Genomic DNA, 55,909 nt, shown 5'->3' with positions numbered 1-55,909 from the left:
ATCCTCGGCAGCCGCTCCTCCGGGGCCCCCGGACCATCCGGGTGCGCCGCCGCCCGGGGCCGGACGAGTTCGCGGGTCGCGGCCAGGCCGTCCAGGACGGGCATCCGGACGTCCATCAGCACGACGTCCGGGCGCAGCGCGCGGGCGAGTGCCACTGCCTCGGCGCCGTCGGCCGCCTCGCCGACCACCCGCAGGTCGCCCTGTGCTTCCAGGACGGCCCGCAGGCCGGCCCGGACGAGCTCCTCGTCGTCGGCGAGCACGATGTCGACGGTCCCGGCGGCGCGCCCGTTGTTGATCATCACGATCCCAAGCGTAGGGGCAGCCGGACGGCGAGCACCCATTCACCAGGACCGTCGCCGCCCCCGCCCTGCCCCGCTGTCGCCGCAGTCCCCGCCGTGGCCTCGCCCCCGAGCAGGACGGCCCGTTCGCGGATCCCGCGCAGCCCCTTCCCGCCGCGGCCGCCCGGCGCGGCACCCCGAGCCGATGAACCGCCGCGCGCGCGTGAGTCGTTGCGCAACAGGTTGGCGCAGCGCAGCTCCAACCGCCCGTCCCGGACGGCGATCCGGACGCTGACCGGCTCGCCCGGCGCGTACTTGAGGGCGTTGGTCAGCCCTTCCTGGACAATCCGGTAGGACTCGCGGGACAGCACCCCGGGCAGGACGCCGGCGGGCACGTCGATCGACACGTCGACCGGGTTCCCCGCCGCCCGCGCGGTGTCGAAGAGGGAAGAAAGGTGCTCAACGCCCGGATTCTCGGCGGCCGTTCCGTCCGGAGCCTCGCGCAGCAAGACGAGCGTCCGTTCGAGGTCGTCCATGGCCCTGCGGCCGGTCTCCTCGATGACTACGAGCGCCTTGGCGGCGAACGCCGGATCTCCGAGCTCGCGCGCGGCACCGGCCTGAAGCACCGTCACCGTCAGGGCGTGGCCGATGGAGTCGTGCAGATCGCGGGCCAACCGGTTGCGTTCCAACAGGCGTTCGGCCCGTAGTTCGGCCTCCGCAAGGCGCTCCGCCGGTGATGGGCTCAGCAGCCCTATGGCCATCGCCAGTTGAAGCCGCCCGGCCCAGACAACCAGCCAGCCGTAGCCGAAGAGCAGCACCGGTGCCGCCAGCGGTCGCCAGAACCACCCCAGTGCGTCGGGAAGTCGGAGCCCGGCGAAGGCCGTGTCGGATCCGGTCAGTAGCGCATAGACGGCGGTGAGCACGGCCACCGACGCGAACCCCGTCACCGTTCCGAGCGCGACGCGCCCGATCAGCCAGGCGGCCGTGCGCCGCCGGTCGGCCCAGGTGCGGGACGGTTCGGCGGCGATGTCCTCCTCGCGGTCCGGCACCAGCAGCAGCCGCGCCTGGACGCCCTCCGCACGGCGCATCGCGGGCACCAGCGCGACGAGCGCCAGCAGGACGGCGTCCACTGCGACACTCTGCGCCAGGATCTCGGCGAGGCCCTTCCGGTACGTCCCGGGATAGATCATCAGGACGACGCCCGCGAAGACCCACCCGATCAGCAGATGCAGCCAGCGCGCGTACGTGGCGCCCGCGAGCAGCGGCGCTATGAACCTCGGCATTGCGTCATCCTGCCAGGTCAGCACCACCCTTGGCGTCCCTCGCCGGTGCACGACCGGCTCCCTCCCGAGAGGGAGGCGCATCCCCTCCGCGGCGGGATCCGCCGGACCGGCCCGCCCCGGTCCAATGGAGCCACCCGCCGGAGGACCGGCACGGGCGCCCGGCCGGAACGCCTTCGGGCCCGGCGAGAGGAACAAAGAGGTACGGCAGGAAGGAGCGCGCGGCCGTGATCGAGATCCAGGGCCTCACGAAGGAGTACGAGGGCAGGCGGGTCGTCGACGACCTGTCCTTCATTGTCCGGCCCGGCGTCGTCACCGGCTTCCTCGGCCCGAACGGCGCCGGGAAGAGCACGACGATGCGCCTGGTCCTTGGCCTGGAGCGCCCGACCGCCGGCCGCGCGCTGATCGGCGGCGGCGGCCCGGCCGGAGGCCGCCCGTACGCCGAACTGGCTTACCCCCTGCGGCGGGTGGGAGCCCTGCTCGACGCCCACGCACTGCACGGTGGACGGACCGCACGCGGCCACCTGCGCTGGCTCGCCGCGAGCAACGGCCTTCCGGAGCAGAGGGTGGACGAGGTGCTCGCGCAGTCCGGACTGGCCGACGCCGCCACCCGCCGGATCCGCGGCTTCTCACTCGGCATGCGCCAGCGCCTCGGGGTGGCCGCGGCCCTGCTCGGCGACCCGCCCGTCCTGATGCTGGACGAGCCGGTGAACGGCCTCGACCCCGAGGGCATCCGCTGGATCCGCACTCTGCTGCGCGAGCTCGCCGCCGAGGGGCGGGCGGTGCTGGTGTCCTCCCACCTGATGTCCGAAATGGCGCTCACCGCCGACCACTTGGTGGTGATCGGCCGCGGTCGCCTGCTCGGGGACGCCCCGACGGCCGAGTTCATCGAGCGCCACGGCCGCCCCCGGGTGCGCGTCCGCGCCGTCGATGCGACGAAGCTCGCCGCACTGTTCGGCGACGACGACGCGCACCGACTGACCGCGGACCGGCTGGCCGCGGACGGCATCGCGGCGACCCAAGTGGACGACGGAGCCTGGGAGGTGAGCGGGGCGGAACCGGAACGGATCGCCGCACTCGCCGCCGAGCACGGTGTGGTCCTGTACGAGATCGCCCTCCAACAGGACTCCCTGGAAGAGGCGTTCATGCGGATGACGACAGAGAGCGTCGAGTACCGCGCCAGCTCGGCGGCCGCAACATGAGCTCAACCACCAACGCTGGAAGCGTGTTTCGACACGCCCTTCGCGCCGAACGCATCAAGTTCACCACCCTGCCATCGCTCTGGATCCCGCCCCTGCTCGCGCTCCTCCTGACCCCCGGCATCACCACTGCGGTCGGCGCCGCGCTCGGCGGCACGGAGCCCCACCTCACCGACGACCCCGGCTCCGGCGTCTACTACGGCCTCAACTTCGGCCAGTTACCGGTGGCTTGCTTCGGCATCCTGCTGATCGGTCTGGAGTTCAATACCCGCATGATCGGCACCTCCCTGACCGCCATCCCGTCACGCGGACACCTGTACGGCGCGAAGCTCACCCTCGCAACCGCGGCCGCCCTCGTCGTCGGCATGGTCGGGACGGCGGGCGCGTTCGCCGGGTACGCCGCCACCGTCCCCGGCGAGTGGACCGGGCCGGCTCTGGTGCGCAGCGCCACCGCCGGTGTGCTCTACCCCGCACTCCTGACGGTGTTCTGCCTCGGAGTGACGTCCCTGCTCGGCAACCTCACCGCCGCCATGGGCCTGCTGGCCCCGACCGTCTTCCTGCTCTCGCCGCTCCTCGGCGGCATCCCGGGAGCAGACCGGGTGGTGCAGTTCCTGCCCGACCGCGCCGGCCAGTACGCGCTGCACTACACCGCCGACCCGCAGGTCGCCTACGGACACTGGACGGGCCTGCTGATCGCGGCACTCTGGGCGGGCGCCGCCGCGTACGCGGGCCTGCACGCCCTGCGACGCCGCGCCGCCTGACCACGGGCCACCGCCCATGGACCACAGAGCGCCGACCACGAGCGCGCCAACTGCTCTGGAAACCAAGGACCGTCATGACCGCCACGCACCACGCACTGCGAGCCGAACGGATCAAGTTCACCACGCTGCCGTCCCAATGGGCGGCGCCGCTGGTCACCCTGGCGCTGACCGTCGGCATCACCGCCGCCGTCGGCGCCGCGTCCGGGCGGGACCCTGCACCACCCGGCAAGGACCCGGCCGCGACGATCCACTACGGGCTGCTGTTCGGCCACGTGGGCGTGGCCTGCCTCGGCGTCCTGTTGATCGGCCAGGAGTTCAACACCCGCATGATCGGCACCTCCCTGACCGCCATCCCGTCACGCGGACGCCTGTACGGCGCGAAGCTCGCCGTGGGCGCCTGGCTCGGCCTGTTGCTCGGACTGGCCTCCACCGCAGGCTCGTTCGCCGCGACCGCCGCGACCACCGGCCTCGACCTCTCCACCCCGGGCCTCGCCCGCAGCTTCCTGGCCGGCGTGGCCTACCACCCGCTGCTGGTCACCCTCTGCCTCGGACTGACGGCGATGCTCGGAAACCTCAGCGCCGCCCTCGGCCTGATCCCGCCGATGGTCTTCCTCGGCACGACGTGGCTGGCGGCCATCCCCGGCGTACGTGAGGCCGGCCAGTTCCTCCCCGACCGCGCGGGCCTGTACGCGATGCGCACCCGGACCGAGCCGGGCATCCACTACGGCCACTGGACGGGCCTGCTGATCATGACCGCGTGGACGGCCGCCGCGGCCTACGGCGGACTGCGGGCGATGCGGCGGTACGAGGCGTCGGGCCACTAGCAACTTTCGGGTTGCACGTCGGCGGATCGACGTGCAACGCTGGACTTGCACACAACGGCACCGGATGGGGGAGATCCACGGCATGGTCAGCGACAGCACGGTCACCGACGGCACGGCCGCCGACAGCATCGAACGCGAGATCGTCATCGCGGCACCCCGCGAGCGGGTCTGGCAGATCCTCACCCGGGCCGAGTTCCTGGGCCGCTGGTTCGGCAGCGGCGCCCCGGCCGAGATCGACCTGCGGCCGGGCGGGCGCATGGTCTTCGACCACGGGGTGCACGGCACGCTGCCCGCCTGGATCGAACAGGTGGAGCGGCCCGCGGTGTTCTCCTACCGCTGGTCGCAGGGCGCGGCCGGGGAGGAGCCCGCCGCCGACAACTCCACGCTGGTCCGGTTCACCCTCACAACCGTTCCCGGCGGCACCCGACTGCGGATGGTCGAGAGCGGCTTCGCCACCCTCGCCCTGCCCGCCGAAGCCATCCTGGCCCGTCACGAGCAGAACAGCGCCGGATGGGATCGGAAGCTTCCCGAACTCGTCCTCCATGTCGCGAAGTTGCCCGCGTGACACCGGAGCACGGAAGCGATCCGGTCGCGGCGGTACTGGCCGCGCTCGCCGAGCCGACCAGGCGGCACGTCCTCGACGCCCTGGCCGCCCGGGGCGCGGCGACCGCCACCGAGCTCGCCAACGGACTCCCCGTCACCCGGCAGGCGATCGTCAAGCACCTCGCCGTCCTCGACCAGGCGGGCCTCGTAGCCGCCCATCGCGCCGGACGCGAAGTCCGCTACCGGCCGGCCCCCGACACCCTCACGGCCACCGCCCGCTGGATGGCCGACCTGGCCGACGCCTGGGACCGGCGCCTCCTGGCCATCAAGCACCTCGCGGAGGGCGCGACGGCGGCGGAGGGGGCGAGGGCGGCGGAGTGACCGCCGTCGGGTGACGACAAACAGCGAACAGATAACAGATTTCAGATTTTGAAATCTGTAATCTGTTCGCTGTTACCTGTTCGCCGTCGCCCGACCACCGTTCGCCGCTCGGGCGAGGCGGCCAGACACAGCCGTGGGCGGTCGAAGTACGCGTCAGCCGCCCCGAAGGCCGACCGCCAGGGTCAGTTCAAGGACCCGGTCGGGCGAGGCGAGATCCGGAAACAGCTCCCGCAGCTGCGACATCCGGTACCGGACCGTCTGAGGATGGACGAACAACGCCGCCGCCACCTCGTCCCGCCTGCCCTGGTGCAGCAGCCACGCCCGCAACGTCTCCTCCAGCCGCCGCGCGGTCGCGACAGGCAGGGTCCGCAACGGCGCGAGGGCTCGGGTACGCAGGTCTGCGAACGCGTCCGCGTCGGCGCTCAGCACCAGCTCGGGCAGGTGGTCCTCGGTGTCGCGAATCTCAGAGGAGAGGGAGCGCGCACGGACGGCTCGCGCGTACGAGGCGGACGCACGAATCCATGGCCGTGCCGGGCCGACCACGGCGGTGCGGTCGGTCAGCTGCCGCAGGAGGTGCGGCCGGTCGGCATCGGGGACGAGCAGCACACCGGTGGCGTCCGGCAGATCGTCGAGGACGAGGGTGCTCGGGTCGAGCACGCGGTAGGCGGGCCGGGCCTGGGCGGCGGGCAGCAGGACCGCGGTCAGCGTAACCGGGGGCTGCCACCCGGCCCGTTGAACGGAGGCCAGCAGCACGTCCGGACTCGCGCCGGCGAGGAGGTCGCGGGCCAGGTGTTCCAGGTGGCGCTCCTGGGCCCTGCCCCGGGCGGCCAGTTCGTCGGCATGGCCCGCGGCGCTCGCGGCGGAGAGCTCGTCGATGTAGGCGAAGGTCAGCTCGGCGAACTTGGCGACCTCGGCGGCGGGCAGACCCGCGGGCACGGCACCCGCTGCCAGGCATCGCCAGGCCACACGGGCGCCGACGCGGTAGGCGCTGAGCAGGGCGTCCATCGAACGGCCGTCCCGCACCTCGCCGCGGCCCAGCTCGTAGGCCGCGTCACCGGCGTCGCCGCCCGTGGCGTTCCCGCTCGCGAGGTCCAGGTAGTGCCCCAGGGCGGTGCGGACGGCTCGGCGGATGGTGCCGCCCATGCGGCCCGAAAGCGCGTTGGCGTAGGGAGGGACCTCGTCGATGATCGCCTCGACGACCTCGTCGGCGGTGGCCGTCAGCGCGGCCCGAAGCGCGGTGACCGTCGTCTCGTCCAGGACCAGCTCGCCGGCCCTCCGGATTGCTTGGCTCATGTTCTTGTTCCCTGCGAACAACTCAGCCGATCGGATTTACGTCCTACGGTCAGGACTTTACGCCCCGAGGCGCAGCAAGCTGGAGTCATGACGAGTGCAGCGCTCCGCAGCAGGGCGTGGAAACTGCTGGAGATGGTCACGACGCCGCTGCTGCCGTCGGACTACCTCGACCTGGTCAGCCCGCTGCGTGCGGGCGCCGACCTGCGTGGGCGCATCGAGGCCGTGCACCCCGAGACGAGTGACGCCGCGACCGTCGTGATCAGGCCGGGACGGGGCTGGCGCGGCCACACGGCCGGTCAGTACGTACGGATCGGGGTCGACGTCGACGGGAGGCGCCTGTGGCGTTCCTACTCCATCACCTCACCGACGGACCGCCGGGACGGCCGCATCACGATCACCGTGAAGGCGATCCCGGACGGCAAGGTCAGCAACCACCTCGTCCGCAGGGCGACACCGGGCACGCTGGTCCAGCTCGACCAGCCGACCGGTGACTTCGTGCTGCCGCGCGCCAAGCCCGCCAAGGTGCTCTACCTGACGGCCGGCAGCGGCATCACGCCCGTGATGGGCATGCTGCGCGACATCGAGTTCGACGACGTCGTCATGGTCCACTGCGCGCCCCGGCCGCAAGACGTGATCTTCCGCGACGAACTGCACGGCCTGGTCGCGGACAAGAAGCTGCGCCTCACCGAGGTGCACACCTCCACGGGCGGCAGGCTCGACGTCGCCCGCCTCGGCGAACTCGTGCCCGACTGGGCCGAGCGCGAGACCTGGGCCTGCGGGCCCGCGGGCCTGCTCAACGCCGCAGAGGGGCACTGGACCGAACACGGCGTCCGAGAGCGCCTGCACACCGAACGGTTCCGCCCCCGCATCGTCGCCAGCGACGACGGCGAGGGCGGCGGCGAGGTCACGTTCAGCACCACCGGCAAGACCGTCGACGCGGACGGCGCCACGCCGTTGCTGGACATCGGCGAGGAAGCCGGCGTGCTCATGCCCTCCGGGTGCCGCATGGGCATCTGCTTCGGCTGCGTCACGCCGCTCAAGGCGGGCGCCGTCCGCGACCTGCGCACCGGCGAGATCACCGAGGCCGAGCCGGGCGTCCTCATCCAGACCTGCGTGTCCGCCGCGGCGGGCCCCTGCGACATCGAACGGTAGAGGCACCTTGACCGCAATCGACCCCACCGCCCACCTGACCGCGGAGCAGATCGAGGAGCTCGGCCGCGAGCTGGACGCGATCCGCGACGCGGTGATCGCCGACCGCGGCGAGAAGGACGCCGCCTACATCCGCAAGGTCATCTCGGCGCAGCGCAAGCTCGAGCTGGCCAGCAGGGGCGTGCTGCTGTTCTCGATCTTCCCGCCCGCGTGGCTGCTCGGCACCGCCGGCCTGTCCGTGGCGAAGATCATGGACAACATGGAGATCGGCCACAACGTCCTGCACGGCCAGTGGGACTGGATGCGGGACCCGAAGATCCACTCCACCACCTGGGAGTGGGACCACGTCTCGCCGGCCGAGCAGTGGAAGCACTCGCACAACGAGCTGCACCACACGTACACCAACGTGATCGGCAAGGACAACGACCTCGGATACGGCATCATGCGCGTCGACGAGGACCAGAAGTGGCACCCGCTCCACCTCGGCCAGCCGCTGTGGAACTTCGTCAACGCCTGCTTCTTCGAGTACGGCATCGCGGCATACGACCTCGAACTCGGCAAGAACCTGCACAAGCGCCGCCGCGGGAACCCGGAGTTCCGCGCGCGGGCGAAGGCTGTGGGCCGCAAGATCCGCAAGCAGGTGCTCAAGGACTACGTGATCCACCCGCTGCTGTCGGGCCCGTCGTTCCTCACCACGCTCGCCGCCACGTTCACCGCGAACCTGGTCCGCAACATCTGGACCCACTCGGTGATCATGTGCGGGCACTTCCCCGAGGGCGTACAGGTCTTCGAGCGCCAGTCGGTCAAGGGCGAAACGCGCGGCCAGTGGTACCTGCGCCAGATGATGGGCTCGGCGAACATCAGCGGCAGCAGGGCCATGCACTTCATGACGGGCAACCTGTCCCACCAGATCGAGCATCACCTGTTCCCGGACCTGCCGAGCAACCGGTACGCCGAAGTCGCGGTGAAGGTGCGCGCGCTGTTCGAGAAGTACGAGCTGGAGTACGTCACCGGGCCGCTGCCCAAGCAGGTGTTCTCCGCGTGGCGCAAGGTCTTCCGGCTCTCGCTGCCGAACAGGAAGCCCAAGGCCGAGACACCGGCCCGCGAGAAGGAGCTCATCGCGGCCTGACGCCCGGTACTGGTCCTCCCGGTGACGACATCCGCGCGGGAGCCCTCGCCACGCTCGACGGCCCGCGGACCACGGCGGCCGGGACGGCAGCCCGACACGGCGTCGACCCGGCCCGGCCAGGCAGGACCGAGGAGGCCGGGCGCCGGCTCCGCTCCGGGGCACCGTCGACGCGCCGACGGCATCCGGTTCTCGGGCTCAGCGCAGCGCCGGGTGCTCCGCGATCACCGTGCAGCTGCCGGGGGCGATCTCGGTGAAGCCCGCGTCGCGGACCACCGGGAGGCCGCTCGCCACCAGCTCCGCCCACGCTTCCGGCGTCGGCGTCCGCACGGCGAGCGCGAAATCGGACTCGGCCCATTCCTTGCGCTGCGCCTCGTCCAGCCGCCACCAGGCGAGCTGGGCCGCGTGCCCGGTCTGGGCCATCGTCTTGCCCGCGCTCATCTCCACGTCCGAGTTGAGCCACAGCACCGGCAGGCCCGCCTGGGGGGCACCGATCTCCTCGGTCTCCTCCAGGTCCGTCCCCGAGACCTGCAGCTTCGCGAGCTCCTTCGGCCACCCGTCCAGCGGGACCGGCGGGAACACCCGCACCTCCGCCTCCCGCCCCCGCACGGTGATCCCGGGCAGTTCGCCGGCCCGGCGCCACTCCCCGCCCCGGGCCCGCCGGACCACCTTGCGGATCCGCGCGTCCTCCCACGCGGCGACCCGCTCGGTCCACTCGCCGTCCGCCTCGGTGACCCGCGGGTCGGCGAGCAGCGTGAGCACGGCGCGGGCCGAGGTCTCCAGCGCGTCCGTCCGCCCGGGCGGCGTGGCCCGCTCCATCCGCACCACCAGCGGCAGCACGTACTGCGGCCGGCCGTCGCGGTCGTCCGAGGTGGGCACGGGAACGGGGGCATCGAACGGAGAAGTCACCCGTCCAGCATGCCAGCCCCCCGGGTCACCCGATCACGGCAGGTCCCGCCCGGCCCCTGCCCTCGGCCGCACCCTTCGGTCACACCCACCGGCCAGACCCCGCCAGCCACACCCCGCCGGCCAGACCCGCCGGCGGCTACCGCAGCCGCTGCCGCAGCTCGTCCACCGCCGCACGGATGCCCGCGCTGTAGGCGTCCTCCGGCAGGGCGTCCAGGCTGCGGACGGCACGCTCCAGTTGCTCGCGCGCGAGGTCGGCCTCGCCCAGCTTGAGGTGGTCGGAGGCCAGGTTGAGGTGCAGCGACGGGTAGAACGCCCGCACCTGGAGCGCGGACTCGTACGTCTGGGCCCGCTCGGCGGTCAGCGAGTCGGCGGCGGCCAGCGCCCGGCGGTCCCACTCCAGTTCGGCCCGCGGGTCGTCCTGGAGGTCCGCCAGGTAGTGGGCGAGCACGCAGCGGTGGAAGACGTCGCCGCGCTCGCCGAGCGCCTCCCACAGCGCCTCGAAGCTGGCCCGCGCCTCGGCCGTGCGGCCGCGCTGCGCCGCCTGCACGCCGTCCAGTCCGAGCGCGATCCGGGAGAGGAACTGGTCGTCCCCGGCCGCCGGGAGCCCGTCCGGGCCTGCGGGCACGTCGCGCATATCAGATACATCGGACATGTCCGCAGCCTAGCCGCCGCCCCCGGAACGCGCCGGACGGCGGGTCAGCGCCGGTAGCCGCGCTGGCCGTCCCGCTCCTCCGCGTCCTCGTAGGCCAGGAACCAGCCCTCCGGGTGCGTCGCCGCCAGCAGCAGCTCGGTGCGCTGCTCGGTGGCGAGCTCCGGGTCGCCGTCGTCCGGCCCGTAGACGCCGAACAGCTCGTCGTGGCAGCCGTCCCAGTCGTAGTCGTACAGGTCGGCGGGCAGGTCGCCCATCATGTCGGCCACCGACTCGGGCTGCGCGCCGAGCAGCGCGCGGGCGTCGAGGAGGGCCATCCGCAGCGCGATCTCCTCGGCCAGGCAGCGCGGCAGCGGCCACTCGCCGAGCGCGAGGTCGTCGGCCAGGTCGTCGAACGCCCGGGCCATCCCGCGGCGCCAGCCCCGGTGGAGGCGCCAGGTGCGCTGGGGCAGCCGGGCGAAGACCGTCCAGTCGGCGTCCTCGCCGTCGGCGACCGGGTCGTCCCCGTGCTCGTCGAGGTCGTCGTACGCGGCGTCGGCCAGCCCGAGCAGCTGGGCGTGCAGGAGGCACGCGGTGCGCGGGGTGAGCGTCCAGTCCCCGCCCGCGCCGCCGCCGTCCTCGTCGTCGCCCTCCAGCGGGAACAGCTCGGCGAAATCCGGCGCGAAGTCCTCGGTGACGCTGATCTCCAGCGTCCCGCCGATCGCCTCGACGCCCGGGATCGCGGCCACCAGCCGGTCCGGGTGCAGCAGCGCGCCGAGTGCCGCGTTGGCGTCCTCGGCCACCTCGCGCAGCAGGTCGCGGCGCTGGCCCGCCGGATCGATGCCGTCGAAGTCCAGTTCCTCCACGGCCGCGATCGCCGCGGCGCGCAGCGCCGGCCAGTTGGTGATCCGCAGGCCCAGCACCACCGTCGCCTCGATCTCCTGCGCACCGGAGTCCTCCGCCGCGCCCGGCCCCTGTGGATGATCGCTTCGCTCGCCCATGGGGCTACGGTACGGCTTTTCGGCCGCCCGATCACCGGTCTGAACCAGCTTCCGGACACCTTGTCCGCCACGCCCCGGCCACGCCTCTGTCACTCGGACGCGCGACGGCGGCAGGATGGGGCCCATGGCTGACATCAACGAGTACGGCGGCGGGCAGGGCCCGAACGCCGACGTCCTGGTCGTGACCACCAACGACATCCCCGGCTTCCGCGTCGACCACGTGATCGGCGAGGTGTTCGGGCTGACCGTGCGCAGCCGGCACATCGGCAGCCAGATCGGTGCCGGGCTGAAGTCGCTGATCGGCGGCGAGCTGAAGGGTCTGACGAAGACCCTGGTGGAGAGCCGCAACGAGGCGATGGAGCGGCTGGTCGAGCAGACCAAGGCGCGCGGGGGCAACGCGGTCCTGATGATGCGCTTCGACGTGACGGAGGCGGCGGACGTCGGCACCGAGGTCTGCGCGTACGGCACGGCGGCCGTCATCTCCCCGACGACCTGAGGCGGCCGGTCCGGCTGATCCGTGCCCCCGGGGGGCTCCTGGGGGCTCCGGGGCTCCCCGGAGCCGCCCGGGGCTGCCGGGCACTGCGGGGAACACCCGCCCCACCCCCCGATGTTTCATCGGCGTGACTGTTTACGGTGCAACCGACGACGCGGGGCAGCGGCGGGTGGACGTCCTGGTGGCGGGTGCCGGGCAGGCGGGCCTGTCCGCCGCCTACCACCTGCGCCGCCGCGGCTTCGCCCCCTACCGGGCGGACGCCGACGGCGGCTTCGTCGTGCTCGACGCGGGGAGCGGTCCGGGCGGCGCGTGGGCGCACCGCTCGCCCTCCCTGCGGATGGCCACCGTGCACGGTTTCCACGACCTGCCCGACGCCGAACTGCCCGCGCCCGACCCGGCCTCCGCCGCCCGCGAGGTCGTGCCGGGGTACTTCACGGCGTACGAGGCGCGGCACGCGCTCCCCGTCGTGCGCCCCGTGACCGTCCACGCGGTGCGCGCCGAGTCGGACCGGCCGGACTCGCGGCTGCTGGTCGAGACCGACCACGGCACCTGGTCCACCCGGGCATTGATCAACGCCACCGGCACCTGGACCCGCCCGTTCCTGCCGCACTACCCGGGCCACTTCGCCGGGCGGCAGCTGCACTACGTCGAGTACCGCGGGCCGGCGGAGTTCGCCGGGAAGCGCGTGCTGGTGGTGGGCGGCGGGGCGTCCGCGATCCAGGTGCTGTCGGAGGTCGCGGCGGTCGGCGAGACGGTGTGGGTCACGCGGACCCCGCCGGTCTTCCACGAGGGGCCGTTCACCCCCGAGTACGGGCGGGCAGTGGTCGCGAAGGTCGAGGAGCGGGTCCGCCTGGGACTGCCCGTGCGCAGCGTGGTGAGCGTGACCGGGCTCGGCCCGTCCGTCGCGTACCGGCGTGCCGAGGAGCTGGGCGCGCTGCACCGCCGGCCGATGTTCGACCGGCTCACCGAGCACGGAGTCGCCTGGGGGGACGAGGAGTCGGCGGTGGACGCGATCGTGTGGGCGACCGGCTTCCGCCCCGAGGTCGGGCACCTCGCCCCGCTCGGGCTGCGCTCCCCCGGCGGCGGCATCGCCCTCACCGGGACCCGGGCCACCGCGGATCCGCGCGTCCACCTCGTCGGCTACGGGCCGTCGGCGAGCACGGTCGGCGCCAACCGGGCCGGGCGCGCCGCCGTCAACGACCTGGTCCGCCTGCTCGGCGACCCGGCGGGGGATCTGGCGGGTGAGCCGGCGGGTGAGCCGACGAGGCGCCCCGACCCGGTCGGGGTCTGACGTGGTCGGGGTCCGACACGGTCCGGGCGCGGTCCGGGCGCGGTCCGGATCCAGCTGACGGCGGTCCGGCGGCAGGTCCCGGGTCAGCTCAGCGGTCGTAGTCGACCGTCACCCGGTCCGTCAGCGGGCGGGCCTGGCAGGTGAGGACGTAGCCCGCGGCCAGTTCCTTCTCCTCCAGCGCGAAGTTGCGGCGCATCTCCACCTCGCCGTCGGTGACGAGCGCGCGGCAGGTGCCGCAGACGCCGCCCTTGCAGGCGAACGGCAGGTCGGGGCGGGAGCGCTGGGCCCCGTCGAGGATCGAGCGGTCGCGCGGGAGGGAGAGCGTGCTGCCGCGCCCGTCGAGGACGACGGTGACCTCGCTGTGCACGCCGTCCGCCCCGGCGTCCGCCGCGTCGGGGTCGTCGGCCCGCTCCGTGACCGGCTCGTCCTCGGCGTGGAACAGCTCCTGGTGGACGCGCTCGCCCGGCACGCCCAGTTCGGCGAGCAGGTCCTTCGCCCCGGCGACCATGCCGAACGGGCCGCACAGCCACCAGTGCCCGACCCGCCCGACGTCCACGAGGGCGCCGAGCAGCGCGCGCACCCGCTCGGGGTCCAGACGGCCGCTGAGCAGTTCGGCGTCCCTGGTCTCCCGGGACAGCACGTGGACCAGCTGGAAGCGGCCGAGGTAGCGGTCCTTCAGGTCGGCCAGCTCGTCGGCGAACATGACGGTGTCGCTGCGCCGGTTGCCGTAGAGGAGGGTGACGGTGGAGGCGCGGTCGGCGGCCAGGACGGACGCGGCGATCGACAGCATCGGGGTGATGCCGGAGCCGGCCGCGAGCAGCACGTGGTCGGCGGGGACGCCGAGTTCGGGGCTGAACAGGCCGGTGGGCGTGAGCACCTCCAGCTCGTCGCCGACCCGGGCCTCGCGCACCAGCCGACGGGAGAACAGACCGCCCGGCACCTCGCGGACGGCGATCCGCAGCGGGCCGCCGGCGGGGGCGCAGATCGAGTACGAGCGGCGCTCGTCGCAGCCGTTCACCTCCTGGCGCAGCGTCAGCGTCTGCCCGGGCCGGAACGCGTACGCGGCGGCGAGCGCGTCCGGCACGGCGAAGGTCACCGCGACGGCGTCCTCACAGAGCCGTTCGATCCCGGAGATCCGCAGGTGGTGGAAGACGGGGCGGCGAGCGGCCGCGGGAGCCGCGACGCTGATCCCGGCGCTGGTCTCGGCGCTGGTCTCGGCACTGGTCTCCGTGCTGGTCTCGGCGCTGGTCTCCGTGCTGGCGGCGGGCATTCAGATCTCCTTGACGCGTTCGAACGGCTCGCGGCAGGCGCGGCAGCGCCAGAGGGCCTTGCAGGCGGTAGAACCGAACCGGGACAGCTCCTCCGTGTCGGCGCTCCCGCACTGCGGGCACGGCACTGGGGCGGCGGAGGCGGCCGTCCGGGTGGGGCCCAGGGTGAGCGCGACCGGCGCCGCACCAGCGGCCCCCGCGCCCGGGCGCGGCGGGGCGATGCCCGCCTCGGCGAGCTTGCGGCGGCCCTCGGCGGTGATCATGTCGGTGGACCACGGCGGGTCCAGCCGCAGCCGCACCCGGACGTCCCGGTAGCCGGCCGCGCGCAGGCGGCGGTCGACGTCGGCGGCCATCTCCGCGACGGCCGGGCAGCCCGAGTACGTCGGGGTCAGCCAGGCGGTCACCGCGCCCGTGGCGCCGTCCGCCTCGACGTCGGCCAGCACCCCCAGGTCGGCCAGGGTGAGCATGGGCAGCTCCGGGTCCGGGACGGCCGCGGCGATCGCGCGGGCCAGGTCCCGCACGGTGGGCTCCGCCGACACGCCCGCGCCCGTCACCACGTCGCCCCCGGGTGGGCGCGGGCCACCGCCTGCAGCTCCGCGAGCAGCGGTCCCAGTACCTCCGTGTGCACGCCGTCCCGGCCCGCGCGGCCCAGGACGGTGGCCAGCGGCAGCACGTCCGGCACCGTCAGCCCCGCCTCGGCGAGGACCGCGGCGAGCGAGCGCAGCACCGGTTCGCGCAGCACCGCCGGGTCGACGCCCACGCGCAGCTCCACCGGGTGCGCCGTGAACAGCTCCTCCAGCAGCGGCCACACCGCGTCCAGCCCGGCCTGCATGCGCGCCGACGAGTACGGCGTGCCGTCGCCGAGCCGCAGCGTCCAGGCGGTCGCGTACTCGCGGTGGTACGTCAGCTCCTTGACGCCGCGGGCGGCGACGGCCGCGAGCACCGGGTCCGGGTGGGCGCTCAGCGCCTCGTACAGCGCGCCGCGGGCGGTCGCGAACACGAGCAGGCGGGCGACCGAGTGCGCGAAGTCGCCGTTCGGCGTCTCGACGAGGCGGACGTTGCGGAACTCGTGCTCCTCGCGCCAGTACGCGAAGTCGTCCTCGGTGCGCCCGGTGCCGTCCGCCTGGCCGGCCCTGGTGAGCAGCAGGCGGGCCTGGCCGAGCAGGTCGAGGCCGAGGTTGGCGAGCGCGACCTCCTCCTCCAGCTCGGGCGCGCGGGTGCACCACTCGATCAGCCGCTGGGCGAGGATCAGGGCGTCGTCGCCGAGCATCAGGCAGTAGGCGGCGAGGTCGGCGCCGTCCACGCCCTCGGGCAAGGCGCTGTCCACGCCGAGCAGCGGGTCGGCGAAGCCCGTCCCGTACGCCCAGCGGCCCTCGCCCTCGGGGCCGGGGGCGGCCTCGGAGAGGCTGAGGTAGACGTGGTCGTCGTCCGGTGCGGCGGCGGTGCCGGCGGGTGCGGTGTGGTCGTGCACGGTGGTTCCCCCGTCAGATGTGCGGGACATCCTCGGGGATGTCGTAGAAGGTCGGGTGGCGGTAGATCTTGTCGCCGCTGGGCTCGAAGAACGGGTCCCGCTCGTCCGGGGTGGAGGCCGTGATCGCGTCCGAGCGGACCACCCACAGGCTCACGCCCTCGTTGCGGCGGGTGTAGAGGTCGCGGGCGGCGAGCAGGGCCATCCGGTCGTCGGAGGCGTGCAGCGAACCGACGTGGACGTGGTTCAGGCCGCGCCGGGGGCGCACGAACACCTCGTACAGCGGCCAGCCGGCCTTGGCGGCGCCGTCGACGTTGGACTCGGTCACTTTCCGTTCTCCTGTTCGGTGCTGCTGGGCTGCCCGCCGGCGCGGTGCTCGGCGGTCCCGTGCTCGGTGCCCCGGTGCTCGGTGCCCCGGTGCTCGGTGCCCCGGTGCTCGGCGCCCCGGTGCTCGGCGGCGCGCTTCTCCGCGTAGGCGACGGCCGCCTCGCGGACCCAGGCGCCGTCCTCGTGGGCGGCCCGGCGGCGCTCGACGCGCTGGGCGTTGCACGGGCCCTGGCCCTTGATGACGCGGGTCAGCTCGGCCCAGTCGGGCTCGCCGAAGTCCCAGCCGCCGCGCTCGTCGTTCCGGCGCAGCTCGGGGTCGGGGAGGGTCACGCCGAGGTGCTCGGCCTGCGGGACGGTCATGTCCACGAAGCGCTGGCGCAGCTCGTCGTTGGTGTGGCGCTTGATCCGCCACGCCATCGACCGGGCCGTGTTCGGGGAGTCGGCGTCCGAGGGGCCGAACATCATCAGCGACGGCCACCACCAGCGGTCGACTGCGTCCTGGACCATCCGGCGCTGGGCGTCGGTGCCGCGCATGAGGGTCATGAGCAGCTCGTAGCCCTGGCGCTGGTGGAAGGACTCCTCCTTGCAGACCCGGACCATCGCGCGGGCGTACGGGCCGTAGCTGCAGCGGCACAGCGGCACCTGGTTGCAGATCGCGGCGCCGTCGACCAGCCAGCCGATCACGCCGACGTCGGCGAAGGTGAGGGTCGGGTAGTTGAAGATCGAGGAGTACTTCTGGCGGCCGGAGATCAGCTTCTCGGTCAGCTCGGCGCGGTCGACGCCGAGCGTCTCGGCGGCGGCGTAGAGGTAGAGGCCGTGGCCGGCCTCGTCCTGGGCCTTCGCGAGGAGGATCGCCTTGCGGCGCAGCGACGGGGCGCGGGTGAGCCAGTTGCCCTCGGGCTGCATGCCGATGATCTCGGAGTGCGCGTGCTGGGCGATCTGGCGGATCAGGGTCGCCCGGTAGGCGTCGGGCATCCAGTCCCGGGGCTCGATCCGCTGTTCGGCGGCGATCACCGCCTCGAACCGCTCCTCCTGCGTCTGTGCGGGGACCGGCTCGGCCACCTCTGCTGTCACCACGGTCCCCTCTCACGTGCCTTCGCCGCGCATCAACCGACTGACCGTTCGGTCGGTACCATTCTGCGCGGCGAGGCAGGGCCCTGGCAAGGGATGAGGGTGGCGGGGATGGCGCGGGTGACGGGGGATGCGGGGACGCAGGGGCGTCAGGAGGTGCGGGGGTGCGGTGCGGGTGGACAGACAGATGACAGCGAACAGATTTCAAAATCTGTTCGCTGTCATCTGTTATCTGTTCGCTGTCATCTGTTCGTCGTCAGTCGTCAGCCGCCCGCCCGTCAGCCCTCCGCGCGGTCCCGCAGCCTCGGCAGCGGCACCGCGAGGAGCGCGGCGAGCAGGGCGATCCGGGGAGCGAGCTGATCGATCCGGATGTACTCGTGCCGGGCGTGCGCCCCGGCGCCGACCGCGCCGAAGCCGTCCAGCGTCGGCAGTCCTCGCGAGCCGGGCAGGTTGGTGTCCCCCGCGCCGCCCGCCGGACCGCCGTCGAGCTGCTGCCCCAGCACCGCCGCGAGCGAACGGACGTGCCTCAGCAGCGGATTGCCCGAGCGCTCCGGCCACGCCGGACGGCTCGACAGCACCTCGGTGCGCACCCGCGCCCCCGGCCGCAGGGCGGTCAGTCGGGCCAGGTTGTCGAGCGTCCGGCGCTGCGCCTCGGCGGTGGAGAACCGCAGGCCGAGCTCGGCCTCGGCCCGCCCCGCGACGACGTTCGCACGCGAACCGCCGCTGATCCGACCGGCGTTGAGCTCCGTTCCGGGCTGACCGGCCAGGCCGCGGACCACGACGAGCTGGTCGACGAGCTCGTCGACGGCCGACACCCCGTCGCGGGAATCGTTGCCCGCGTGGGCCTCCCGGCCGGTGACGGTGAGCCGCACCCGGCTGCTGCCGCGCCGGGCGGTCTTGAGCCGGCCGTCCGGATGCGGCGGTTCGAGGCCCAGGACGGCTGCGGCGCCCCGCAGTTGGCGCTCCACGAGGCGCCGCCCGTCCGGGCTGCCGATCTCTTCGTCGGACACCACGACCACCCGAACGCTGCGGTGCGGCCGCTGCCCGAGGTCGGCGAGGAGCGCGAACGCGCCTTCCAGGACGGCGAGGCCGCCCTTCATGTCGACGACGCCGGGACCGGTGAGCGTGCCGTCCTGTTCGGCGACGGGCCAGTCGGCGAGGGTGCCGACGGGCCAGACGGTGTCGTGGTGGCCGACGATGAGCAGGTGGGGCAGGGTCTCGTCCTGCCCCACCCACTCCAGGACGAGGTGGTCGCCGGCCGGACCGGGTTCGCGACGGGCGGTGGCTCCGGTGGCACGGAAGCCGGCGGCCAACTCCTCGGCGAGGGCGTCGAGTCGGGGAGCGTCACCACTCGGGGACTCGATCCGCGCCAGGTCGGCGCAGCGGCGCCGGACGCCGCCGGCGAGGGTCCGGGCGCGGGTGCTGAGGGCCTGCGGGAGCCCGGGGAGCGCGGCGGTGGAGGCGGGTTGGGCGACGGCGCCGGGCCGGGCCTCGACGACATGGGTGTCGGCAGCACGGGTCTCGGACCGGGCCGCAGCACGGGCCTCGGACCGGGTTTCGGACCGAGTCTCGCCCTCGGTGGCGCCAGGCACGGTCGCCCTCCCGGTGGCGGTCACAGTGGCGTTCACGGAGGAGGCGGCCTTGGGCACCGGCGCGGAGGCTGCGGTGGACGTCGTCCTGGGCGTGGACTTCGGCGCGGTCGTGGCGGGCGCAGTCGCGGCGGGTGCGGCCTCGGCGGGCGCAGTCGCGGCGGGCGCGGGTGCGGCGGGCGCGGGTGCGGCGGGTCCGGGTGCGGCCGGTGCAGTCGTGGCGGCCGCGGTCGCACGCGGCGACCCGACGATCTGGGGACTCAACGCTCGCCTCCTCGGCCGCCGCCGGTATTCAGCGGCCGCACCGGCCGGCCGGTCCATCCGGCGTGCCGGACCCGGGCGGGCCGGGCCGGGCGGCCGGAATGGTGGGCGGTCCGTCCGGACGGCCCGTCCGGCCCAACTGCGGTGGAACGGCTGGTCGGCGTGCTTGGCATTGCGTCCTCCTCGCTCGATCCGGTGGCTCCGGTTCACCCGGTGCCCCGTGGACGGCGGCTTCGTAGCGGTGGGCGCGGTGAGCGCACCGCAGGGAAGCCGAGATGTGAGCCTAGAAGAACCGTTCGGCTTCCTGCGAGGTGGCCCTGCTCCCAGCGTGCCGGGCCGGACCCAGCCTCGGGCACCCGTCGGGGAACGGCGGCGGACGCTCGGCGTGCGGGCCCGGTTCGGCGCGCGGACGCGGTCGCCGGATCGCGTCCACCTCCACCATGGACCCGCCGCCGCGCTTCGGCAGCGCAAACCGCCAAGGCGCCGCATTTCCACGCCGGATGGGTGACACGGGCTCAGCGCGCGGTACGAATCCGGGGCGCGACCAGGGGCATCGGGGTCACCCGCCGGGCCGGGAGCCGGAGGCGGTGCCGGGACGCGCCGGGCTCAGGCGCCGTCCGCCACCAGCCCTGCGTCGCGTGCGATCAGCGCGGCCTGGACGCGGTTGCCGACGCCGAGGGCGGTGAGGATCCGGCTGACGTGTGCCTTGACGGTGCTCTCCCGCATCCCGAGGACGCCCGCGACCTCGGCGTTGGAGAGTCCGTCGGCGAGTTCGCGCAGCACGTCGGTCTCACGCGGGGTGAGCCCGGCGACCCTGTTGCGGGCCGCGACGGACCGGGGCGCGCCCGTGCGGTGGTAGCGGTCGATGAGGCGGCGGGCGGCGGACGGGTGGAGCATGCCCTGTCCGCCGGCGACGACGTGCACGGCCCGCGCGATCTCGGCCGGCGGGGTGTCCTTGAGCAGGAAGCCGTCGGCACCCGCGGCGAGCGCCCGGTAGACGTATTCGTCCAGGTCGAAGGTGGTGAGCGCGATGACGCGCGGGGCCTCGGGCAGCTCGCGCAGGCGGCGGGTGGCGGCGATGCCGTCGAGGCGGGGCATCCGGATGTCCATCAGCGCGACGTCGATCCGTCGGGCGGCCGCCAGTTCGACGGCCTGGAGGCCGTCGGCGGCCTCGGCGACGACGACGAGCCCCGGGTCCTGGGCGAGCAGGTCGACGAGGCCGAGCCGGACCAGTGCGTCGTCGTCGACCACCATTGTGCGGATCATGGGACGTCCTCGGGCAGCGGGGGCGGAGTGGGGGTCAGGAGGATGGGCGGGCCGGGCACTATGTCCGGATCCGGTCTGTCTGTCGACGGCCTGGCCGAAACCGGCCCAGCGGAATCCGGCCCTTCCGCGTCCGACTCGGCCGAAACCCGACCGTCCGGATCCGGTCGGCCTGGCCGCCGCCGCGGACCGTCCGCTCCAGCCGACACCGCCCCATGCGCGGCAGGGACCTCCGGGAGCGCCTGCGACGGGCGCTCCGCTGCCGGGAGGCGTGCCGAGAGGCGGTAGCCGCCACTGCCGTCCGGCCCGGCGTCGAGGTGTCCGCCGAGCGCGGCGACACGTTCGGCGAGCCCCACCAGGCCGTAACCTCCGCCACTCGCACAGCCGTTGGGCGTCGCCGATCCTGGACCATTACGAACCTCGACGGTGGTGGCCGGGGCTCCGTAGCCGACCCGGACGGTGACGGGTGCGGCGTGCGCGTGCTTGCGGGCGTTCGTCAGCGCCTCCTGGACCAGCCGGTGCACGGCCAGGCGGTGGGTGGTCGGGACGGTGTCGGGATCGCCGACGAGGGCGAGTTCGACCTCCTGTCCGGCCTCCACGGCCTCGCCGACCAGCTCGGTGAGATCGCACAGGGGAGGCGCCGCCACCCGCGCGGACTCCTCCGCCCGTGACCCCGCTTCACCGTCCTGCGGCCTCGGTTCACCGTCCAGCGGCCTCGGTTCGCGCGACTGCTGCCTGGGCGGCGAGTCGGCGCGCAGCGCCCCGAGGACGTCGCGCAGGTCGTCGAGGGAGTGGGCCGCGGTGGTGCGCAGGAGTTCGAGCCGGTGGGTGAGCCGGTCGGGGTCTTCGGCGACGGTACCGGCCCTGGCCTGGTCGCGCAGGACTCCGGCGTGCAGCACGAGGAGGCTCAGGCGGTGGGCGAGGACGTCGTGCATCTCCCGTGCGATGCGGGCCCGTTCGGCGGATCGGGCCTGCTCGGCGCGCAACTCCCGTTCGCGGCTCAGTGTTTCGACCTGTTCGCGCAGGGTGCGGATCAGGACGCGGCGACCGTGCAGCCAGAGGCCGACGGACAGTGTCGCGGCCTGGAGCAGGAGTTGGGATCCGGTGGTGCCGGCCCAGCCGACCAGTGTGTCGGCCCGGGTGGCGTTGAGCACGGCGATGGCGGTGCCGCCGACGACGGCGGGACCTACGCGGCCGAGATAGGCGAGGTGGTAGACGCTGAACAATCCGGGCAGGGCGCGGTTGAGCAGACCGCCGGTGAGGACCGGCAGCACGGCGGAGGCCACCGGATACCGGCGGGCGAGGAGCAGGGAAAGCGAGGCGAGGGTGGCTGCGACGGCCTCCGGCACACGCAACGGATCGTCCGTGCGGGACCAGTGGACGAGCGCTTCCTCGACGGCGAGCGCGAGGACGGCGAGCAGGAGCAGCGTGTCGACCCATGGGCGGCGGCCGGGTCCGTACCAGCCGAGCGGGCCCGTGCGCATCGGCCCACCCCCGTCCTCTCCCGACGATCCCTCCATCCGTCCGGCTCGATGCTACGGGCGGCCGACGCGGCGCGGCCCCCTCCTTGCGGTCACCGGGACCCTCGACTTTCGTCAGGGGTCGGCGCGGTCCGTCGGCCGATTCCGGGGACTTCAGGCGCTCCTAGCGTCGACGGCATGACGAACGAATGGTCCGACTCATCATCTCCGCACGACAGCTCACCCCAATCGGCGACCCGCGACCATCTCCTGTTCTTCGCCGAGGCACTGCGCACCTTCCACGACACCGGTGCGCTGGCCCCGAGCAGCGCGGAGCTGGTGAACGCGCTGGTCATTCCGACGACCAGCCGTCCGAACCGGCCGATCTCGGTACTGGAGGTCGGCGCCGGAACGGGTGTGGCGACCCGGCGGCTGGTCCAAGTGCTGCGCCCCGGCGACCGGTTGCACGTCGTCGAGGCGAACCCGCGCTTCGCGGACCGGCTGCGCGAGGACCGGGTGCTGGCCGCGCGTCCGGCGGGGCTCGAACTGCGGCTCTCCGCTTGCCGGGTCGAGGAGCTGGACGATGCGGCGGGCCCGGCGGGCGGCCGCTACGACGCGATCGTGTCGGGGCTGCCGTTCACCAACTTCGAACCGGCGCAGGTCCGAAGGCTCCTGGACCTGTACGTGCGGCTGCTCGTCCCCGGCGGCGAGCTGACGTACTTCGGCTACCTGGGGACGACGGCCGCCCGGACCCTCACCTCCGGACCACGGCGCGGCGCCCGGCACCGGGCGGTGGTCCGCCTGCTGCGACGGTTCGAGGCGGCGTACGGACTGGGCGAGCGGACGGTGTGGCGCAACCTGCCCCCGGCACGGGCCTGCCTGCTGCGCGCCCCGGGCGGCCGGGCGGCCTGGGACGCGGCGCCGCGCACCGGACTCCGCCCCCTGGCCGGCGAGGACACGGCCACGGTATCCGGCGAACCGACGGGCGACGCGGCTCCGGCCGCTCGATGATGGACCGGGGCCACGCCCGGCCCCGCGATTCCGGCAGCGAGGAGCCCGCGATGACCCTGTCCGTACGTGATGCCGAGGAGCGGAATCGCTTCGAGGCCTGGGTGGACGACCGCATGGCGGGCTTCGCCGAGTACCTGCGCAGCGACAACCTGGTGGTGTACCCGCACACGGTGGTCGAACCGGACTTCGAGGGGCAGGGCGTCGGGGGCGCGCTGGCCCGCGCCGCGCTGGACGACGCCCGCGCCCGGAACCTGCCGGTGCTGGCGACCTGCCCGTTCATCAAGGCCTGGATGATCCGCCACCCCGAGTACACGGACCTCGCGTACGAGAACCGCAGCCGGGTGAGCGACTGATGGGCGGCGACGGCACCGCCGCGCGCGGCGCGAAAACGTACGAGGCCGCGGGGATCACGGTGACGTTCGACGCGGGGATCTGCCGGCACGCCGCCGAGTGCGTGCACGGGCTGCCGGCGGTGTTCGACACCGGTCGGCGGCCGTGGATCTCCCCGGACGCGGCGCCCGCCGCGGACGTCGCCGAGGTCGTGCGGCGCTGCCCGACCGGCGCGCTGCGCTACCGGCTCGCGGACGGCGAGGCGGAACCGCCGGACCGGCCGACGACGGTGACGCGGACCGCGGACGGGCGGTTGCTGCTGCGCGGCGAGCTGCGCGTGGCGGGCCCGGACGGCGAGGTGCGGGAGACGCCGAGGGCGATGCTGTGCGGGTGCGGACGCAGCGCCGAGCAGCCGTACCGCGACCGGAGCGGCGCGTGCGGGGGCGGGGCTGAGGGCACGGATGTCGGGGGCACGAATGGCGGGGGCGAGGCCACCGATGGCGGGGCTGCGAGTGGCGAGTAGACAGATGACAGATTTCAGATAACAGATGACAGCAAACAGATTTTGAAATCTGTTCGCTGTCGTGCCATAGTGGCACCCGGGTCACTTCGTCCATCGCCTCCCGGCGCCGTACCGACCCTTGGAGCCCTCATGTCTGCTTCCGACCGCACCCCGAAGCCCGCGCAGCGCGCCCTCGGCGCCGCCGGCCCGCTCACCTCCGCCCTCGGCCTCGGCTGCATGGGCATGTCCGACCTCTACGGCCCCGCCGACGAGTCCGAGAGCATCGCCACGATCCACGCCGCCCTCGACGCGGGGATCACGCTCCTCGACACCGGCGACTTCTACGGCATGGGTCACAACGAGTTGCTGATCCACGACGCCCTGCGCGGCCGCGACCGCTCGGACGTGCAGATCAGCGTCAAGTTCGGCGCCCAGCGCGACCCGTCCGGCCAGTGGGTCGGCTACGACACCAGTCCCGCCGCCACCAAGACGGCGCTCGCCTACACCCTGCGCCGCCTGCGCACCGACTACGTCGACGTCTACCGCCCGGCCCGCCTGGACCCGAACGTCCCGATCGAGGAGACGGTCGGCGCGATCGCGGACCTCGTCAAGGCCGGCTACGTGCGCCACATCGGCCTGTCGGAGGTCGGCGCCGACACCCTGCGCCGGGCCGCCGCCGTGCACCCGATCAGCGACCTGCAGATCGAGTACTCGCTGCTCTCCCGGTCCGCGGAGGCAGCCGTCCTCCCCACCGCCCGCGAGCTCGGCATCGGCGTCACCGCCTACGGCGTGCTCTCGCGCGGCCTGCTCAGCGGCCACTGGAACACCGAACGCCCGCTGGCGGGTACCGACTTCCGCGGCCACAGCCCGCGCTTCCAGGGCGACAACCTCACCCACAACCTCGCCCTCGTCGAGGCGCTGCGCGACGTGGCGACGGCGAAGGGCGCGAGCGTCGCGCAGGTCGCCATCGCCTGGGTCGCCTCGCGCGGGGAGGACGTCGTCCCGCTGGTGGGCGCCCGCCGCCGGGACCGCCTGGCGGAGGCGCTTGGCGCGCTCGACGTCGAGCTCACCGCCGCCGACCTCGCGGCCATCGAGGCGGTCGTCCCCGCCGGTTCGGCCGCGGGCGAGCGGTACGCCGCCGACCAGATGGCCCGCCTCGACAGCGAGCGCTGACCGGCCGGAGCACGTCCCGGCCGGCACACCGCACGCCAGACACCCCCGCCCGTACCGCCGCCGTCCGCCCCCACGGCGGGCGGCCCTCCTGTAAGGACGTACCTCCCGTGACGACGGACACCACCCTCACCGCCGAGCAGATCCTGACCGCTGCGGAGGACGTCCTGCGGCGGTTCGGCCCGGCCAAGGCCACCGTCGTGGACGTCGCCCGGATCCTCGGCGTCAGCCACAGCAGCGTCTACCGCCACTTCCCGAGCAAGGCCGCGCTGCGCGAGGCCGTCACCCAGCGCTGGCTCGACCAGGCGCACTTCGTGCTCGCGAACATCTCGATCGAGGGCGGCCCGGCCGAGGAGCGGCTGCACCGCTGGCTGGTGACGCTGTTCGCGGCCAAGCGGAAGAAGGCGCTCGACGACCCGCAGCTGTTCGCGACCTACATGGTGCTGGTCGAGGAGAACAGCGGCACGGTCGAGGCGCACATCGACACGATGGTCCGCCAGATCGCGCAGATCGTCCAGGACGGCATGGAGAAGAAGGACTTCAAGCTCGCCCACATCCTCACGACGGCGCGCGCCGTCTTCGAGGCCACGGCGCACTTCCACGACCCCGCGTACGCGGGCGAGTGGTCCGACTCGAAGGCGAACGAGCGCTTCGAGGCCCTCTGGACGCTCATCCTCAACGGCCTGCGCGCCAGGTGACGGCGCACGTCCGGGCCCGGGCGGGCCGGCGCCGGAGCGAAAACCGGTCGCCGGTCCGCCCGGTGTTCGTGCAGACTTCCGCGCACGGTTGATCTCACTCGGAGGATGACATGCGCGCGGGCACCACCGGTCCCGTTCTCGACAGCCTGCACGGACTCGCCCTCGGCGACGCCTTCGGCGACCGCTGGTTCTCGGTGCCGCTCGACGAGGCCCCGGACGCGCTCGCGGCGCGCCTCACCCGGCCCGCGCCGTGGCACTGGACGGACGACACCGCGATGGCACTCGTCCTCGTCCGCCACCTGGCGACCCACGGCGAGATCCAACAGGACTCGCTGGCCCGGGACTTCGCCGCGGAGTACGCCCGCGAGTACGGGCGCAAGTACGGCCCGTCGATGCACCGGGTGCTGCGCGCGATAGATCAGGGCGAGGACTGGCGGATCGTCACCGCCGCCCAGTTCGACGGGCAGGGTTCGCACGGGAACGGCACCGCCATGCGGGTCGCGCCGCTCGGCGCGTGGTTCGCGCACGACTTGGACGAGGTGGCCCGGCAGGCCGAACTCCAGGCGCTCACCACGCACTTCCACCCGGAGGCCGTCGCCGGCTCGGTCGCCGTCGCACTCGCCGCGGCGCTCGCTGTCCGCAGCCGGGGTCAGAACCCGCCCTCCCGCGCCGAGTTGCTGGCCGAGGTGGCCGGGCGGCTGCCGGACGGCGACGTGCGGTCCGGCCTGCGGATCGCCGCCCGACTGCCCGAGCACACCAGTGTCCGGCACGCCGCGAACGTGCTCGGCTCGGGCTTCCGGCTGTCCGCGCCGGACACCGTGCCGTTCGCGCTCTGGTCTGCCGCCGGGCACCTGGACTCGCTGCCCGACGCCATCTGGCACACCCTTGAAGGCTGGGGCGACAAGGACACCACCTGCGCCATCGCCGCCGGGGTGGTCGCCGCCCGGACCGGCCTCGCCGGCGTCCCCGCCGCCTGGCTGGCCGCCCGCGAGGACCTGCCGGACTGGGTCACCGAGCTGCCGGCGACCGTCTGACCGGCGGGGCGCCCGGCCGCCGTCCACCGGCCACCGTCCACCGGGCCTGGTCAGCGCCGGGAGTTGCCGAACAGCAGCCGGTAGATGATCAGCAGTACGAGCGCGCCGCCGATCGCCGACGCCCAGGTCGCCAGGTCGAAGAAGTGCGTCGCCACCGGCCGGTGCAGGAAGCGCGCGGAGATCCAGCCGCCGACGAAGGACCCGGCGATGCCGATCAGGGTCGTCACGATCAGGCCGCCCGGGTCCCTCCCCGGCAGCAGCAGCTTGGCGAGGCCTCCCGCGATCAGGCCCAGCACGATCCAGGCGACGATGCTCATGTGCCCTCCCGTTCTCCAGCGGACGGCCCCGTCCGACCGCTCTGCCGGTACGGACGCCCGAGGGCGGTCCGCCGGTTCCGGCACGCACTGGCGGACGGTCGCCGACCGGGCCCCGTACACGGGCGGCCGCAGGGTGGACGCACGGGCGTGGCACCCTCCCGGCACGGCGGCGGCGCCGGGATACTGCGGCCATGCGCATCCTGATCGCCACCGCCGGATCGCGGGGCGACGTCGCCCCCTTCACCGGGCTCGGCACCCGCCTGCGAGCGGCCGGGCACCAGGTCGCCGTCGCCACCCACACCACGTTCGCCGACCAGGTGCGCGCCGCCGGACTCGAATTCCGCCCGCTGCCCGTCGACCCGCGGGCCGCACTCGCCTCGGACGAAGGGCGGCGCCTGCTGAAAGCCGGTTCGGGACCGCTCGTGGTACTCCGACTTCTCCGCCTGGGCCGTCAGTTCATGCCGGCACTCGGGGACGGCATCGCCGACGCCACCGCACTCGGCACCGACCTCCTGCTCACCACCAGCACCACCAGCGCGCTCGGCCAGGCCGCCGCCGAGGCCGCCGGCATTCCCAGCATCGGGCTCTACCTCCAACCGATCGCTCCCACCCGGGAGTTCGCACCGGCCGTGACGGGAACCCGGTCGCTCGGCGGGCCCGGCAACCTGCTCGCCGGCCACGCCGTCCAGACCGCGACGGACCAGCTCTTCGCCCCCGCCGTCCGCGCGCTGCGCCGCCGCCTCGGCCTGCCGCGCCTCAGCATCGCCCGCGCGCGGCACAACCACGCGGCCCTGCACGGGTTTTCGCCCACTGTCATTCCTCGGCCGACCGACTGGCACCCGCGCTTGGACGTCGCCGGGTACTGGTGGCCGTGCCCGGACCGGCGATGGCAGCCGCCGGAGCGTCTGCTGGACTTCCTTGCGGCGGGCCCGCCTCCGGTGTTCGTCGGATTCGGCAGCCTGGTCGTCCCCGATCCGGAGCGGCTCACCGCCACCGTCCTCGCGGCGGTCCGTGCCGCCCGGGTGCGCGCCGTCCTGCAGTCGGGGTGGAGCGAGCTCACCGCGGCGGACACGGACGATGTGCTCACGATCGGCGACACCCCGCACGAGTGGCTGTTCCCGCGGGTGGCCGCGGTGATCCACCACGCGGGCGCCGGGACCACGGCCGCGGCCCTGCGCTGCGGCACACCGGCCATCCCGGTGCCGGCCCAGCTGGACGCACCGTTCTGGTCGGCGCGCCTGGCTCGGCTCGGGGTCTCCCCCGGCCCGGTCCCCCTCCGCGACCTCACCGCCGCCCGCCTCGCGACCGCCATCCGCCGGACCCTCGACGATCCCTGGTACCGCGACCGGGCCGCGGGGGTGGCCGCCACGCTCGCCGCCGAGGACGGCACGGCGAAGGTCCTCGCGGCGGTCGAGCGGGCTGCCGGCTGACGGGGAGCGGTGCGCGCGACCAGCGACGGACGACAAGCAACGGACGACAGGTGACAGGTGACAACAAACAGATGACAGATGACAGATAACAGAGTTTGAAATCTGTTATCTGTCATCTGTCAGTCGTCCGCCATCAGCCGCCCCCTCCCCCGCCACCCCAGCCCCGCGTACAGCACGAACGACGCCGCGAACCCGACCGCCCACCCGTAATCGGCGAGCGGCCTTAGCGCCGGCACCAGCCCGTCCGCCGGGAACGGCCCGCCGTGCGACCCGCCGACCGCCAGCACGCCGCCGACCACGAGCGCGGCCACGGCCCGCCAGTTCCACCCGCCCGCGTACCAGTACGCCCCGCCCGGCCGGTACAGCTCCGCGAGCCGGAGCCGGGTACGGCGCAGCACCCAGTAGTCGGCGATGAGCACCCCGGCGACCGTGCCGAGCAGGCCGCCGACCACTCCGAGCCAGGTGTAGATGTACACGTGCGGGTCGGAGATCAGCTTCCACGGGAAGATCGCGATCCCGACGACGCCCGTCACGAGCGCCCCGGTCCGGAAGCCGATGAACCTGGGCAGCAGGTTGGAGAGGTCGTAGGCGGGTGAGACAACGTTGGCGGCGATGTTCACCGACAGCGTCGCGACCAGGACGGTGAGCAGCGCGAAGAGGAGGCCGACCGGGCTCTCCATCTTCGCGGCGAGTTCGATCGGGTCCCACACCGGCTTGCCGTAGACGGCCTGCGAGCCCGAGGTGACGAGGACGGAGAGCAGCGCGAAGAGCGTCATCGTCGTGGGCAGGCCGAGGGCCTGGCCGCGGATCTGGGCGCGCTGGCTGCCGCCGAAGCGGGTGAAGTCGGGGATGTTGAGCGAGAGCGTCGACCAGAAGCCGATCATGCCCATCAGTGCCGGGAAGAAGACCTTCCAGAAGCCGCCGCCCCAGCCGAGTTGGGACGGCTGGTCGAGCAGTGGCCCGAGTCCGCCGGCCTTGAGGGCCATCCAGGCGAGGAGCGCGAGGGCGCCCACGATGACGAAGGGCGCGGCCCAGTTCTCGAAGCGCCGCAGCGTTTCCATGCCCCGGGCGATGATGGCCATCTCGATCAGCCAGAAGATCAGGAAGGAGAGCCACTGCGTCCACGGGTAGCCGCCGAACTCGCCCGCGGTGCGCCAGGATTCGCCGAGGAGTTTGCCCGCGAGCAGGAAGATGCCCTCGCCGCCGATCCAGGTCTGGATGCCGAACCAGGCGCACGCGACGGCGGCCCGGATGAGGGCGGGCAGGTTGGCGCCGCGCAGCCCGAAGGAGGCGCGGGCGAACACCGGGAACGGGATGCCGTACTTGGTGCCCGCGTGTCCTGTGAGCAGCATCGGCGCGAGCACGATGAGGTTGGCGAGGGCGATGGTGAGGACGGCCTGCTTCCAGTCCATGCCGAGTGCGACGAGGCCGGAGGCGAGCGTCCATGAGGGGATGTTGTGGGCCATGCCGACCCAGAGGGCGAGGAAGTTGTAGGTGGTCCAGGTCCGCCGCGCCACCGGGACGGGCCGCAGGTCGTCGTTGGTGAATCCGTTGGGCGGCAACTCCCCTCTGGACGGGTCGAGTTCGACCCGTCCGTCGGAGTGCTGCAGTTGTCCGCCGCCGGTGGTCGCGGTGTCGGCCATGGGTAACTCCCCTATCCGTTCCCGGGTGTGGTCCGTGCAGGGCGTGACCGCCTTTGCGCCACGGCGCGGTCGCGCGTCACAACTGCGGGATGACGTCCGTCCCGTAGGCGTCGATGGTGGCCTCGACGGCGTCGTGCATCGCGTAGACGGCGAACTGGTCGACGCCGAGCGAGCGGAGTTCCTCCAGCCGCGCGAGCTGCGCCGCGGGGGGCCCGATGAGGCAGAAACGGTCGACGATCCCGTCCGGGACGAAGGCGGTGTCGGGGTTCCCGGCGCGGCCGTGGTGGCTGTAGTCGTAGCCCTGGCGGTCCTTGATGTAGTCGGTGAGGGCGTCCGGGACGAAGTCGGAGTGCTCGCCGTAGTGGTTGACGAGGTCGGCGACGTGGTTGCCGACCATGCCGCCGAACCACCGGCACTGCTCACGGGCGTGGGCGAGTGCGGCGGGCGAGTCGTCGGCGGTGACGTAAGCGGGCGCGGCCACGCAGATGGTGACGCTGTCGGGGTCGCGGCCGGCCTCGACGGCGGCGGCCCGCACCGCCTTCACCATGTACTCGGTGAGGTAGGGGTCGGCCAACTGCAGGATGAATCCGTCCGCTTGGCGTCCGGTCAGCGCGAGCGCCTTCGGCCCGTACGCCCCCATCCAGATCGGCAGGGAGGCGCCGGGCCGCACCCACGGCAGGTGCATCTCGGTGCCGTCCACCTCGACGGTGCGTCCCTCGGCCAACTCCTTGATGGCGTGCATGGCGTGGGAGAGCCGGTCGAGGGTGGCGGGGCGGCGTCCGGCGACGCGCATGGCGGAGTCGCCGCGGCCGATGCCGCAGACGGTGCGGTTGCCGTACATGTCGTTGAGGGTCGCGAAGAGGGAGGCGGTGACCTCCCAGGTGCGGGTGGAGGGGTTGGTGACCATCGGGCCGACGGTGAGCCGTTCGGTCTCGGCGAGGATGCGACTGTAGATGACGAAGGGTTCCTGCCACAGGACGCAGGAGTCGAAGGTCCAGCCGTGGCTGAACCCGGCCCGTTCGGCGCGGATCATCCGGTCGACGAGCAGGCGGGCGGGCGGATCGGTCTGCAGGACGAGGCCGATGTCCATCGGTGGCTCCAGGAAGGGGACGGGGCCGCCGCCCGGGGCCGGAAGGAGCCCGGGCGGCGGACGGACCGGAGGAGGAGGGGAAGGGAAGGGCGGTGTCAGACCAGGTACTGGCAGGTGTCGCGGCGCAGGAAGGTGCCGTGTCCGGCGCGGCCGAGCCACCTGTCGCCGTCGAGGACGACGGTGCCGCGCGAGAGCACCGTCCGCGCCCGGCCGGTGAGTCGGCGTCCCTCGTAGGCGGAGTAGTCGACGTTCATGTGGTGGGTGGCGGCGGAGACGGTCTGCACCGCGGTGGGGTCGTAGACGACGATGTCGGCGTCGGCGCCGGGCGCGATGGTGCCCTTGCGCGGGTGCAGGCCGAACATGCGGGCCGGCGTGGTGCAGGCGATCTCGATCCAGCGGCGGCGGGTGAGGTGCCCGTCGACGACGGCCTGGTGAAGGAGGTCCATCCGGTTCTCCACGCCCGGAAGGCCGTTGGGGATCTTGGAGAAGTCGCCGCGCCCGAGTTCCTTCTGCCCGGCGAAGCAGAACGGGCAGTGGTCGGTGGAGACGACCTGGAGGTCGTTGGCGCGCAGCCCCCGCCACAGGGCCTCCTGGTGCTCGCGCGGCCGAAGGGGCGTGCTGCACACGTACTTGGCGCCCTCGAAGCCGTCCGCGCCCTCCTCGGCGAGGTTGTCGGTGGAGAGGAACAGGTACTGCGGACAGGTCTCGCCGAAGACGTTGAGCCCGGCGTCGCGGGCCTGGGCGATCTCGGCGAGGGCGGAGGCGGCGGAGACGTGGACGACGTAGAGCGGGCTGCCGGCCACCTGGGCGAGCTTGATGGCCCGGTGGGTGGCCTCGGCCTCCAGGAGTTCGCGGCGCACCTCCCCGTGGTAGCGGGGCGCGGTGCGCCCGGCGGCGAGCGCCTGTTCGACGAGGACGTCGATGGCGATGCCGTTCTCGGCGTGCATCATGACGAGCCCGCCGTTCGCGGCGCCGCGCTGCATGGCGCGCAGGATGCGGCCGTCGTCGCTGTAGAACACGCCGGGGTAGGCCATGAAGAGCTTGAAGGAGGTGGACTCTCCGGAGTCGACGAGCGCGTCCATCTCCTTGAGGACGCCGTCGGTGACGTCGGAGACGATGGTGTGGAAGGCGTAGTCGACGGCGCAGTTTCCGTCGGCCTTGGCGTGCCAGGCGTCCAGGCCCTCGCGCAGGGAGCCGCCGACGGGCTGGACGGCGAAGTCGACGATGGTGGTGGTGCCGCCCCAGGCGGCGGCGCGGGTGCCGGTCTCGAAGGTGTCGGAGGCCGCGGTGCCCCCGAAGGGCAGTTCCATGTGGGTGTGGGCGTCGACGCCGCCCGGGATGACGTAGTGGCCGGCGGCGTCGATGACGGTGTCGGCGGTCCAGGCCCCGGCGGCGGAGCTGCCGGTGGTGGCGAGGGCGGCGACGCGTTCGCCCTCGATGAGGACGTCGGCGTGGAGTTCGTCGGCGGCGGTGATGACGAGGCCGCCGCGGATGACGGTGCGGTGGCGGGGGTCGGGAGTGGTCATCGGGGTGCTCCTCAGGCCTCGGCGAGCGGTCCGTAGGCGTCGGGGCGGCGGTCGCGGTAGAAGGCCCACTGCCGGCGGACCTCCTCGATCAGGCCGAGGTCGAGGTCGCGGACGACGAGTTCCTCCTCCTTGTCGGAGGCGACCTCGCCGACGAACTGGCCGCGCGGGTCGACGAAGTAGGAGGTGCCGTAGAAGTCGTTGTCGCCGTACTCCTCGGTGCCGACCCGGTTGATGGCGGCGACGAAGTACTCGTTGGCGACGGCGGCGGCGGGCTGTTCGAGCTGCCAGAGGTAGGCGGACAGGCCGCGGCTGGTGGCGGAGGGGTTGTAGACGATCTGCGCGCCGGCGAGGCCGAGGGCGCGCCAGCCCTCGGGGAAGTGCCGGTCGTAGCAGATGTAGACGCCGACCTTGCCGACGGCGGTGTCGAAGACGGGCCAGCCGAGGTTGCCGGGCTTGAAGTAGTACTTCTCCCAGAAGCCCTTGACCTGCGGGATGTGGTGCTTGCGGTACTTGCCGAGGTAGCGGCCGTCGGCGTCGATCACGGCGGCGGTGTTGTAGTACACCCCGGCCTGCTCCTCCTCGTACACCGGGACGACGATGACGAGACCGAGCTCGCGGGCCAGGTCCTGCATGCGGCGGACGGTGGGGCCGTCGGGCACGGCCTCCGCCCAACGGTAGTGCTCGGGCTCCTGGACCTGGCAGAAGTAGGGGGCGTTGAAGACCTCCTGGAAACCGATGATCTTCGCGCCCCGGGCGGCTGCCTCGCGGGCGTACCGCTCGTGGAGGGCGATCATGCTCTCCTGGTCGCCGGTCCAGCGGGTCTGGACGAGCGCGGCACGGACGATCTGCGACATGGGTACCTCCGCAACTCCGGGGCCCGGCCGGGGAGCCGGGCCTGCGGTGTGAGGGTTGACGGGGTGGCTCTGGCCTGCGGCGCGCAGGCCGGTGTGCGGGGTCGCGGCACGGTCTCCGCGCGCCTTTCCGCGCACGCTCGGCAGGCGTGGCAGGGGCTCCGCGTGCGTCCACGCGGAGCCGCGTGCGGCGGCGTGCGTCTACGTGCGTAGAAATTGCGATCTGTCGACCGTAGGCCGGGTTCGGTGGCCTGACAATACGTTGGGGGTAACGCGTCCGGGGCGATCTTGTTACACGGACACGCGGGTCCGCCTGGACGGGATGAATCGGTCATCTACCCCGGGAGTGCGCTCCTTACTCATTCGAGTGAATCCGGGCGTTCCGGGTGCCGGTTCCGGCCAAGGTGGGTAAAACGCGCGTGGACGCCGCTTCGGACCGTTACCGTACGGCGGCGCAGCGCGACTTCGCCCGCCGGCGCGGGCCCGGGGATCAGGGGGTGGCAGGCATGACGACGGCTCTCGGGAGGGCGGTGCGCAAGGCGCCGCCCGGGCTCGGTCCCGGCCGCCTGCTCGCGTGGGCGCAGCGGGCGGATCCGCCGGCCGGCCCGCCCGCCGTGCCGGCGTGGGCGGGTCTGCTGCTGGCGCTCGGCGCGCTGCTGCCCGTCGCCCTCGGCGGTCTGCTGTTCCGCCGGATGGCGCCGCCCGGCGGGGTGGTGGCGCTGCGGCTGGCCGGTTCGCGGACGGCCGCGCTGGCGGCGCTCGGCGGCCGCGCCGGGGACGGGCCGGCCGCCCTCCGGGCCGACGCCTGGCTCACCGGCGGCGCCGGTCTGACGCTGGCCGCCGCCGCGCTGCTCGGCCTGTACGTGTTCGGGCGGGCGCGCTGGCGGCTGACCGCGCTCGCCACCGGGGGTGCCGGGCTGCTCGCGGCGTGCTGCGCCTTCGCGGCGGACGTGCTGCTCGCCCGCGCCCTGGACCGCCCGGACGGTTCGGACGCGCCGTTCGCCGTCGCCTCGGGGCTGGCCACCACGGCGTGGCTGCTGCTCCTGCCCGCCGGGGCCGCGGCCGCGGGGGCGCTCGCCGTCACCGCCGTCCGAGCGGTGCGGGGGCTGCGGTCCCGTCCACCCGTCACGGCCCCGGGCCCGGACGGGGACGCGACGCCCGGCGGCTCCCCCGACCGTCCCGCGCTGATCCCGCCCTGGCCGGTCGTCACCACGCACGGGGCGCTGTGGCCACCGCACAACGGCGCACCGGGCTCCCCTCCCGGGGCGGCCGCGGACGCCACCGCCCAGGCGGGCCAGGCCCGTTGGCGTGACGGCTCCCGGGTGCCGCCGGGGCGCGAACCCGCCGAGCTGGGCTTCTGCGCCTCGGGCGGCGGCATCCGCTCGGCCTGCGTCACGCTCGGCGCGCTCCAGTCGCTGCGGCCGTGGCTGAGACGGGCGCGGTACCTGGTCTCCGTCTCGGGCGGCGGCTACGCGGTCGGCGCGATGCAGCTCGCGCTCAGCGACTCCGCGCCCGGCGCCTCCGTGCACGCCGTCTCGGGCCTGACGGCCGACACCGTGCTGGAGCCCGGCTCCCCCGAGGAGGACCACCTCCGCCGCCACGGCAAGTACATCGCCGACGGCTCGGGCGAGTGGCTGGTCGCCCTCGGCACGCTGCTGCGCGGCGTGATCTCGGCGTTCACGCTGCTGCTCACCGCCGTCCTGGTGGTCGGCCTCGGGCTCAGCCGGTTCTACCGGCTCGTGCCGGTCACCCCGCTGGACGGCCTGGCGGCGGCCGGGCTGCGCACCGGCGGGGCGGGGTCGCCGGGGGCGCTGGTCCTCCGCACGCCTGCTGTCACCGTCCTGACCGTCCTGCTCGTCACCGCCGCCGCGTGCTGGCTGCTCTCGGTGCTCGTGTTCCCCCCGCTCGGGTGGGACGCCATGCTGCCGCGCGTGCTCCGCCGGCTCTTCCAGGGCAGCCTCGCACTGGCCGCGCTGGTGGCCACCGGCGTCCTCGCGGTGCCCGCGCTGGCGTGGAGCGCGGTGCGGCTCCAGGCCGCGCTGGCCGCGGGCCCGCGGCTCACCGGTGCCGGGCTCAGCCTCACCGTCGTGCTCAGCTACCTCGCACTGCTGCTCGGCATACTCTGGCGCGACCGCCGGACGATCCGCCGGGGCGCGGCGGCGGTCGCCGGGGCGCTGCGCGGGGCGGGCCGGTTCGGCGGCGGCCTCACCGCCAACCTCCCCCAGTACGTGGTGGTGTGGGCGGCGCTGGCGGCCCTGTCGGCCGGATCGCTGCTCGCGCTCGGTTGGGCGGTCGCCACCGGGTACGCGTGGCCGACGCCCGTGCAGGTGGCGCTGCCGCTGGTGCTCGGCGCGGTCGGGCTCAACCTGGACCAGACGTGGATGAGCCTGCACCCGTTCTACCGGCTGCGGCTGGCAAGGGCGTTCGCGGTCCGCCGGGTCACCGAGGGCGGCGCGGTGGTGGCCCGGCCGTACGACTTCTTCCGCGAGGAGACGTGGCTCAGCCACTACGGCGCCCGGCACCCGGACTTCCCCCAGGTGATCTTCTCGACGGCGGCCAACCTCTCCGGGGACACCCGCACCCCGCCGGGCCGCCGGGCGGTGTCCTTCACGCTGTCGCACGACTACGTGGGCGGTCCGGACGTCGGCTACGCCCGCACCGACCTGCTGGAGCGGCGGACCCGGCGGCACATCGCCCGGGACCTCACCGTGCAGTCGGCGATGGCCGTCTCGGGGGCGGCGTTCTCCTCGGCGATGGGCCGTCAGTCCAGGGCGTACCAGGGGCTGTTCGCGGTCACCAACGCACGGCTCGGCACCTGGCTGCCCAACCCGGCCGTGCTGGGCCCGGACTGGTCCGGCGTGCCGGACTGGCGGCGCCCCGCGCAGCCGGCCGTACGGCGGCTGCAGTACCAACTGCGGGAGCTGACGGGGCGGTTCCCGATGGACGACCGGTTCCTGCTGACCACCGACGGCGGGCACTACGAGAACCTGGGCCTGGTCGAGCTGCTGCGCCACGGCGTCCGGACGGCGGTCTGCATCGACGCCAGCGGCGACTCCGGGTACGCGGCCAACCTCGCCGCCGCGATCACGCTGGCGCGCGAGGAGCTGGGCGTCGTCATCACGCTGCACGATCCGGAGGTGCTGATTCCGGGGAGCGCCGCGGAGCAGGTGGCACAGGCCACCCAGGCAGCGCAGGCCGCGGCCGCTGACGGCAGGGCGTCGTCGGACGGGCCGCAGCGGTTGCGGGGGCTCGCGGCGCAGCTGTCCGCGCGGCTGTCGGAGCGGGCGGTGGTCACGGGGGACATCCACTATCCGGTGCCGCTCGCGGGTCTCGCCGGCGCGGGCGAATCCGGCGCGGACGGATCCGGCGGGAGCGGATCCGGTGGGAGCGATGACGCCCGGCACGGCACGCTGATCGTCGTCCAGGCCGCCCTGACCGCCGACATGCCGTACGAGCTGCTGTCCTACGCGGTGGGCAACGCGGCGTTCCCGAACGACCTGACCAGCGACCAGTGGTTCGACCACCGGCAGTTCGACGCGTACCAGACGCTGGGCCGCTATCTGGGCGACCAAGCGGCTCCGCTGGTCGAGGCCGCGCTGGCGGCGCAGCGGGTGGCGGGTGGCGGGGCGGGGCCCGTACCGGCGCAGTCGCCGGGCAGCGCCGGTACGGCCCGATCGGCCGTCACTCCCCCGGCGCCGCGGCGCTCTGCCGAGGGGTGACGCGGGCCTGGAGACGAGGGTGGAAGGAGCGTGGTGTCCGAGGTGTGAGCAGCCTTGGTCCGAGGTATGGACGCACTGCGGGTCCCGCTTGACTCCCGCCGCGCGGGTCGGGAAGGATCCGGACCATGGATTCCGGCACCACCCTGGTCTGCCGCCTGCACGTCGATCTGCGACGCCAGGCGAGCTCCATGTGTGCCTGTTGACCTTGCCCCTCCGCGCCGGTTCCGCCCTGTGACGTCTGCCAGGGCCCGCGCCGCGCACCCGCATCCGCAGTTCTGAACCCGCCCCCCGCCCGGTGCACCCCTCGCGCTGCCGTGCCGCTCCTTCGGCACCGCTCCGCCGCGGCTCCCGGACGGCGGGCGCACCCTCCCGACGTTCCCGCCGCACCCGAGGACGCCCCATGAGCCTGGACCTCGCCCCCGACCGTCCACCCACCGCCGCCACGCACGCCGCCGCCACGAACACCGACGCCACGTACGCCGCCGACACCCACGCCGCCGCCGACACAGCCGTCGAGGAAGCCCGCGCGCCGCTCACCCCGAACGCCCTGCGCGCGATCGTCCGCGAGCTCGCCGAGCGGCCCGACCAGTGGATCCACCACGTCCGCCTGTCGACGGACGAGCGCTGGTACCGGCGCCTGGTGGCCGACGACGACCACGAGGTGTGGCTGATCAGCTGGCTGCCCGGCCAGTCCACCGGCTTCCACGACCACGGCGGCTCGCGCGGCGCCTTCACCGTCGCCCTCGGCGAACTGGAGGAGCTCTCGCTCCGCGGCCCGGACCAGGGCCTGCTGATCCGCCGCGTCCCGGCGGGGACGGCCCGCGCCTTCGGCCCCGAGTACGTGCACGACGTGCGCAACACGGCGTCGGGCCCGGCCGTCACCCTGCACGCCTACTCGCCCCCGCTGAGCTCGATGGCGCACTACGACCTGCGGGCCGGCGGGCTCGTCCGCACCTCCGAGGAAGGACCGGAACAGTGGTGACCACGATCGACGACCTGGTGGAGCGGGCCCGCGAGGGCGTGTACCGCCCGCGCGCCCGGGAGGCGTACCAGGCGCAGCTGGACGGCGCGTTGCTGGTGGACATCCGTCCGGCGGCGCAGCGGGCGGCGGAGGGGGAGATCCCCGGGGCGCTGATCATCGAGCGCAACGTGCTGGAGTGGCGGCTGGACCCGACGGGCGGCCACCGGATCCCGCAGGCGTCGGGGTACGACGTCGAGTGGATCGTGGTGTGCTCGGAGGGGTACGCGTCGAGCCTGGCCGCGGCGTCGCTGCGCGAACTGGGGCTGCACCGGGCGACCGACCTGGACGGCGGTTTCGTCGGCTGGGCGGCGGCCGGACTGCCGACCCGTCAGGGCGGCTGAACGGCGGCTCGACGACGACTGAACAGCGGCACGACCGACCGGCTTGACTCCCCGACGGAGCCCTGCCGCAGCGGCTCCGCTCCTCGTGACAGGCGGTGAACAAGGGACAGGAGATGATGTAAGTCATAGTCTGATCAGAGTTTCCGCCGGTCCGAAGCCGGGCAGCCACGCGGGCGGAAGAACGCCCGGGCAGGAGATCCGACAGACACCACCGCGGTCCGCACCGCCACCGTTTGTCGACAAAACCGCCATCAACCGAGAGACCGACGACAGACCGACCAACGGCGCCGCCACCGCGGGGCGCCCGGACGAGGAAACTCCCCGTGATCAGATTCGACGGCGCCGGCAAGCGCCACCCCGACGGCACCATCGCCGTCGAGGGCCTCGACCTGGACGTGCCGACCGGACGGATAACCGTCCTGGTCGGACCGTCCGGGTGCGGCAAGACCACCCTCCTGCGCATGGTCAACCGGATGGTCGAGCCCACCTCGGGCCGGGTGCTGCTGGACGGCGCGGACGTCGCCGGGCTGGAACCCGCCAAGCTGCGCCGCGGCATCGGCTACGTGATCCAGCAGGCCGGGCTCTTCCCGCACCGCAAGGTGATCGACAACGTCGCCACCGTGCCCTACCTCCTCGGCTGGGACCGCAAGAGGGCCCGCGCCCGGGCCGCCGAACTGCTCGACCTCGTCGGGCTCGCGCCCGAGACCGCCAAGCGCTACCCGTTCCAGCTCTCCGGCGGCCAGCAGCAGCGCGTCGGCGTGGCCCGCGCCCTGGCCGCCGACCCGCCCGTGCTGCTGATGGACGAGCCGTTCAGCGCCGTCGACCCGGTGGTGCGCGCCGGGCTCCAGGAGGAGCTGCTGCGCCTCCAGTCCGAACTGCACAAGACGGTGCTGTTCGTCACCCACGACATCGAGGAGGCCGTCCGGCTCGGCGACCAGGTCGTCGTGCTGCGCGGCCAGGGCCGGATCGCCCAGCTGGCCGACCCGCACACCCTGCTCACCGCGCCCGCCGACGACGACGTCGCCGCCTTCCTGGGCCGGGATCGTGGCCTGCGCGGCCTCGGCCTGCGCCCGGCGAGCACCGTCGCCACCCGCCCACTGGCCGGCGGACTGCGCTTCGGCGGCTGGGAGCTGACACTGGACGACGAGCGCCGCCCGATCGGCTGGATCGACCGCGACGCCCCCACCGCCGAACTGCGCCCGGCCCCCGGCTACCGGCCGGACAGCGACACGCTGCGCACCGCGCTCGACGCCGCCGTCCTCTCCCCCGCCGGGGCCGCCGTGGCCCTCGACTCCGACGGCCGGGCCACCGGCACGGCGGACCGCGAGGCCGTCCTCCGCGCCCTGACGGCGCCGGGCGGCACGGCCGCCGCCGCCCCGAGCGACACCGGGACACTCGTGAAGGGCGAGGCGAAGGGTGAGGCGAAGGGCGAGGAGAGGGACGGGGAGAGGGACGGGGAGAAGGCCGAGGCGAAGAGCGCGGCGGACGGCAAGGGCGGGGCCACCGGTGGACGATGAACCGATCGTCCGCTGGTACTGGATCGGCGACCACCTCGGCTACCTCGGCAACCTGCTCGCCGACCACGCCGTGATCGCCCTGGTCCCGGTGCTCATCGGCCTGCTGGTCGCCGTCCCGCTGGGCCTGGCCTGCGCCCGCTTCCCCCGCGCCTACCAGCCGCTCGCCGCCGTCTTCAACATCGTCTACGCACTGCCCGCCGTGGCCGTCTTCATGCTGCTCATCCCGTACACCGGCCTCGCCACGCAGGCCACCGTCATGATCCCGCTCACCTTCTACGCGCTCGCCGTGCTCCTGCCCACCACCGTCGACGGGCTGCGCGCCGTGCCGGACGCCGTCCGGCAGGCCGCCACCGCCATGGGCTACGGGCCGTGGCACCGGCTGACCGCCGTCGAACTGCCCGCCGCCGTGCCGTACCTGATCGCCGGACTGCGGGTCGCCGCGGTGTCCAGCATCTCGCTGGCGAGCGTCGGCGCGCTGGTCGGGCGCGGCGGGCTCGGCTACCTGTTCATGGACGGGTTCCAGCGCACCTTCCCGACCCCGATCGTGGCCGGCATCGCGCTGATCGCGGCACTCGCGTTGACCGTCGACCTGGTGCTGGTGGGGGTGCGGCGGCTGCTCGCGCCCTGGGCCGTCCGCGAGAAGGGAGCGGGCCGGTGAACTGGCTCTCGTGGCTGAGCGACTTCTTCTCCGACCCGGATCACCGCAGCGGTCCGGACTCGATCGCGCACCGGATCGCCGAGCACCTGGCGTTCTCCGGTGAGGCGCTGCTGTTCGCCGCGCTCGTCGCCGTCCCGCTCGGGCTGCTGATCGGCTACACCGGACGCGGCGTCACCGCCGTCACGGCGCTGGCCGGGTTCGCCCGCGCGCTGCCCACCCTGGGGCTGGTCACGCTCGCGGTGCTGCTCGCCGGGGTCGGCGACACGGCGGTGCTCGTCCCGCTGGTCGCGCTCGCGGCCCCGCCGCTGCTGGTCGCGGCCGTCGAGGGAGTGCGCGGCACCGACCCGGACGTGCGCGACGCGGCGCGCGGCATCGGGCTGACCCACCCGCAGGTGCTGTGGCAGGTGTGCCTGCCGTCCGCGGCGCCGACGCTGCTGGCGGGCTTCCGCACGGCGGCCGTCCAGGTCATCGCGACCGCGACGGTGGCCGCGTACGTCGGGCTCGGCGGCCTCGGCCGGTACGTGTTCGACGGGCTGGCCACCCGCAAGTACGCGGTGACGGCGGGCGGCGCGGTGCTCGTGGTGCTGCTCGCGGTCGCCGCCCAGCTGCTCTTCGTCCTGCTCGCCCGGTACGCGCTGCCGCGCGGGGTGCGCGCCCAGCGCCGGGCCGCCGACCGGACCCGCTGACTTCGGCCAGCCGGCATTGACCTGCCGACTCGCGCCCGTTGGCTTCGGCCCGTCGGCTTTGCCCCGTCGCCTTGAGCCCATTGCCTTGGGCCCGTTGATGCGGGTCCGCGGCCGGATCCCCTGAACCTCTGTCTCCATCGTCTCGGAAGGACACCTGTCACCATGTCGACAATTCGCAGAACCAGGCGCGCCGCCGTCCTCGGCACTCTCGCTGCCCTCGCCCTCGGCGCCACCGCCTGCGGCTCCTCCGGCGGGAACCCGCTCGACAGCGGCTCGTCCTCGGCGGCAGCCGGCGGCGGCGCGAGCACGGCCGCCGGGAGCGGGGGTGCGAGCGGCGGCGCCGGCGACGGCGGGACCGTCGTGGTCGGCTCCGCGAACTTCCCCGAGAACGTGCTGCTCGGCTCGATCTACTCGCAGGCGCTCAAGGCCAAGGGCGTCAAGGTCGAGGAGAAGTTCAACATCGGCAGCCGGGAGGTGCTCTACGGGCAGCTGCAGAGCGGCAACCTCACCGTCCTGCCCGAGTACAACGGCGCCCTGCTCGCCTACCTGGACGCCAAGTCCACCGCCACCGCCAAGGACGACGTCAACGCGGCGCTGACCAAGACCCTGCCGGCCTCGCTCGGGATCCTGGACTCCTCCCCCGCCGAGGACAAGGACTCCCTCAGCGTCACTCAGGAGACCGCCGACAAGTACGGGCTCAAGACCGTCGCCGACCTGGCCGCCAAGGCGGGCGAGTTCACGATCGGCGGGCCGCCGGAATTCAAGTCCCGCCGCGAGCAGCAGTTCAAGGACGTCTACGGACTGACCTTCAAGGAGTGGAAGCCCACCGGCGACACGACGGCCAACGCGCTCAAGGACGGCGCCATCCAGGTCGGCAACGTGTTCACCACCGACCCGAAGATCGTCCAGTTCAAGCTCGTCCCGCTGGCCGACCCGAAGGGCGTCTTCGGCGCGCAGAACGTCACCCCGCTGGTCAACAAGGCCGGGGTGGGGCCGACGGCGACGGCCGCGCTCAACGCGGTGTCGGCCAAGCTCGACACGACCGGGCTGACGGCGCTGACGAAGCGCGTGTCGGTCGACAAGGAGGACCCGTCCGCGGTGGCCAAGGACTGGCTGAAGGCCAACGGGCTGGGCTGACGGATTGCGGGCGACCGCCGACAGATGACGGGTAACAGGTAACAGCTGACAGATAACAGATTTCAACATCTGTTATCTGTCAGCTGTTCGCCGCCCACCGTTACCCCAGCCTGAGGGCCTTCCCTCCCGCGCCGCGAACATGACAGTGTGACGCCATGCGCACTCGTCTCCTCGCCGCCACCCTCACGGCTTTCGCCGCGGTGAGCCTCGCCGCGTGTTCCAGCTCCGGCTCGACTTCCGCCTCGGGCTCCGGAGCGGGCACCGGCACCTCAACGTCCGCGGCTGCCTCCCCCACTTCGGCCGCCGCCTCCGCCACCGCGACCCCCGCCCCCGGAGCCACCCCGCCCGCGGACGCCTCGACGGGCTCCGCCGCCGGGGACGCGTCCGGAGGTTCGGGCGCGACCGGCGGTTCGGGTACCGCGGGCGGGTCGGCGCCGGCCAAGCCCGCGCCGCCCACCGACGCCGGAATGCCCGCCAAACCGGGCACCGACGTCACCGCCAAGCTGGTCGCCGCGCTGGACGCGATCGACCCGGCGATCGTCGGCGGCAAGCCCGACCAGGCCATCGACCGGGCCCGCAGCCAGTGCCAGTCGATGTACCAGTTCCCCAAGGACAAGGCGAAGCTGGTCGAACTGGCCGACCAGCGCTTCACCACCCCCGACCACCCGCAGGGCTTCGGGCCGGACAAGGCCGCGAAGATCAACGAGGCGCTGCGCACGACCCTCTGCCCGCCGCCGGCCTGACCCGGCGCGGCGCCCCCGCGCGCCCGGTGTCCTGAGCGCCGGGCCGCCGCGGCCGCGCGTCGTCAGCAGACGCGCGGCCGTGGCACCTCGGACACCCACACCCAAGTGCCCTACCGGAAGCGGGAGCTGGACACCGGACCACTCGTGCGGCAGCGGTCGCGCGGGCCGTCCAGCCAGCGTTCGCGCACGGCGCGGGCGAAGGCCGCCAGCGCCTCGTCCGGGTCGGACGGGGTCTCGCCGTCGCCGCCGTCCGGGGCCGGGTCGGCGGCCAGGATCTCGGCCGTCAGCTCCTCGGCCGGGCGCTCGTCCGGCTCGTTGCCGAGCATCCGCCACGGCGGGGCGACGGTCTGGCCGAGCAGGCCACTCACGTCCGCGGTGACCGGCGGCGTGTCGGTCCAGCAGGTCGCGTGCTCGTACAGCACCTCGCCCGCGGAGCGCGTGCGCAGCGCCGTCAGCGTTTCCGGGCCGATGCCCTCGACGTCGCTCAGGTCGTAGGCCACGACCACGGTGTCCCCGGTGCCCGGCTGGTACGGCCGGGCGGGCAGGCCGAGCAGCTCGGCGGCGGCGAGGCCGAGGGCCCGGTCGGCCCGGCCCGGCAGCAGCGAGACCGACTGCGGGCGCACACCGGCGGCGTCCAGGAGCAGGCGAAGCCGCTCCAGCCCGTGCCGGCACAGGCCGTAGGAGTCCTGGAGGAAGGCGTAGCGGCCGGTCATTCCCGCCGTGAACCCGTACGGGGAGAGGGTGGCGAGCAGGCCGCCGGTGAGGGCGAAGTGCCAGCCGCGCAGGTCCTGACGGTTCAACAGGTCCGTGGTGGACGCGGCGGCCTCGACGGTGTCGGCCCGGCCGAGGGCGCGGCGCACGCGGTCGGCGGCGGGGCGCCACTGGTCGTCGGGGGCGGAGAGCCGGTCGAGGGTGGTGCGGGCGGTGGTCCGGTCTCCGGCCATCAGGGCGTTGTAGGCGAGGAGGTAGCGCTCGGGCCAGTCCCGGAGGACGGACTCGTGGGCTTGCAGGGCGGTGACGGCCTCGGCGTGCCGTTCCTCGTCCTCCAGGGCGGAGACGAGTTCGGCGAGGATCGGCAGGCGGTTGTCGGGGCCGGGCTTGCTGCGGCCGAAGAGGCCGCGCTTGGTCTTCTCGCCCTCGCGGACCTCGGCGGTGGCGATGCGCAGGGCCTCGGCGAGCGCGGGTGCGGCGAGGAAGGCGGCGCCGCGTTCGACGCAGGCGTAGCCGTACTTGTAGAGGGCGACGGCGTCGGGGGTGCCGGCCCCGGTGGCGCTCCCGGCGGTTTCCCCGCTCGCGGTGGCGAGGCGGGCGGCGGCCTCGGCCAGGTCGTCGAAGCCGCTGCCGGCGGCCAGCCGCTGGACCAGCGGGGCTACCTGGGCGGCGGGCACGTCCTCGGCGAGGGCGCGCAGTTCGCGCAGGACGGCCTGCGGGTCGCCGGCTTCCAGGTGGCGCCAGGCTTCGTCCAGCGAGGGGGTCGTCACAGGGCTGTTCCTCCGGGGTGGGTGTGGTGCCGTGTCGGGCGTCCTGTCGGACAAGGGTCCGATCCTCCCGGACGGGGTTCGGTGTCCACAATCCAATAACCGGCCCTGGGTCCGGCCGCCCGCCTTCGGCGGCTCCCGACGGCGGCCGGGGCCGTGCGGTGACGAACCGCAAGGCACCTTGACAGAGAAGTGGTCTAGTCCAACCATAAGCATGTCGATCCGAGCGGGATGCACTGTGGGGGTGTGACCACCGGCGGCCGAGGCACCGCCCTGCCCTGTTCCGCTCCCCCCCCGAACCCGCCCGGCGCGCGCGTCCGCACCACCCGCACCGCCGTTCGCCGCCGCGCGAGTCCGCGGACACCGCCTGCCCCGAGCACGCCGCCCCGCTCCCCGCCGCGCTACCCGTACGTCCCTGCGCCGCCCCAACGTCCTGCCCCACCATGTCTGTTGGAGAATCGATGCGTCTACGCAGAACCATCCAGGCGGCCCTGACGGCCTGTGCCACGCTGGCCGCCTCGGCCGGCCTCGTCGCCGCCGGGACGGGCTCCGCCCAGGCCGCGACCCCGCTCCCCAGCCGGGTCTTCGCCCCCTACTTCGAGTCCTGGACCGGCCAGAGCCCCGCCACGCTGGCCGCGCAGTCCGGCGCCAAGTACCTGACGATGGCCTTCCTCCAGGCCTCCGCGAAGGGCTCGTGCACCCCGTACTGGAACGGCGACACCTCGAAGCCCGTCTCCTCCTCGACCTTCGGCGCCGACATCGCCACCATCCGTGCCAACGGCGGGGACGTGATCCCGTCCTTCGGCGGCTACACGGCCGACCACAACGGCACCGAGATCGCGGACAGTTGTACCGACGTCAACCAGATCGCGGCCGCCTACGAGAGCCTCGTCACGACGTACGACATCAGCCGGATCGACCTCGACATCGAGGACAACTCGCTCACCGACTCGGCGGGCATCGACCGCCGCAACAAGGCGATCAAGCTGGTGCAGGACTGGGCCGCGGCCAACGGCCGTTCCGTCCAGTTCTCGTACACGCTGCCGACCACCACGAGCGGACTGGCCGACAACGGACTCTCCGTGCTGCGGAACGCGATCGGCAACAACGCGCGGATCGACGTCGTCAACATGATGACCTTCGACTACTACGACGGCGCCACCCACGACATGGCCGCCGACACCCAGACCTCCGCGCAGGGCCTGTACAACCAGCTGGCCACGCTCTACCCCGGCAAGTCCCCGGCGCAGCTGTGGGGTTCGATCGGGATCACCGAGATGGTCGGCATCGACGACTACGGCGCGGCCGAGACGTTCACCGTGGCCAACGCGACGACCGTGTACAACTGGGCGGTGTCGAAGGGCCTCAACACGCTGTCCTTCTGGGCGCTCCAGCGCGACAACGGGGGCTGCCCGGGCACGGCCGGGAACGACTCGTGCTCCGGGATCGCCCAGAACGCCTGGGACTTCACGCACATCTTCGCGCCGTTCACGAGCGGCACGCCGACGACGAACGACTTCTCGGTGGCCGTCAACCCGAACTCCGGTACGGTGGCCGCCGGTTCTTCCACGTCGGCCTCGATCGCGACGGCCGTGACGTCGGGCTCGGCGCAGAGCGTCAGCCTCTCGGTGAGCGGCGCCCCGGCGGGCGTCACCGCCACCGTCACCCCCGGCAGCGTCACCGCCGGCACCGGCGCCACGCTCAGCGTCACGACGACGACGGCGGCCGCGGCCGGCACGTACCCGCTGACGGTGAAGGCGAGCGCTCCGTCCGGTACGCACACCGCCACCTACACGCTGACCGTCACCGGCAGCACTCCGCCTCCCGGCGGTCTGGCCAACGGCGGCCTGGAGAGCGGCAGCCTCGCCCCGTGGACCTGCCAGGGCGGGGGTGCCGTGGTGAGCACGCCGGTCCACTCCGGCTCGTACGCGCTGCAGGCCGCGCCGACCGAGAGCCAGACCGGCGAGTGCACCCAGACCGTCACCCTGAAGCCCAACACCAGCTACACGCTGAGCGGCTGGGTGCAGGGCAACTACGCCTACCTCGGCGTCAGCGGCGGGGCGAACGCCAGCACCTGGACCAACTCCGCCGGCTGGACGAAGCTGAGCATCCCGTTCACCACCGGCGCCACCGGCACCGTGACGGTCTACCTGCACGGGTGGTACGGGCAGGGGAACGTGTACGGCGACGACTTCGCGATCGGCTGACAGGGCCGACTGACGGATAGCGGGAAACGGATCACCGGTAACGGATAACAGCTGACAGATAACAGATGACAGATTTCAACATCTGTTATCTGTCAGCTGTTCGTCGTCCCCCGTCGGCCGCCGGCCGCCCCTCAGCCCGCCTGGCTCCCCGTACGCCCCGGGACCTCGGCCCGCGCCTGCCACGGCCGGCACAGCGCCACGTACGCCGCGCTCGCCAGCACCGCGCTCGACAGCACGACCACCGCCAGCAGCACCGCCGACGGCCGCCCGCCCAGGCTGCTCAGCGGTGCGACCAACGCCCCGCATAGGAAGTTGCCGGTCCCCAGCAGCGCCGAAGCCGTCCCCGCCGCCTGCGGCTCGACCAGACCGAGCGCCTGCGCCGCCGAGTTCGGCAGGATCATCCCCATGCTGCCCATCATCACGAACAGCGCCGGGCAGACCCCGATCAGCCCGAAGTCCCACACGGTCGTCACCAGCACCAGCGCCACGCCCGCGACCACCGCCAGGCCCAGCCCGGCCAGCATCAGCGCGCCCGCTGTGAAGCGCCGCGCCAGCACCCGCCCGTTGATCTGCGTCATCCCGACGATGGCCACCGAGTTCAGCCCGAACAGCAGGCTGTAGGTCTGCGGCGACACGTGGTAGACGTGCTGCAGCACCGTCGACGACCCGCTGATGTACCCGAACAGCGCCCCGAACCCGAACGTGCCCGTGAGCATCAGCCCGAGGAACGGCAGGTCGCGCAGCAGCCCGCCCATCGTCCGCAGGGTGGACCCGAACCCTCCGCCGTGCCGCGCCTGGGCGGGCAGCGTCTCGCGCAGCGCGCCGAACGCCACCAGCGCGAGCAGCAGCCCGAGCGCCGTCAGCGCCCCGAAGGTGCCGCGCCACGACGTCACCCGGAGCAGCTGCGCGCCGACGATCGGCGCGAGGATCGGCGCCAGCCCCGATATCAGGGTGATCGAGGCGAGGAACCGGAGCATCGCCACACCCTGGAAGCGGTCACGGGCGACGGCCCGTCCGATGACCAGTCCGGCGGCCCCGGCCGCGCCCTGGACGAACCGGGCGGCGATCAGCAGCGGCAGGTTGGGCGCGATCACGCACACCGTGCTGGCCAGGGTGTAGAGGACGAGCCCGGCGAGCAGTGGCGGGCGGCGTCCGAAGCGGTCGCTGAGCGGCCCGAACAGCAGCTGTCCGGCCGCCACCCCGAACATCGAGAACGTGAGGGTGAGCTGCACCGCGGCCGGATCGGCGGCGAGGTCGTCGGCGATCGCGGGCAGGCCCGGCAGGTAGAGGTCGGTGGTCAGCGGGCCGAGCGCGACCAGGCCCCCGAGCACGGCGACGGTGCCCCGGCCGGGACCCGCCGGGGCCGCCGAAGCGGCCGCAGTGGCCGCAGTGGCCGCAGCGGCTGGAGTGGCCGAATCGGCTGGAGCCCCGGCTGGGGCCGACGACAGGTCGGTGGTGGGGCCGGCGGCAGGGCCGGGCGTCTCGTCGGACGGGCCGGCGCTAGGGCCGGGGCCGGGGCCAGGCATGGGGCTCCCTTGCTGGACGGGCGGGACGGGGCGGGACGGGTTTGTCCACGCTCCGTCCTATCGCAGCCCGGCCCCGCTCCGACAGCGGGGGCACCGAACCGTTCACCCGTCCGCCCGGGGGCCCGTGCCTCAGCGCTTCTCGGGACGCTCCGCCCGCATGGCCGCCTGGACGGCGGCGCCGTCCTGCCAGGCGTAGAGCTGGTTGCCGGAGAGCATCACGTTGTAGTGCCCGCAGGTGCCGGTGGCCTTGCCCGCGACGCCGTCGGGGAACCAGCCCGCCTTGAGCGACACCGGCACCGGGTGCACCCCCTTGCCGGTCAGCCCGGTGGTGCAGCCGACGGGCAGCCGCCCCTCGGGGAGGGTGGCGCGCAGCAGGCGGTCGTCGCCGGTGGTCGACATCAGGTAGCGGACGGCGGAGGCGTTGTCGGGCAGCCAGCCGGGCATCGAGTGGCGGTCGGCCTTGGCCTCGCTGCCGGTGGCGTACGAGACCTGCTCCTGGTGGCGGCCGTCGTACCACTCGGACACGCGTGGGCCGATGACGACGGCGGCCACGGCGACGGCCATGCCCGTCCCGGCGACTCCGAGCGCGACCTTGCTCACGATGCCCTTCATGTCCGCCTGCCCTCTCCCTGTCCGGTTTCCGTGTCCGCTGTCGGTGCGGGTGTCGAGTGTTCCGTTCGGCCCGCGGTGTTCCCCCGGCCGGTGTAACCATCCTGGCCCGCGCCGGACGGCCGGGGCGTCACCACGAGGTCGCGATCACGCCTCCATCCCACGGGGTAGCCTCTCCACCTTCAGACGTACGTGCCGCCACCCGCGGTTTCGGGTGACGGGCGCCGCGCCGGCGGTGTGCGCCGGAGCGGTGCCGGGGTCCCGATAGAGCGTCACTCAAGTCCGGCCCGTGCGCAGCCCGGTGTGCTGCACCCGGGGCACCGGCCCCGTACCGTACACCCGTCAGACGGCGGCGGGCACCGGCCGGGAGACGGGGAACGGGCGGCCGTCGAGGGTCCAGTGCGAGTCGATCGGGCGCAGCAGGGAGGCGTACACCTGGGCGGCGACGTCGGGGTGGCGGATCTCCCCGGTGGGCGGGCCGGCGGGGATGCCGTGGCCGGCGCAGGCGACCCAGGCGGTGCGCTCCTCGGTGGTGCGGCCGCCGTGGCCGCCGGCGTCGACGTGGCCGTGGTCGGTGACGACGATGACGGTCCACTGTTCGTCGGCGTGGGTGGCGCGGCCGCGGACGGCGTCGAGGAGGCGGCCGAGGCGTTCGTCGGCGTTGCGCATGGCGGCGCGGTACTCGTCGCCGCAGCCGAGGAAGTGGGCGGTCTCGTCGACGGCGCCGAGGTAGACGAAGGAGGCTTCGGGGTCGGCGGTGGCGAGGACGTGGACGGCCTCGCGGGTGACCTCCTCGTCGACGGTCTCCCAGGCTTCGGGGGTGTCCTCGGCGGGGGCGATGTAGGAGAGGCGGCCGGGGGCGCGGAAGAGGGGGCCGCCGGACTCGTTGATCATCAGCGGGTCCCAGCCGGCGGCGACGAAGGTGCGTCGGCGGTCGCCGCGGTTGAGGCGGGTGGCGAAGTCGGGGAAGACGTCGAGGCGGTTGCCGGCGAGGTGGTTGCCCCAGACGCCGTGCTTGGCGGGCTCGACGCCGGTGACGATGGTGGCCCAGCAGGGCCCGGACATGGTGGGGGTGGTGTCCGCGACGGTCACGGGCACGAGGAACCCGGCGTCGGCGACCTCCGTGAGCCGCGGCATCGGCACGTGCTCCAGGTAGTCGTACCGGACGCCGTCGATGCCGACGACGAGCACGCGGGGGCGGGGCCACGGGGCAGCGGTCATGAGGGTTCCTTTCGGTCGTGCGCATCCGGCGCGCGCCCGCCGAGGGCGCTGCCGACCGCGCCATGGTTCACCGCTCGCCGTACCGGTTGGTGTCCGGTCACCGAACGGGCGGTGTCCGTGGGGTGTCGGGCGATTGTCCTTGCACCCCGCCGGTCGGCGGGGGTCGGAGGTCGGGGGCGGTCGACGGCGGTCGGCGGCGGGCGACGGCGGGCGGCGGGCGTCAGGCCTGCGGCCGGAACTCGTGGACGACCTCGATCCGGCCGACGATGTGCCGGTTGAACTCGGCCAACTCCTCTTCCGGCACCCAGAGTTCGAGGATGGTCCGGCCACCCGCCCGCTGGACGGGGTAGCGGGCGAGGAACTCCGTCTCGACCTCGAAGCGGGTGACGTAGCCGACGCCGGAGGCCGGGACGTTCCAGTCGCGGGCGATCCGGACCGCGTAGTCCTCGTTCAGGACGGGGTAGAAGATCGGCTGCTCGGGCAGGCGGGGCGGCCAGGCGCGCCAGTCGGCGGCCTCGACCAGGGCCAGTTCCTCGGGGCCGGTCGGGCGCCAGAGGGTCGTGGTGGCGGTCAGGGCGCTCGGTGTGGTCGAGGCGCTCGCCGTGGTCGGGGCGCCCTGCGTGGTCGGGGCGCCCTGCGTGGTCTGGCCGTTCATGGCAGGGGACGGTAGCCGAGCCCGCCCGGGCCCGGCCACCGCGTTTCTCCCGCCCGCCACCGGCTCACCGGGCGTCAGCGGTAGGCGGACTCCCCGGTGATGGCCTCGCCGAGCACGAGCGTGTGGATCTCGCTGGTGCCCTCGTAGGTGAGCACCGACTCCAGGTTGTTGGCGTGCCGCAGCACCGGGTACTCGGTGGTGATGCCGTTGGCGCCGAGGACGGTCCGCGCGCTGCGCGCGATCTCCAGCGCGGTGCGGACGTTGTTGAGCTTCCCGAAGCTGATGTGCGCCGGACGGGCGGCGCCCTCGTCCTTGAGCCGGCCGATCCGCAGCGCGACCAGGTACGACTTCTCCACCTCCAGCATCATCTCGACCAGCTTCTGCTGGGTCAGCTGGAAGCCGGCGATGGGGCGCTCGAACTGGATGCGGGTCTTCGCGTAGTCCAGGGCCGCGGTGTAGCAGTCGCGGGCGGCGCCGACGGTGCCCCAGAGGATGCCGTAGCGGGCCTCGTTGAGGGAGGACAGCGGGCCGCGCAGGCCGACGACCCCGGGCAGCACGGCGTCGGCCGGCAGCACGATGTCGTCGAAGGCCAGCTCGCTGGTGACGGAGGCGCGCAGGGACAGCTTGCCGTGCACGTCGGTGGCGGTCAGGCCGCGGGTGCCGCGCTCCACGAGGAAGCCGCGCACGCCCTCCTCGGTCTGCGCCCACACGACGGCGACGTCCGCGATGCTGCCGTTGGTGATCCACATCTTGCTGCCGGACAGCACCCAGTCACCGCCCTCGCCGCCCTTGCGCACCGCCCGGGTGCGCATGTTGGCCGGGTCGGAGCCGAAGTCCGGCTCGGTGAGGGCGAAGCAGCCGATCAGCTCGCCGGCCGCCATGCCGGGCAGCCAGCGCTGCTTCTGCTCCTCCGAGCCGAAGGCGTGGATCGCGCGCATGGCGAGCGATCCCTGCACGGAGACGAAGCTGCGCAGCCCGGAGTCGGCGGCCTCCAGCTCCATGCACGCGACGCCGTAGGCGACCGCGCTCGAACCCGTGCAGCCGTACCCGTCGAGGTGCATGCCGAGCACACCGAGCGCGCCGAGCTCGGGGGCCAGTTCGCGGGCCGGGAACACCCCGCGCTCGAACCAGTCGCCGATGTGCGGGCGGATCCGCTCGTCGGCGAACCTCCGGACGGTGTCGCGGATGAGCCGCTCCTCGTCGGTGAGGAGATCGCCGACGGCGAGCAGGTCGGCCGGGTCGATCCGGGTCGGCTTCGTCATCGAAGCTCCTTGGGGTCTCGGGGTCTCGGTAGTCTCGGCGGGATGACGGGATACCGGGGAGTATTCCGCACCCGGCGGGGCGGCGGGCGGGCGCGAGCGAGTGAGGAAAGCGACATGTCCGGTGGCGGGTACGTGGTCGGCGAGGTGACCGCGGAGGAGCTGCGCGGCGCGGCGGACGAGATGGCGGGACTGCTGGTGGAGACCGTCCACGGTGGCGCGTCGGTCGGGTTCCTGGCACCACTGGAGGCCGCTGAGGCCGCGCGGTGGTGGCGGGCGCTCGTGCCGGACGTGGCGGACGGGCGACTGGTGGTGTGGGCGGCGCGGGCGGAGGCCGACGGGCGGCTCGCCGGGACGGTGCAGCTACGGCCGGCGACGACCGCGAACGGGCGGCACCGGGGCGAGGTCGCGAAGCTGATGGTGCACCCGGCGGACCGCGGGCACCGGCTGGCCGGGCGGCTGCTGGCGGCGCTGGAGGAGCGGGCGGCGGAGCTGGGTCTGCGACTGCTGGTGCTCGACACCGAGACAGGCAGCCCGGCCGAGCGGATGTACGAAGCGGCGGGCTGGAACCGGGTCGGCGAGGTGCCGGACTACGCCACCGACCCGGCGGGCGCGCCGTGCTCGACAACGGTGTTCTTCAAGGCGGTGGGGGCGGGCGGGAGGTGACGGGTGGGGCGAACAGATAACAGATAACAGCGAACAGATTTCGAAATCTGTCATCTGTCATCTGTTCGCTGTTATCTGTTCGCCGTCACTCGTCACCGGGCGACGGTCAGCCCACCCCGCACAGCCGCAGCACCGCGGTCGTCGCCGCGCCCGCCACGACGACGGCCGGGAACGGCGCACGACGCAGGGCGAGGACACCCGCGACCAGGACGCCCGCCGGCCGGGCCCACCCCGCGAAGCCATGGCCCTGAGTGAGCGCACCCGTGGCGACCAGGGCAACCAGCAGGACGGACGCGGCCACGGCCAGCAAGTGCCGGAGTCGCTCGGACAGTTCGATCCGGTGCCCGAGCAGCGGCCCGGCAAGACGGTAGGCGTACGTACCGGCGGCCAGCAGCAGCACGGCATACAGCGGCATCAACGGACTTCCTCCTTAACGGCGTTGGACCGGTTCTCCACGGCGACCACACCCTCGACCCCTGCCGCCCGAGACTCCCCCACCACCGAGGACTTCCCCGCGAACAGCAGCCCGACGAGCGACAGCAGCACCGGCAGCCCGGCCGGCAGGTAGGGCGTCGCCGCCACCGCGACCACCGCTCCCGCCACCGCGGCCGCGCGCGTCCGACGGTCGTCGAGCGTGGGCAGCACGAGGGCGAGCAGCACCGCCGGGAAGGCGGCGTCGAGGCCGAGCGCGTCCGTGTCGCCGATCAGCCCGCCCGCGGCCGCGCCGAGCACGACGGAGACGTTCCACACCACGAACAGCGCGACCCCGCACAGCCAGAACGCGGCCCGCCGGCGCCGCCCGTCCGACTGCCGCAGGACGAACGCGGCACTCTCGTCCGTGATGAGCTGGGCACCGAACAGCCGTCGCCACCACGGGCCTTCGAGCACGTCGGCGACGGTGAAGCCGAACGGCAGCAGGCGGGCGTTGAGCACCAGCCCGGTGGCGACGGCCGCGAGCGCACCGCCGCCGGACAGCACCACACCCACGGCGGCGAACTGGGACCCGCCCGCGAAGACGAGAAGGGACATGACGACCGGCACCCAGAGCGGCAGGCCGCCGGAGACGCTGATCGCACCGAAGGAGGCGCCGACGAGGGCGTCGGCCAGGCAGACCAGAGCGATGTCACGGACGGTGGCAGACTCCAGTGTTCGAAAGAGCGAACGCATGTCCATTAGAATGAACCCAGGCCAGCCGTTCGTCAAGGCGAACCCTTGGACCGCCACACCGAACGCCAGGTCCTGGGAGCCGGGGAACCAGGAAGCTCGGGAGCCCAGGAGCCAGGGAGCCGGACATGGGAGCATGGCGCGGCCGACAAGGCAGACGGGACCGCAGGAGGCGCGAGGAAGCGTGAGTGGACAACATGAGTGACCCGACCCCCAACCCCGCCCCTTCCGCCGGATCCGGGACGGCCTCCGGCGCGGGCTCCCCCCTGGGCTCCGGCACGGAGCTGATCGGCCTGATCGCCGCATCGATCCGGCGCGAGCGCGAGCGCAGCGGCCTGTCGATGGCCGAGCTGGCCCGACGGGCGGGCATCGCCAAGTCCACGCTCTCGCAGCTGGAATCGGGGTCGGGCAACCCGAGCGTGGAGACCCTGTGGGCGCTCGGCGTGGCACTGAACGTCCCGTTCAGCCGGCTCGTCGACCCGCCGCGCCCGGCGGTGCGGGTGATCCGGGCGGGCGAGGGCCCCGTCACGCACTCGGAGCGGGCCGACTACGCGGCCACCGTGCTGTCGTCCTGCCCGCCGAACGCCCGGCGCGACATCTACCGCATCGAGGCGCAGCCGGGCGAGACCCGGGCCTCCGACCCGCACATGCCCGGCACGGTCGAGCACGTGATGCTGGGAGCGGGCCGGGCGCTGGCCGGGCCGACGGAGGCCCCGGTGGAGCTGGGCCCGGGCGACTACGTGAGCTACCCGGGCGATGCCCCGCATGTGTTCCGCGCGCTCGCCCCGGACACCCTGGCGGTGATCGTCATGGAACACATCTGACGCACCCGATGGATCGTCGATGGCCGACCGTTCGGAGTCGGCTACGTCAACAGGCCGTCCAGGAAGGGGTTTCCGAAGACCCGGTGGGGGTCGTGCCGGTTCAGGACGGCCACCGCCTCGTCCCAGCCCGGCCCGCCGCCGTCGCGCAGGCTCGCGGGGATGACCCGGCCGAGCAGGTCCGGGTCGGACCAGGCCGCGTCGGCGGTGTACGCCCAGCCCTTGGACCACTCCACGCGCAGGCCGGCCCGGGTGCCGTCGAAGGTGCGCAGCAGCCACTGTTCGAGGTCGCGGGCGAAGCGTTCGAGGCCCGGGGTGCCGGGGAAGGCCAGGACGTCGAGCCAGACGGCGGTGTCCCACTCGGGGCGGTCCGGGCGCGGGCGCAGCGCGGAGAGCAGGGGCGGCCGGGCGCCGGGGACGTCCGCGTAGGCGGGGTCATCCAGGCCGGTGACGCGGATCTCGACCGCGCCGTTCACCGGGAACTCGCCGCGCGCCTGGTAGTCGGCGAGCAGCTTCCGGTACTGGGCGGCGAATTCGCTGACGACCCACTGCAGGTCGGCGCGCTTGCAGAGGATCGCGTAGCCGTTGGCGGTGACCCGCAGGGTGGTGGGGCGCACGTACTGGAGGAGGGTGCGGGAGGGGCCCCACAGGTCCGAGCGCAGCCCGGCGGCGAGGAGGTGGGTGAGGAGGTCGCCGGTGAGCAGGTCGCGCAGCAGCCCGCCCGAGAGGAGGACGTCCGTGAGGTCGCCGGTGAGTCCCACTTTGGCGACGAGGTACTGGAGTTGGCCGAAGAGCGGGGCCGACGCCCAGGCACCGGAGACGATCTGGCCGGCGAGCCGGGCGACGGGTTCCGGGACGTTGTCCGAGAACGGGTAGTTGTAGGGCTGGTCGACGGCGCGGGCGGCGAGCGGTTTGGCCGGGGCGACGCTCCAGGTCTTGAGCCAGGGGTACTCGGTGTAGGCGAACCAGATGGCCTCGGCGCGCCCGTCGCGGTCGACGAAGTCGGCGAAGGTGCG

56 protein-coding genes (2 of these 56 running past the window's edge) are annotated in these 55,909 nt (G+C 73.6%); 28 read left to right on the top strand and 28 right to left on the bottom strand.

Annotation, left to right across the window (positions count from 1 at the left end; genetic code table 11):
- Both ACFVSN_RS10310 and ACFVSN_RS10305 read right to left on the bottom strand, forming a co-directional pair.
- Positions 1-299, bottom strand: partial view of a response regulator gene (locus tag ACFVSN_RS10310; RefSeq protein WP_380437357.1) — the 5' portion only. The gene continues 415 nt to the left of window position 1, outside the view; 299 of the gene's 714 nt are visible here — the first part of the coding sequence; its start codon is at positions 297-299; its stop codon lies beyond the left edge, outside the window.
- Positions 299-1,588 carry a sensor histidine kinase gene (locus tag ACFVSN_RS10305; protein ID WP_387954473.1) on the bottom strand — a complete coding sequence of 430 codons (1,290 nt, stop codon included), beginning with the start codon at positions 1,586-1,588 and terminating at the stop codon, positions 299-301. The genes ACFVSN_RS10310 and ACFVSN_RS10305 overlap by 1 nt, the downstream gene beginning before the upstream one ends.
- A 197-nt stretch (positions 1,589-1,785) precedes the next feature.
- Between ACFVSN_RS10305 and ACFVSN_RS10300 the strand changes: the two genes are divergently transcribed.
- From ACFVSN_RS10300 to ACFVSN_RS10280, 5 genes are all read left to right on the top strand, one after another.
- Entirely contained in the window at positions 1,786-2,760 is a 975-nt protein-coding gene (locus tag ACFVSN_RS10300; protein WP_387589983.1) for an ATP-binding cassette domain-containing protein, read from the top strand.
- A gap of 23 nt (positions 2,761-2,783) precedes the next feature.
- Positions 2,784-3,518 (top strand): hypothetical protein, encoded by a 735-nt coding sequence (locus tag ACFVSN_RS10295; protein ID WP_387954471.1) that lies wholly within the window; start codon positions 2,784-2,786, stop codon positions 3,516-3,518.
- A 74-nt stretch (positions 3,519-3,592) separates the two neighbouring features.
- On the top strand, positions 3,593-4,342 hold the full coding sequence (locus tag ACFVSN_RS10290) for a hypothetical protein (protein ID WP_387954469.1): 750 nt from the start codon (positions 3,593-3,595) through the stop codon (positions 4,340-4,342).
- A gap of 64 nt (positions 4,343-4,406) precedes the next feature.
- Positions 4,407-4,907: an SRPBCC family protein gene (locus ACFVSN_RS10285; protein ID WP_387954467.1), complete on the top strand. Its 501-nt coding sequence runs from the start codon at positions 4,407-4,409 to the stop codon at positions 4,905-4,907.
- The gene (locus ACFVSN_RS10280; RefSeq protein WP_387954465.1) at positions 4,904-5,266 is read left to right on the top strand and encodes an ArsR/SmtB family transcription factor; all 363 of its coding nucleotides are present in this window, start codon (positions 4,904-4,906) and stop codon (positions 5,264-5,266) included. The genes ACFVSN_RS10285 and ACFVSN_RS10280 overlap by 4 nt, the downstream gene beginning before the upstream one ends.
- Before the next feature lie 153 nt (positions 5,267-5,419).
- Here the strand turns inward: ACFVSN_RS10280 and ACFVSN_RS10275 are convergent, their stop codons facing one another.
- Positions 5,420-6,559 carry a PucR family transcriptional regulator gene (locus ACFVSN_RS10275; protein ID WP_380437286.1) on the bottom strand — a complete coding sequence of 380 codons (1,140 nt, stop codon included), beginning with the start codon at positions 6,557-6,559 and terminating at the stop codon, positions 5,420-5,422.
- 87 nt (positions 6,560-6,646) lie between these two features.
- Between ACFVSN_RS10275 and ACFVSN_RS10270 the strand changes: the two genes are divergently transcribed.
- Positions 6,647-7,711, top strand: a complete 1,065-nt coding sequence (locus ACFVSN_RS10270; RefSeq protein WP_387954463.1) for a ferredoxin reductase — start codon at positions 6,647-6,649, stop codon at positions 7,709-7,711.
- A gap of 7 nt (positions 7,712-7,718) precedes the next feature.
- Positions 7,719-8,837: a fatty acid desaturase family protein gene (locus ACFVSN_RS10265; protein WP_387954461.1), complete on the top strand. Its 1,119-nt coding sequence runs from the start codon at positions 7,719-7,721 to the stop codon at positions 8,835-8,837.
- A gap of 195 nt (positions 8,838-9,032) precedes the next feature.
- On the opposite strand, the gene ACFVSN_RS10260 is transcribed toward ACFVSN_RS10265, so the two are convergent.
- The 3 genes from ACFVSN_RS10260 to ACFVSN_RS10250 form a co-directional block, all read right to left on the bottom strand.
- Entirely contained in the window at positions 9,033-9,743 is a 711-nt protein-coding gene (locus ACFVSN_RS10260) for an aminoacyl-tRNA hydrolase (RefSeq protein WP_387954459.1), read from the bottom strand.
- A 136-nt stretch (positions 9,744-9,879) separates the two neighbouring features.
- Complete coding sequence (locus ACFVSN_RS10255; protein WP_380437294.1) at positions 9,880-10,395, bottom strand: hypothetical protein; 516 nt, start codon at positions 10,393-10,395, stop codon at positions 9,880-9,882.
- A gap of 44 nt (positions 10,396-10,439) precedes the next feature.
- Entirely contained in the window at positions 10,440-11,372 is a 933-nt protein-coding gene (locus ACFVSN_RS10250; protein WP_380437296.1) for a hypothetical protein, read from the bottom strand.
- A 124-nt stretch (positions 11,373-11,496) separates the two neighbouring features.
- Between ACFVSN_RS10250 and ACFVSN_RS10245 the strand changes: the two genes are divergently transcribed.
- Both ACFVSN_RS10245 and ACFVSN_RS10240 read left to right on the top strand, forming a co-directional pair.
- Positions 11,497-11,868 (top strand): YbjQ family protein, encoded by a 372-nt coding sequence (locus tag ACFVSN_RS10245; protein WP_359957476.1) that lies wholly within the window; start codon positions 11,497-11,499, stop codon positions 11,866-11,868.
- Positions 11,869-11,992: 124 nt separating this feature from the next.
- Complete coding sequence (locus ACFVSN_RS10240) at positions 11,993-13,156, top strand: NAD(P)-binding domain-containing protein (protein ID WP_387954457.1); 1,164 nt, start codon at positions 11,993-11,995, stop codon at positions 13,154-13,156.
- A gap of 88 nt (positions 13,157-13,244) precedes the next feature.
- Here the strand turns inward: ACFVSN_RS10240 and paaE are convergent, their stop codons facing one another.
- The 8 genes from paaE to ACFVSN_RS10200 all read right to left on the bottom strand — a co-directional run bounded on the left by paaE (position 13,245) and on the right by ACFVSN_RS10200 (position 21,887).
- A complete protein-coding gene (gene paaE, locus ACFVSN_RS10235) occupies positions 13,245-14,426 on the bottom strand; it encodes a 1,2-phenylacetyl-CoA epoxidase subunit PaaE (protein ID WP_387954456.1) in 1,182 nt (393 codons plus the stop codon).
- Positions 14,427-14,945 (bottom strand): 1,2-phenylacetyl-CoA epoxidase subunit PaaD, encoded by a 519-nt coding sequence (gene paaD, locus ACFVSN_RS10230; protein WP_380489652.1) that lies wholly within the window; start codon positions 14,943-14,945, stop codon positions 14,427-14,429. It lies immediately after the preceding gene.
- Positions 14,946-14,974: 29 nt separating this feature from the next.
- Complete coding sequence (paaC, locus tag ACFVSN_RS10225; protein ID WP_387954454.1) at positions 14,975-15,895, bottom strand: 1,2-phenylacetyl-CoA epoxidase subunit PaaC; 921 nt, start codon at positions 15,893-15,895, stop codon at positions 14,975-14,977.
- 13 nt (positions 15,896-15,908) lie between these two features.
- Positions 15,909-16,220: a 1,2-phenylacetyl-CoA epoxidase subunit PaaB gene (gene paaB, locus ACFVSN_RS10220; RefSeq protein WP_380499938.1), complete on the bottom strand. Its 312-nt coding sequence runs from the start codon at positions 16,218-16,220 to the stop codon at positions 15,909-15,911.
- Positions 16,217-17,293, bottom strand: a complete 1,077-nt coding sequence (gene paaA, locus ACFVSN_RS10215) for a 1,2-phenylacetyl-CoA epoxidase subunit PaaA (protein ID WP_387954452.1) — start codon at positions 17,291-17,293, stop codon at positions 16,217-16,219. Before paaA ends, paaB begins: the two co-directional genes overlap by 4 nt.
- A gap of 275 nt (positions 17,294-17,568) precedes the next feature.
- Positions 17,569-19,143 carry a M20/M25/M40 family metallo-hydrolase gene (locus ACFVSN_RS10210; protein WP_387954450.1) on the bottom strand — a complete coding sequence of 525 codons (1,575 nt, stop codon included), beginning with the start codon at positions 19,141-19,143 and terminating at the stop codon, positions 17,569-17,571.
- A gap of 603 nt (positions 19,144-19,746) precedes the next feature.
- On the bottom strand, positions 19,747-20,406 hold the full coding sequence (locus ACFVSN_RS10205; protein ID WP_387954448.1) for a response regulator: 660 nt from the start codon (positions 20,404-20,406) through the stop codon (positions 19,747-19,749).
- Positions 20,403-21,887, bottom strand: coding sequence for a sensor histidine kinase (locus ACFVSN_RS10200; RefSeq protein WP_387954446.1), 1,485 nt, complete (start codon positions 21,885-21,887; stop codon positions 20,403-20,405). The genes ACFVSN_RS10205 and ACFVSN_RS10200 overlap by 4 nt, the downstream gene beginning before the upstream one ends.
- Before the next feature lie 174 nt (positions 21,888-22,061).
- On the opposite strand from ACFVSN_RS10200, the gene ACFVSN_RS10195 reads away from it, so the two are divergent.
- The 6 genes from ACFVSN_RS10195 to ACFVSN_RS10170 all read left to right on the top strand — a co-directional run bounded on the left by ACFVSN_RS10195 (position 22,062) and on the right by ACFVSN_RS10170 (position 26,608).
- Positions 22,062-22,874 carry a class I SAM-dependent methyltransferase gene (locus ACFVSN_RS10195; protein ID WP_387954444.1) on the top strand — a complete coding sequence of 271 codons (813 nt, stop codon included), beginning with the start codon at positions 22,062-22,064 and terminating at the stop codon, positions 22,872-22,874.
- A gap of 50 nt (positions 22,875-22,924) precedes the next feature.
- The gene (locus tag ACFVSN_RS10190) at positions 22,925-23,227 is read left to right on the top strand and encodes a GNAT family N-acetyltransferase (RefSeq protein ID WP_380499944.1); all 303 of its coding nucleotides are present in this window, start codon (positions 22,925-22,927) and stop codon (positions 23,225-23,227) included.
- Entirely contained in the window at positions 23,227-23,727 is a 501-nt protein-coding gene (locus tag ACFVSN_RS10185) for a (4Fe-4S)-binding protein (protein ID WP_387954442.1), read from the top strand. The genes ACFVSN_RS10190 and ACFVSN_RS10185 overlap by 1 nt, the downstream gene beginning before the upstream one ends.
- A 129-nt stretch (positions 23,728-23,856) precedes the next feature.
- Complete coding sequence (locus tag ACFVSN_RS10180; protein ID WP_380437322.1) at positions 23,857-24,879, top strand: aldo/keto reductase; 1,023 nt, start codon at positions 23,857-23,859, stop codon at positions 24,877-24,879.
- A gap of 107 nt (positions 24,880-24,986) precedes the next feature.
- Positions 24,987-25,574 carry a TetR family transcriptional regulator gene (locus ACFVSN_RS10175; RefSeq protein WP_387954440.1) on the top strand — a complete coding sequence of 196 codons (588 nt, stop codon included), beginning with the start codon at positions 24,987-24,989 and terminating at the stop codon, positions 25,572-25,574.
- Positions 25,575-25,684: 110 nt separating this feature from the next.
- Positions 25,685-26,608, top strand: a complete 924-nt coding sequence (locus ACFVSN_RS10170; RefSeq protein WP_387954438.1) for an ADP-ribosylglycohydrolase family protein — start codon at positions 25,685-25,687, stop codon at positions 26,606-26,608.
- Positions 26,609-26,658: 50 nt separating this feature from the next.
- Here the strand turns inward: ACFVSN_RS10170 and ACFVSN_RS10165 are convergent, their stop codons facing one another.
- Positions 26,659-26,925 carry a GlsB/YeaQ/YmgE family stress response membrane protein gene (locus ACFVSN_RS10165; protein WP_380437327.1) on the bottom strand — a complete coding sequence of 89 codons (267 nt, stop codon included), beginning with the start codon at positions 26,923-26,925 and terminating at the stop codon, positions 26,659-26,661.
- Positions 26,926-27,116: 191 nt separating this feature from the next.
- Here ACFVSN_RS10165 and ACFVSN_RS10160 point away from each other — a divergent pair, with 191 nt between their 5' ends.
- Positions 27,117-28,355, top strand: a complete 1,239-nt coding sequence (locus ACFVSN_RS10160; protein ID WP_387954436.1) for a glycosyltransferase — start codon at positions 27,117-27,119, stop codon at positions 28,353-28,355.
- 119 nt (positions 28,356-28,474) lie between these two features.
- Here ACFVSN_RS10160 and ACFVSN_RS10155 read toward each other — a convergent pair whose 3' ends face one another.
- From ACFVSN_RS10155 to ACFVSN_RS10140, 4 genes are all read right to left on the bottom strand, one after another.
- Positions 28,475-29,998: an NCS1 family nucleobase:cation symporter-1 gene (locus ACFVSN_RS10155; protein WP_387954434.1), complete on the bottom strand. Its 1,524-nt coding sequence runs from the start codon at positions 29,996-29,998 to the stop codon at positions 28,475-28,477.
- Between the two features lie 76 nt (positions 29,999-30,074).
- On the bottom strand, positions 30,075-31,088 hold the full coding sequence (locus tag ACFVSN_RS10150) for a TIGR03842 family LLM class F420-dependent oxidoreductase (RefSeq protein ID WP_380499950.1): 1,014 nt from the start codon (positions 31,086-31,088) through the stop codon (positions 30,075-30,077).
- Positions 31,089-31,183: 95 nt separating this feature from the next.
- Positions 31,184-32,614 carry a dihydropyrimidinase gene (hydA, locus tag ACFVSN_RS10145; protein ID WP_387954432.1) on the bottom strand — a complete coding sequence of 477 codons (1,431 nt, stop codon included), beginning with the start codon at positions 32,612-32,614 and terminating at the stop codon, positions 31,184-31,186.
- An 11-nt stretch (positions 32,615-32,625) separates the two neighbouring features.
- The gene (locus tag ACFVSN_RS10140) at positions 32,626-33,468 is read right to left on the bottom strand and encodes a nitrilase-related carbon-nitrogen hydrolase (protein ID WP_387954430.1); all 843 of its coding nucleotides are present in this window, start codon (positions 33,466-33,468) and stop codon (positions 32,626-32,628) included.
- Positions 33,469-33,971: 503 nt separating this feature from the next.
- Between ACFVSN_RS10140 and ACFVSN_RS10135 the strand changes: the two genes are divergently transcribed.
- The 9 genes from ACFVSN_RS10135 (at position 33,972) to ACFVSN_RS10095 (ending at position 43,287) form a co-directional block, all read left to right on the top strand.
- Positions 33,972-37,184 (top strand): hypothetical protein, encoded by a 3,213-nt coding sequence (locus ACFVSN_RS10135; RefSeq protein ID WP_387954428.1) that lies wholly within the window; start codon positions 33,972-33,974, stop codon positions 37,182-37,184.
- A gap of 125 nt (positions 37,185-37,309) precedes the next feature.
- Entirely contained in the window at positions 37,310-37,387 is a 78-nt protein-coding gene (locus ACFVSN_RS10130) for a putative leader peptide (protein WP_380386513.1), read from the top strand.
- 197 nt (positions 37,388-37,584) lie between these two features.
- Positions 37,585-38,166, top strand: coding sequence for a cysteine dioxygenase (locus ACFVSN_RS10125; RefSeq protein ID WP_387954426.1), 582 nt, complete (start codon positions 37,585-37,587; stop codon positions 38,164-38,166).
- Entirely contained in the window at positions 38,160-38,546 is a 387-nt protein-coding gene (locus tag ACFVSN_RS10120) for a rhodanese-like domain-containing protein (protein WP_380437341.1), read from the top strand. The genes ACFVSN_RS10125 and ACFVSN_RS10120 overlap by 7 nt, the downstream gene beginning before the upstream one ends.
- 323 nt (positions 38,547-38,869) lie before the next feature.
- Complete coding sequence (locus ACFVSN_RS10115) at positions 38,870-40,063, top strand: ABC transporter ATP-binding protein (RefSeq protein ID WP_387954424.1); 1,194 nt, start codon at positions 38,870-38,872, stop codon at positions 40,061-40,063.
- The gene (locus ACFVSN_RS10110; protein WP_387954422.1) at positions 40,053-40,721 is read left to right on the top strand and encodes an ABC transporter permease; all 669 of its coding nucleotides are present in this window, start codon (positions 40,053-40,055) and stop codon (positions 40,719-40,721) included. Before ACFVSN_RS10115 ends, ACFVSN_RS10110 begins: the two co-directional genes overlap by 11 nt.
- Positions 40,718-41,407 (top strand): ABC transporter permease, encoded by a 690-nt coding sequence (locus ACFVSN_RS10105; RefSeq protein ID WP_380445600.1) that lies wholly within the window; start codon positions 40,718-40,720, stop codon positions 41,405-41,407. The genes ACFVSN_RS10110 and ACFVSN_RS10105 overlap by 4 nt, the downstream gene beginning before the upstream one ends.
- A 162-nt stretch (positions 41,408-41,569) precedes the next feature.
- The gene (locus ACFVSN_RS10100) at positions 41,570-42,544 is read left to right on the top strand and encodes an ABC transporter substrate-binding protein (RefSeq protein ID WP_387954420.1); all 975 of its coding nucleotides are present in this window, start codon (positions 41,570-41,572) and stop codon (positions 42,542-42,544) included.
- Positions 42,545-42,699: 155 nt separating this feature from the next.
- Positions 42,700-43,287, top strand: coding sequence for a hypothetical protein (locus tag ACFVSN_RS10095; protein WP_387589609.1), 588 nt, complete (start codon positions 42,700-42,702; stop codon positions 43,285-43,287).
- Positions 43,288-43,397: 110 nt separating this feature from the next.
- Here the strand turns inward: ACFVSN_RS10095 and ACFVSN_RS10090 are convergent, their stop codons facing one another.
- On the bottom strand, positions 43,398-44,768 hold the full coding sequence (locus ACFVSN_RS10090) for a hypothetical protein (protein WP_387954418.1): 1,371 nt from the start codon (positions 44,766-44,768) through the stop codon (positions 43,398-43,400).
- 458 nt (positions 44,769-45,226) lie between these two features.
- Between ACFVSN_RS10090 and ACFVSN_RS10085 the strand changes: the two genes are divergently transcribed.
- Entirely contained in the window at positions 45,227-46,972 is a 1,746-nt protein-coding gene (locus tag ACFVSN_RS10085) for a glycosyl hydrolase family 18 protein (protein ID WP_387954416.1), read from the top strand.
- Positions 46,973-47,103: 131 nt separating this feature from the next.
- Here the strand turns inward: ACFVSN_RS10085 and ACFVSN_RS10080 are convergent, their stop codons facing one another.
- The 5 genes from ACFVSN_RS10080 to ACFVSN_RS10060 all read right to left on the bottom strand — a co-directional run bounded on the left by ACFVSN_RS10080 (position 47,104) and on the right by ACFVSN_RS10060 (position 52,245).
- Entirely contained in the window at positions 47,104-48,303 is a 1,200-nt protein-coding gene (locus tag ACFVSN_RS10080; RefSeq protein ID WP_387954414.1) for a multidrug effflux MFS transporter, read from the bottom strand.
- Between the two features lie 324 nt (positions 48,304-48,627).
- Positions 48,628-49,110 (bottom strand): hypothetical protein, encoded by a 483-nt coding sequence (locus ACFVSN_RS10075; protein ID WP_380445589.1) that lies wholly within the window; start codon positions 49,108-49,110, stop codon positions 48,628-48,630.
- A 339-nt stretch (positions 49,111-49,449) separates the two neighbouring features.
- A complete protein-coding gene (locus ACFVSN_RS10070) occupies positions 49,450-50,328 on the bottom strand; it encodes an alkaline phosphatase family protein (RefSeq protein ID WP_387954413.1) in 879 nt (292 codons plus the stop codon).
- Positions 50,329-50,548: 220 nt separating this feature from the next.
- The gene (locus ACFVSN_RS10065; protein WP_387954693.1) at positions 50,549-50,902 is read right to left on the bottom strand and encodes a hypothetical protein; all 354 of its coding nucleotides are present in this window, start codon (positions 50,900-50,902) and stop codon (positions 50,549-50,551) included.
- Between the two features lie 155 nt (positions 50,903-51,057).
- Positions 51,058-52,245 (bottom strand): acyl-CoA dehydrogenase family protein, encoded by a 1,188-nt coding sequence (locus ACFVSN_RS10060; protein WP_380499960.1) that lies wholly within the window; start codon positions 52,243-52,245, stop codon positions 51,058-51,060.
- A 114-nt stretch (positions 52,246-52,359) separates the two neighbouring features.
- Between ACFVSN_RS10060 and ACFVSN_RS10055 the strand changes: the two genes are divergently transcribed.
- Complete coding sequence (locus tag ACFVSN_RS10055; protein WP_380445582.1) at positions 52,360-52,908, top strand: GNAT family N-acetyltransferase; 549 nt, start codon at positions 52,360-52,362, stop codon at positions 52,906-52,908.
- 106 nt (positions 52,909-53,014) lie between these two features.
- Here the strand turns inward: ACFVSN_RS10055 and ACFVSN_RS10050 are convergent, their stop codons facing one another.
- Entirely contained in the window at positions 53,015-53,323 is a 309-nt protein-coding gene (locus ACFVSN_RS10050; protein ID WP_359957373.1) for an AzlD domain-containing protein, read from the bottom strand.
- The gene (locus tag ACFVSN_RS10045; protein WP_387954412.1) at positions 53,323-54,075 is read right to left on the bottom strand and encodes an AzlC family ABC transporter permease; all 753 of its coding nucleotides are present in this window, start codon (positions 54,073-54,075) and stop codon (positions 53,323-53,325) included. The genes ACFVSN_RS10050 and ACFVSN_RS10045 overlap by 1 nt, the downstream gene beginning before the upstream one ends.
- 194 nt (positions 54,076-54,269) lie before the next feature.
- On the opposite strand from ACFVSN_RS10045, the gene ACFVSN_RS10040 reads away from it, so the two are divergent.
- Positions 54,270-54,896, top strand: coding sequence for a helix-turn-helix domain-containing protein (locus ACFVSN_RS10040; protein ID WP_380445610.1), 627 nt, complete (start codon positions 54,270-54,272; stop codon positions 54,894-54,896).
- A 41-nt stretch (positions 54,897-54,937) separates the two neighbouring features.
- On the opposite strand, the gene ACFVSN_RS10035 is transcribed toward ACFVSN_RS10040, so the two are convergent.
- A protein-coding gene (locus ACFVSN_RS10035; RefSeq protein WP_387954691.1) for a cholesterol oxidase substrate-binding domain-containing protein crosses the window boundary here: on the bottom strand, positions 54,938-55,909 show its 3' portion. Its footprint extends 837 nt past the window's final position; only the last 972 of its 1,809 coding nucleotides appear in the window; the start codon falls outside the window, past its right edge; the stop codon is at positions 54,938-54,940.

It is taken from the genome of Kitasatospora sp. NPDC057904, assembly GCF_042887925.1.
GTDB lineage: Bacteria > Actinomycetota > Actinomycetes > Streptomycetales > Streptomycetaceae > Kitasatospora.
The sequence above is the reverse complement of the archived record's forward strand: the minus strand, read 5'-3'. Positions and strand labels throughout refer to the sequence as shown.

Coding starts and splice junctions, on each gene's coding strand:
- ACFVSN_RS10290 (WP_387954469.1), top strand. CDS start 3,593: ATGACCGCCACGCACCACGCACTGCGAGCCGAACGGATCAAGTTCACC.
- ACFVSN_RS10285 (WP_387954467.1), top strand. CDS start 4,407: ATGGGGGAGATCCACGGCATGGTCAGCGACAGCACGGTCACCGACGGC.
- ACFVSN_RS10275 (WP_380437286.1), bottom strand. CDS start 6,559: ATGAGCCAAGCAATCCGGAGGGCCGGCGAGCTGGTCCTGGACGAGACG.
- ACFVSN_RS10270 (WP_387954463.1), top strand. CDS start 6,647: ATGACGAGTGCAGCGCTCCGCAGCAGGGCGTGGAAACTGCTGGAGATG.
- ACFVSN_RS10255 (WP_380437294.1), bottom strand. CDS start 10,395: ATGTCCGATGTATCTGATATGCGCGACGTGCCCGCAGGCCCGGACGGG.
- ACFVSN_RS10250 (WP_380437296.1), bottom strand. CDS start 11,372: ATGGGCGAGCGAAGCGATCATCCACAGGGGCCGGGCGCGGCGGAGGAC.
- ACFVSN_RS10245 (WP_359957476.1), top strand. CDS start 11,497: ATGGCTGACATCAACGAGTACGGCGGCGGGCAGGGCCCGAACGCCGAC.
- paaE (WP_387954456.1), bottom strand. CDS start 14,426: ATGCCCGCCGCCAGCACGGAGACCAGCGCCGAGACCAGCACGGAGACC.
- ACFVSN_RS10205 (WP_387954448.1), bottom strand. CDS start 20,406: ATGATCCGCACAATGGTGGTCGACGACGACGCACTGGTCCGGCTCGGC.
- ACFVSN_RS10200 (WP_387954446.1), bottom strand. CDS start 21,887: ATGCGCACGGGCCCGCTCGGCTGGTACGGACCCGGCCGCCGCCCATGG.
- ACFVSN_RS10195 (WP_387954444.1), top strand. CDS start 22,062: ATGACGAACGAATGGTCCGACTCATCATCTCCGCACGACAGCTCACCC.
- ACFVSN_RS10190 (WP_380499944.1), top strand. CDS start 22,925: ATGACCCTGTCCGTACGTGATGCCGAGGAGCGGAATCGCTTCGAGGCC.
- ACFVSN_RS10185 (WP_387954442.1), top strand. CDS start 23,227: ATGGGCGGCGACGGCACCGCCGCGCGCGGCGCGAAAACGTACGAGGCC.
- ACFVSN_RS10180 (WP_380437322.1), top strand. CDS start 23,857: ATGTCTGCTTCCGACCGCACCCCGAAGCCCGCGCAGCGCGCCCTCGGC.
- ACFVSN_RS10170 (WP_387954438.1), top strand. CDS start 25,685: ATGCGCGCGGGCACCACCGGTCCCGTTCTCGACAGCCTGCACGGACTC.
- ACFVSN_RS10165 (WP_380437327.1), bottom strand. CDS start 26,925: ATGAGCATCGTCGCCTGGATCGTGCTGGGCCTGATCGCGGGAGGCCTC.
- ACFVSN_RS10160 (WP_387954436.1), top strand. CDS start 27,117: ATGCGCATCCTGATCGCCACCGCCGGATCGCGGGGCGACGTCGCCCCC.
- ACFVSN_RS10155 (WP_387954434.1), bottom strand. CDS start 29,998: ATGGCCGACACCGCGACCACCGGCGGCGGACAACTGCAGCACTCCGAC.
- ACFVSN_RS10150 (WP_380499950.1), bottom strand. CDS start 31,088: ATGGACATCGGCCTCGTCCTGCAGACCGATCCGCCCGCCCGCCTGCTC.
- hydA (WP_387954432.1), bottom strand. CDS start 32,614: ATGACCACTCCCGACCCCCGCCACCGCACCGTCATCCGCGGCGGCCTC.
- ACFVSN_RS10140 (WP_387954430.1), bottom strand. CDS start 33,468: ATGTCGCAGATCGTCCGTGCCGCGCTCGTCCAGACCCGCTGGACCGGC.
- ACFVSN_RS10135 (WP_387954428.1), top strand. CDS start 33,972: ATGACGACGGCTCTCGGGAGGGCGGTGCGCAAGGCGCCGCCCGGGCTC.
- ACFVSN_RS10130 (WP_380386513.1), top strand. CDS start 37,310: ATGGATTCCGGCACCACCCTGGTCTGCCGCCTGCACGTCGATCTGCGA.
- ACFVSN_RS10125 (WP_387954426.1), top strand. CDS start 37,585: ATGAGCCTGGACCTCGCCCCCGACCGTCCACCCACCGCCGCCACGCAC.
- ACFVSN_RS10100 (WP_387954420.1), top strand. CDS start 41,570: ATGTCGACAATTCGCAGAACCAGGCGCGCCGCCGTCCTCGGCACTCTC.
- ACFVSN_RS10095 (WP_387589609.1), top strand. CDS start 42,700: ATGCGCACTCGTCTCCTCGCCGCCACCCTCACGGCTTTCGCCGCGGTG.
- ACFVSN_RS10085 (WP_387954416.1), top strand. CDS start 45,227: ATGCGTCTACGCAGAACCATCCAGGCGGCCCTGACGGCCTGTGCCACG.
- ACFVSN_RS10075 (WP_380445589.1), bottom strand. CDS start 49,110: ATGAAGGGCATCGTGAGCAAGGTCGCGCTCGGAGTCGCCGGGACGGGC.
- ACFVSN_RS10070 (WP_387954413.1), bottom strand. CDS start 50,328: ATGACCGCTGCCCCGTGGCCCCGCCCCCGCGTGCTCGTCGTCGGCATC.
- ACFVSN_RS10060 (WP_380499960.1), bottom strand. CDS start 52,245: ATGACGAAGCCGACCCGGATCGACCCGGCCGACCTGCTCGCCGTCGGC.
- ACFVSN_RS10055 (WP_380445582.1), top strand. CDS start 52,360: ATGTCCGGTGGCGGGTACGTGGTCGGCGAGGTGACCGCGGAGGAGCTG.
- ACFVSN_RS10050 (WP_359957373.1), bottom strand. CDS start 53,323: ATGCCGCTGTATGCCGTGCTGCTGCTGGCCGCCGGTACGTACGCCTAC.
- ACFVSN_RS10045 (WP_387954412.1), bottom strand. CDS start 54,075: ATGCGTTCGCTCTTTCGAACACTGGAGTCTGCCACCGTCCGTGACATC.
- ACFVSN_RS10040 (WP_380445610.1), top strand. CDS start 54,270: ATGAGTGACCCGACCCCCAACCCCGCCCCTTCCGCCGGATCCGGGACG.